This window comes from Geomonas sp. RF6 (genome assembly GCF_021044625.1).
Taxonomy (GTDB): domain Bacteria; phylum Desulfobacterota; class Desulfuromonadia; order Geobacterales; family Geobacteraceae; genus RF6.
The window spans coordinates 5181147-5238417 of the sequence record NZ_CP087999.1 but is presented as its reverse complement, the minus strand read 5'-3'; the positions used below and the strand labels follow the sequence as shown (position 1 = coordinate 5238417).

Here is a 57271-nt window from a genome sequence, read left to right as displayed (position 1 = left end):
TTCTTGCCACCGTGCAAAAGGCGCTGGAGGAGGGGGAGTTTTTCGAGGAAGAGGCCGATGCGGCGGCGGAGCGCCTTGCACAGGCAAACCGCACCGGCATTGATGACTTCCAGGGGCTCTCCCCTGAACAGATGTACCGCATGATCTACTTCCCGTTCGACTCTCCAGAGATTGTCACCTTTCCTACCACCCTCGACGTTGTTCCTGAAGCACCGATCATCGATCTTTTTACACTCCTTGCGGAGGCACTCGGTCCTGACGGCGTGAAGCCGACGGTGACGGGAAAGCTGCCACGCAAGCTCTGCCAGGACACGATCCGCGCCTACCTTGGTGAAGAAGAGTATCGGAAGCTGACATCCGTCGGGGAAATCCTCAGAGAGGTCGAGTTTTCGGACCTCCACGTCCTGAGGATCGTGGCGGAGATGGCCGGATTGATACGCAGATACAAAGGCAAATTCATCCTTGGGCGGGAATGCCGGAAGGTCCTCGCGGAAGAAGGAGGAGCCGGGATCTACCCCCGCCTTCTCATGACGTACCTGCGCCACTTCAACTGGGGGTACGGCGACACGTGGGCCGGCACTCCCTCGATTCAGCAGTTCTTTCTCTTCTCGTTATTCCTTCTGCAAAAGTACGGTGACCAGTGGCAGGGGAATTCCTTCTACGAGGACCTTTTCATGCGTGCCTTTCCACGCGTCGTGGAGGAAGTGCTGCCGCAAGGGCAGTCGTCGCCGGAAGAGGTGCTGCGTCGCTGTTACTCGCGGCGCTTCTTTGGAGACGTTTGCCGTCGTTTCGGCCTCGTGGAAATCGCCCGGGTGGAGTGGGCGTACTCCGAGTTTCGCCTGAGAAAGAGGCCGCTTCTGGAGAGCGCAGTCAAATTTCACCTGCCAGGACTCCTCTAGGTGAGGAGGAACAAGTAGCGGCTTTTTTTTCAGGTTCTCCCGCGAGCTCCGGAAGCGCATGTGGCCTTTGTTCCTTTAGCAGAGCAGGAGCTCAAGCGTCCCCTCCCTTTCAAGGGGAGGGACAGGGTGGGGATGGGGTGGTCACTGAGCGTGCCCCATCCCCCTCCTGTCCTCCCCCTTGAAAGGGGAGGGACGCCCCGCCGACGGCTTACCTTCATTCATCTCCTCATCGAAAGTCCCGGATGATGACCCTTTCCTTCTGCGCACCGCGGCAGCGCCGATAGCTCATCACGCGCTGGCTAGGAGGATGACTCGCCGAGCTCGGTGATCGCGGTCCGCACGACGTCGGCGCTCGCCTGCAGCCCCCTTTCCTCTTCCGGGCTGAGGGTGGGGGAGAGGGTCGCGACGACCCCTGTTCCGCTGATGAGGCGGGGGAGGGAAATCGTGACATTGCCGCTTCTTCCGTCCGGGGCCAGGGGGGAGCAGACGGTCATGATGGCGCGCTGGTCGTTCGCTATGACTCGCACGATACGGGCCAGAGCGCTTCCTATGCCGTAGTAGGTAGACCCCTTCCCTTCGATGATGGAGTAGGCCGCCCGCCGCACGTTGAGGTCGATCTCCTGGCGCGTCTCCGTTCCGATCTGCACCCCTTGCAGGCGGCAGAAGTCGTCGAGGGGAATGCCTCCCACCATCACCTGCGACCAGTTGAGGACCTCCGAATCGCCGTGCTCCCCGAGGACATAGGCGTGGATGTGCACCGGGTCGACTCCGAGATGAGTCGCCAGAAGGACTCTGAAGCGGGCGGTGTCGAGCATGGTGCCGGAGCCGATGATCTTGTTCGGTGCAATCCCCAGCGCCGCCGCGAAGCGCACCGCGAGGTGAGTCATGACGTCGACAGGGTTCGTGGCCACGATGAGCATGGTATCCGGTGCGTAGTTCAGGATCGCGGGAACCGCCTCCTTGAAGACCGAGGCGTTTCGCTGCAGCAGGCGAAGCCGGTCTTCCCCTACCTGCTGGCTGACCCCTGGTGAGATGATGACCGCACGGCAGCCGGCAAGATCCCTGTAGTCGCCGGCGGAGAGGAGCGCCTGGTGGGCGAAGGGCACTGCGTGCTTGATATCGTTTGCCTCAGCCTCTGCCCGCGCCCTGTTTTTATCGACGAGGACGAGTTCTCTGCCGATCCCGGACATGACAAGAGCGTACGCCGCGGTGGCGCCGACGAAGCCGGTTCCGACTATGCCGATTTTCATCTTTGGGTGCTCCTTTGTAAGTGGCTATTTTTGAAGTATAACCCAAAGGGCCTGTGCCTTGTTGGAGCTGTCGGACTGGTCGGACTGGTCGGCCTGCGGCTTCGAGGGGGGAGGGTGGATCGAGGGTGGGGGGCCGCTGGGGCGACGCCTTGTCGACCCAGCGGCTCGGCTGGCTACTGAGCTTCGGGGACCGGCTGCAGGATGTCTGCTGGAGTATCCATCTCGGCCAGCGCGATCACCTTGTAGTGGGCGTAGTTGTACACCGGCGCCATGGCAAGGAGCCGTTCCAGTTCCTCGTTGGAGTCGACGTCATAGATCCAGGCTCCGCCGTGCTTTCCCACCACGTGGTAGCGGGCCACCAGCTTCCCCTGGTCACGCAGCTTCTGGGCATAATCGGGCATGCGCATGACCGACTGAATTATCTCCGCTCGCAGCAAAGCAACGTCCAGTTCCCACAGTACCAAGAACTTCATGGTTCCCTCCTGTAATCTTCATTGGTCGTTAATTCGATAGTAGCGCATGTCAGTATATAGCACACCTTTTCGATGGCAACAGAGCAGCGGCGTCCACCCCCTGTCCCGCCGCTGATGAACCAATTTTTTTCGCGATATCCCTCAAGCTGCCGGTCTTTCTGCCGATTGGTCTAAGAATCCTTGGCATCTCCCGATGCTGACCATCTTCTTCAGGAGAGCTGAATACCATGGCAGACCAGAATGCTTTGCAGAGGCTGTTTCAGCAATATGGCTGCCGCGACTTCCGCTGGATCGACCCGGCCGAGATCGTCGTGGCGCAGTGGGTAAGGCTGAAGTGCACCTTCGGCTGCGAGTCGTACGGCAGAAACGCTGCCTGCCCACCGAATACTCCCCCGGTACACGAATGCCGCCAGCTTCTGGACGAGTACCGGATCGCCGCGATATTCCGCTTTCCCGTCGCCTTCAACGATGCTGACGAGCGCTCCGGCTGGACGCGGAAGATGAATCTGGAGCTTCTGAAGCTCGAGGGTGAGGTCATTGCCGCCGGCCACCCGAAGGCGTTCCTCCTTTTCGTTGACTCCTGCAATATCTGCAAGGACTGCGCAAAGACCAGAACCGGCTGCCGCAACATCAGGATGGCACGACCGTCCGCGCAGGGGATGGCAATCGACGTCATCGCCACCGCTGCGAGGTTCGGCTATCCGGGCGAGCAGGACGGCGGCAGGAACTACTCTTTCCTCCTGCTGGAATAGCAGCGACCCATCCCCATGCTGTCCCGCCCGTTTCAAGGGCGGGGCGCGCCCGGCAACTCGCCCGGCTACTGCCGCATTCCCCTGCAGAAGCTCCTCATTCTCCCTCCCGCACCGGCATCATTCCCCTGTCCCGCACCTCCCGTCCATTGCCCGGACGATATGATATCCTTTACGTAAATGTATGGATTCTCATTGTTCAAGGCAGGTTTATAGCTATGTCTATTCAAAAGCGCAGGCTCCCTGTAGGCGCGGAGCCGATGCCGGAAGGAGGGGTACATTTTCGCGTGTGGGCCCCGCGGCGCAAGAAGGTGGAGGTGGTCCTGCTGGGGAGGGGAGTGCACGCGGCGGCGGAGCAGGTCGTCATGGAACTTGACCCGGAGGACGGCGGATACTACTCAGGGCTGTGCCACGAGGCGCGCATCGGATCGCTGTACCGCTTCAGGCTGGACGACGGAGATTCCTTCCCCGACCCGGCCTCGCGATTCCAGCCCGAGGGGCCGCACGGTCCCTCCTGCGTTGTCGACCCGTACTTTCAGTGGAGCGATCAGGTCTGGGCGGGCCCGAAGCTGGAAGAACAGGTCATGTACGAGATGCACATCGGCACCTACACTCCGGAGGGTAACTGGCACGGCGCCGCACAGCAGCTTCCTGAGCTCGCCCGGCTCGGGATCACCACAGTCGAGGTCATGCCGGTGGCGGAGTTCCCCGGGGAGTTCGGCTGGGGGTATGACGGCGTCGACCTCTTCGCCCCCACAAGGCTGTACGGCTTTCCCGACGACTTCCGCCGCTTTGTCGATACCGCTCACTCCCTTGGCCTCTCCATCATCCTGGACGTCGTCTACAACCACCTGGGGCCGGAAGGGAACTACCTCAGGGAATATTCCCCCCACTATTTCACCGACCGCTACACCAACGAGTGGGGAGACTCGGTCGATTTCGACGGGGAGCATTCGGGGCCGGTGCGCGAGTTCTTCATCGCCAACGCCGTGTACTGGATCAGCGAGTTCCATCTCGACGGCCTGCGCCTCGATGCCACCCAGGTGATCTTCGACAACTCCCCAAAGCACATCCTTGCCTGCATCTCCGAAGCGGCGAGGGAGGTTGCCGGTGAGCGCTCCCTCCTGCTGGTGGCGGAGAACGAGCCGCAGCATGTGCGCTGCCTGCGCCCGATTGCCGACGGTGGCTACGGCCTCGACCTCATGTGGAACGACGATTTCCACCACAGCGCCCGGGTAGCCCTTACCGGCTACAACGAGGCGTACTACAGCGAGTACCTCGGCACCCCGCAGGAACTGGTTTCGGCGGTAAAGTGGAGCTACCTCTACCAGGGGCAGTACTACTACTGGCAGGGGAAAAGACGCGGCTCCCCTACATTTTCCTTCTCTCCCCGGCGTTTCGTCCATTTTCTGGAGAATCACGACCAGGTCGCGAACTCCGCGTGGGGGTGGCGCGTACACAGTCTCACCAGTCCCGGGAGCTTCCGGGCCATGACGACCCTCCTTCTCCTGGGGCCGCAGACACCGCTCCTTTTCCAGGGGCAGGAGTTCGGTGCCTGCACACCCTTTCTGTACTTCGCGGACCTAAGCCCTGAGCTTGCAAAGCTCGTCCGCAAGGGGCGGGTCGATTTTCTCAGGCAGTTCACGAACATAACTTCTCCCGACGTCATCGATGCGCTGGATAATCCCTCCGCACCGGAGACCTTCCTGAGATCCCGGCTCAACCTCTCCGACCGGGAGAAGAACGTGAAGACCTACAACATGCACAAGGACCTGATCCGGCTGCGCAAGGAGGACCAGGTCTTCAGCCGCGCTCATACCGGCAAGGTGGAAGGGGCGATACTCGGCCCGCAGGGGTTCCTGCTGCGCTTCTTCGTGAAGGGGGATCAGCGGCTCCTGCTGGTGAACCTGGGGCGGGACCTGCGCCTTTCCCCGGTACCGGAGCCGCTCCTGGCACCTCCTGAGGATTGCCGCTGGCAGGTACTGTGGTCCAGCGAGTGGTCCGAATACGGGGGCTCCGGTACCCCCGAACTGGACACCGATAAATTCTGGAGAATACAGGGGCACGCTGCCGTAGTGCTCAAACCTGTCGCTGCAGGAGAACAATGAAGATGAAACTCAAACGTGACATCGTCTGGGATTCCAAATATGTGAACAGTCGTGAAGAAGTTCTTTTGAAGCGGGAATGGCTGGTGACGAACGGGCTCGGGGGGTACGCCTGCGGTACGGTCGCGGGGGTGCTGACGCGCCGGTATCACGGCCTCCTGGTGGCGGCCTACCCCACCCCTTTCGGGCGCACCATGGTACTCAACAAGGTCACCGAGGAGGTGAAGTTCCGCGAGGGGCCCTCGCTGCAGCTCGGCGGGTACGAGCGGCGAGACGGGTCGGTGGACATGCCCGGGGCGCCGAACCTCGTCGATTTCTACCTGCAGGACGGCCTGCCGGTCTGGCGCTACCAGATCGACGGGGCGGAGTTCGAGAAGCGGATCTTCATGGTCCACCTGCAAAATACCGTGCACATCACCTACACCTATCTCTCCGGATCGCAGTCCGCCTGGCTCAAGATGCAGCCGCTGGTGCAGTTTCGCCCGCACGGTGATCCGGTGGACCAGGAGCCGGGAGATTCGTACGTTTTCTCGGCGCAGGAGAACCGCTACCAGATATGGTCGGGGGGAAAGAAGACGCCGCAGCTGCGCCTCGTTTTCGAGGGGGGAGGTGGGACCTTCACCCTCGACGAGCGGACGATCGACGACGTCTTTTACCGCATCGAGTACAACCGCGGCTACGAAACGACAGGGAAGCTGTGGACCCCCGGCTACTTCAACATGGAGCTTGCCCCCGGCCAGTCCGCCACCCTCGTCGCCTCCACGGAGCAGTGGGAAAACATCGCCACCCTTCCGCCGGGAGAGGCCTTCAGGATCGAGAAGGAGCGCCGCAGGCTCCTCTTGGCGGCGGCCCACCCGAAGGCACGCACAGGCGTCGCCGCCGAACTTGTCCTCGCCGCCGACCAGTTCATCATATCCCCCGCCGGCAGGCTGGAGGACAGTGTGAGGGCAAACGCCCTCGGCAACGAGATCCGCACCGTCATCGCCGGATACCACTGGTTCACCGACTGGGGGCGCGACACCATGATCTCCCTCGAAGGGCTGACGCTGGCGACCGGCAGGCACAACGAGGCGGGGTGGATACTGCGCACCTTCGCCCACTACGTGAAGGACGGCCTCATACCGAACATGTTCCCGGAGGGGAAGGTGGACGGGCTCTATCACACGGCGGATGCGACTCTCTGGTTCTTCCACGCGCTCGACCGGTACTACCAGGTAACCGGCGACCGCATCCTCATGCGCTGGGTCATGCCGCAACTAAAGGACATCGTGGAGAAACACAGGGCGGGGACCCGCTTCGGCATCGGCATAGACCCGAAGGATGGCCTCCTGCACCAGGGGGCGGAAGGGTACCAGCTCACCTGGATGGACGCGAAAGTCGGGGACTGGGTCGTCACTCCGCGGCGCGGGAAGGCGGTGGAGATAAACGCACTGTGGTACAACGCGCTGCGTCTCCTGGCGGAGTGGAGCCGGGAAGACTGCGACGACGAAAGTTTTGCGCAGACGTGCATCGAGAGCGCGGAGGAGGTGTACCGCTCCTTCAATGAGCGTTTCTGGTACGAAGAGGGGGGGTACCTTTACGATGTGGTCGACGGTGAAAACGGAGACGACAGCGCCTGCCGCCCAAACCAGATCTTCGCCATCTCGCTGCGCTTCCCCGTACTCGACCCGGCCCGCTGGACGCCGGTGATGGACGTGGTGCGGGAGCGCCTGCTGACCCCGGTGGGGTTGAGGACCCTCGCGCCGGGACATCCCGACTACAAGGACAAATACTTCGGCGACCTCCGTTCGAGGGACGCCGCCTACCACCAGGGGACCGTGTGGCCTTGGCTGCTCGGTCACTTCGTGGATGCTTGGCTGAAGCTGCACCCCGAAGACAGGAGGGGGGCACGCAGCTTCCTGGAAGGGCTGGTCGACCAGCTAAACGAGAAGGTCATCGGGTCACTCAACGAGGTTTTTGATGCAGAAGAGCCGTACCGGCCGCGAGGCTGCGTGGCTCAGGCGTGGAGCATCGCGGAAATGCTGAGATGCTGGCTTAAGACGGAAGAGTAGCAGTCGCTCCACGGGAGTGGTCCCCGGAGGTCGAAGGAGGAGCAATGCGGCTTTTCAGATGCTCGCCCCTCTGGGCGGTAAACAAGGTAGCACAGAATATTTGCAGGAGTACCACGTGGAAACCCCTACTGCTGCCGGCGATGGTCTGGTTCGGCATAAGCTCGAGCACCAACACCTGCGTACAGAACCTGCGCCACGCGGTGATCAGGCTCACGCGCGCCAGCTGTGCCGTCTCCTCCCCGAGGCTCGCGCTGGCCAGAAAAGGGGAGGCGCTGGCGCTGTGGTGCGAAGGCGGGTACGGCTCGCAGACGCTCTGGGGGAGCAGGTACCATCCCGGCCCGGGGTGGGATGCCCCGCAGCACCTCGGGGCAGGGGAAGGGGATGAGGGGGAGGCGCGGGCGGCGCTGAATTCCGACGGTGTCGCGACGCTGGTGTGGGTCCAGACGGTGGGGCATACGCGGCACCTGCTGGCCTCCACCTATCTCCCCGGGCACGGCTGGAGTGCTCCGGCTGTACTCGACTCCACCGGGCTTGCGCTTTCGCCCCAGGTGCTCCTGGACGAGGAGGGGAACTCGGTGGCGACCTGGCACCGCTATGAGGCGGCCGAGCACAGCTACCACTTTGTCTCGGCGCGCCGCACCGAAAGGGGGTGGGGTCCCCCGAGCGTCATCGGGAAGGACCAGCTGGTACCGACCGGGACAATTTCCGGAAACGGATCGGGGATGGTGGTGGCGCTCTGGAACGCAGCAGGTGCCGGTTCGCGCTTTGGTGAGCTCAGGCACAACACCTGGGGGCGGATCTTCGACCCGGTTACCGGGTGGGGGCCAGCATTTCCCCTCGGGAGGGAGATCGTGCAGGATGATCCGCTAAAGGATCTGAGCGCGGCCCAGACAGTGCCGGGGCACCACGCGCCGGTGGTGACGATGGACGAGGTCGGAAACGCACTTGCCCTTTGGCAGGAAGTGAGTGCTCCGGGGAGGGATTATCAACTGAAGGCCTCCCGCTTCTTCCCGGAGAAGGGGTGGGGCGCCCCTGAAGTGATCGGGGAAAATCCGCTCGGTGTATCCGCCTCCCTCGCCGACGGCGGGATCGCCTTTGTCTGCCTGACACAGGCGGCAAACTGGCCCGACGTCGATGCCTATCTCTCCAGCCTCACCGTTGCCACCGACATAGGGCTTGGGTGGTTCTCCGAGAAGGTGCTCGACAACTACCCGCACTTCTGCCTGAGCCCGACCCTTCTTTTGGGGAAGGACGGACAACCGGTGGTAACGTGGGTGAAGGGGTCGGGGGACGAGAGGGAACTGTGGAGCGCCTCGCGCTCGCTCTCCGGGTGGAGCACGAGTGAGCGGCTCGATCTGGAGGGGAGTGTGGAGCAGTACGAGGCCGGCTGGGACGAAGCCGGGAACGTGATCGTGTTGTGGACCCAAAAGAGCGGCACCGGGTTTTCGGTGTGGGGGAGGACGGTGCAGAGCTAGCTACGGCCGCAGCCGAAAACCAACACCCACCGCAAAGACGCAAAGGGCGCAAAGAAAACCACGCAAAGGAAAAGCTGAAAGAGGAGGTAGGCTCTACCACGACGTTTGATGCTCGTTCCCAAGGTCATCTTGGGAACGCACTTGGGGGCAACGCTCCAGCTTTGCATCCGCGTCAGCGGCTAATCAATGATCGCGCCGGTGGTGAGGCTGAGCCTCGCGGGCAATTGCGTTCCCAAGCCGGAGCTTGGGAACGAGTCGGACCCTTAAAACAACACCCACCGCAAAGACGCAAAGGGCGCAAAGAAAAAGGACGCAATGGAAACATCAATCTGTAGCGTCTCTATCTCTGCGCCCTTTTTTGGTGCGTATTCTCCTCCGTCTCCATGAGCGTTGTCGAGTCGTAGGCCGGGATAAGCCGCAGGTGTTCCCGGCGTCGCCGCCAAGCGTCACAGATGCTGCACCAGCGTTGCCGGAAACGCTGCGCTTATTCCGGCCTACAAGATGCAGAAACCCCACGCTTTTCTTTGCGGATTTTCCCTTTGCGTTCTTTGCGTCTTTGCGGTGGAAGTTTAGTTTTGTCTGGGGGAGGGCGGGGGAGTCCCCGCCCTTAACTCGGTCTGTAACTACGGTTGCTGTGAGGGTGTCAGTGACCTTTCCTAATCAGGTGGACAGAGGTCGCTTTGAAGGAGGCGAAGACATCCATCCCTTCCTTCAGTCCCAAGTCGGCGAAAGCCTGGCAAGTGACATAGGAGGTGAGCGGGAAGCCGCATTTAAGTCTCAGCTTCAAAAAAGGTCCCATTGATGCTATGTCCGCAATCCTGCCGGCAAAAACATTTCTCGCACTGCTCGTGGTCGCATTGTTCGAGGTATTCAGCAGCACGTTTTCGGGCCTGATGCAACAGTACACCTTGTCACCTTGATTCAGTTCCCCTATCACGTCTATCTCAACACCATCGACCGAGACAGTAAGCTGTCTCTCTCTGTTACGCAGCACAACCCCCTCAAGCACTGTCTCCATCCCGACGAAGTTCGCCACGAACTCGTTCACGGGGTGGTTCATAACATGGGCAGGAGTGTCGACCTGGACGACCCGGCCGCCGTTCATGACGACGATGCGGTCCGACATACGTAGCGCCTCCCCCTGGTCGTGCGTCACTAGGACGGCCGCAGTGCCGGTCTCGGCGATGATCCTTTCCATGTCGTCGATGAGCGCGGTCCTCGTCGGGGTATCGAGGTGAGCGAATGGCTCGTCGAAGAAGATCACGTCCGGCTGCACCGCAAAGGCGCGGGCAAGGCTCACGCGGCGCGCCTCTCCGCCTGAAAGCTTCCGTGCCGAGCGCTGCGCCATCGCCTGCAGGTTGAAGCGCTCGAGGTACTCGCCGACGCGGCGCCGTATTTCCTGCCGCTCCACTCCGCGTATCTTTAGCCCTGAGGCGACATTGTCATGAACGGTGCTGTCGAAAAGAAGGGGCTCCTGCAGGACCATGGCGATCTTGCGCCGGAAGGCCAGCTCCGCCGCCGGGGAGGCTATCTCCTCCCCGTTGTACCTGAGGGTGCCGCCATCTCTCTTGAGAAGGCACATTATCGATAGAAGGAGGGTCGATTTGCCGCAGCCGTTCGGACCGATGAGAGAGACGAACTCATTCTGCCCCAAGAAAAAAGAGGGTATGTCGAGGGTTTGGACCCCTCCCCGACTTACCCTCAGATCTGTTACTTCCAGCACATGCTTTTCGAACTTCATCTCGGCCTTTCGCGTTGCTGTATCAGAGTCAGGAAATAGTTTATGAGAAAGCAAAATAGCAAAAGAATAATCGAGAGTGCAATGGCTATCTCGAAGTTTCCTCTGCCGGTTTCCATGACGGTGGCGGTGGTGAGGACCCTCGTGTACCCCTTCACGTTGCCGCCGACCATGATCGATGCGCCGACCTCGGAGATAACCCCGCCGAAGCCCGCCATGACCCCTGCCATGAGCGGCAGGCGCGCTTCTTTTATCAGCATGAATACCATCTGCATGCGCGTCGCGCCGAGCGCCCGTATCTGCAGCTTGAGGTTCGACGGCAGGTTCTGCATGGCGCCGATAGTGATCCCCATGACGATGGGGGTGGCGATGATCGACTGCGCGATGACGATGGCGGTCGGAGTGTAGAGAAGCTCAAGGAATCCAAGCGGCCCGTTTCTCCAGAGGAGGATCGACACGAAAAGACCGACGACCACCGGCGGGAGACCCATCCCGGTGTTGACGACGCTGACGATGACCTTTTTGCCGGGGAAGGTGGTGAGCGCTACCACTGTCCCGACGGTGATCCCTATGAGGAGGCTTATGAGCGTTGCGAAGCCGGAGACCTTCAGCGATAAAAGGGCGATGCCCAGCACCTCCGGGTCGAGCGACCAGAGGAGCTGGGCAGCCTGTTTGAAGCCTTCAACAATGATATCCATCTACAAACCGAGAGACTTCGGATCTTTGCCAGCATCCGGGAAGAAGAGGGGGTTGCCGAATTCCTTGACGCCGAAGGTGCGGATGATGTCCTGCGTCTTCTTGTTGAGCATGAAGTCGCCAAATGCCTTGGCCCCTGCGGTGTTCACCTTCGGCCACTTCGCGGGATTCACTTCGATGACGTGATAGATGTTGAGGAGCTTCGGCTCACCCTGCACCAGGATGGTGAGGGCGAGGTGCTTCTTTTTGTTCAGTGCCAGCCAGGTGCCGCGGTCGGAAATGGTGTAGCCCCCCTTCTCGGAAGCGACGTTCAGCGTCTCCCCCATGCCGAGACCGGTCTGCTGGTACCACTTCTGCCCTTCCGGGTTGATCCCTGCCCCTTTCCACAGACCCTTCTCTTTCGCGTGGGTGCCGGAGTTGTCACCCCTGGAGAGGAAGAGGGCGTTGGCAGAGGCGATCTTCTTGAAGGCGTCCGCGGAGGTCTTCGACCCCTTTACCCTGGCGGGATCCGCAGCGGGTCCGAGGAGGACGAAGTCGTTGTGCATGACGAGCTGCCGGTCTACGCCGAAGCCGTCTGCCATGAACTTCTTTTCCGCGTCCGGGGAGTGTACCAGGAGGACGTCCGCCTCACCTTTTTCACCCATCTTCATTGCCTGGCCGGAGCCGACCGAGATGGTCTTTACCAGGTATCCGGTCTGCTTCTCGAACATCGGGACGAGCACGTCGAGGAGCCCGGAATCCTGGGTGCTGGTAGTGGTGGCGAGGATCACGGTTTTCTGTGCGGCGCCGCCGGGGACGACGCTTCCTGCCACGAGGGCGCACAGTGCTGTGAGAACGACAAAAAGTTTCTTGAAGCTCATTGTGACTCCTTTCGGTGGGTTTGGCTGCCTTTGTTGGTGAGTGCGCTGGTTCGGCACCGTTATATCGTCAGGGATACACCGTTGTGTCGCGCTTTATATAACATTGGCGTTTTGAAGTCAAACCTAATCAAGCGGAGGTCGTGTTTACTTCTCGCCCCGAGTCCCTTCCCCTCCCACACTCAGCTCCATATTGTCCTTCAACAGTGACATTAGTTTATGTTTAAGTTTCTGCTATCCTTTCGGGAGAATCCCTGCCGGAAAGGAGCCTACCATGGCCGATGCGACTCTCATCGACAGTCTCTTCGCCGCCGTCACCCAATCCCAGACCAGCATGGCTCAGATCGCGAAGTACTCTCTCATCAAGGCGGCGAGTCTTCTGCAAGAGGGAAACGAAACTGAGGCGGTAGCGCAGTTGAAAAGATGCCTCGCACTTGATCCCACCTCGCTTGACGCCTACAACACCCTCGGAAGTACCTACCTGAAGCAGGGGAAGACGAAGGAAGCCATTGAAGTGTACAAGCGGCTGATAAGCCAGTATCCGACTTCTGCCGATGCCTACAACAGCCTCGGCAACGCATATGTGCAGGCGGGGAATCAGGCGGATGCGGAGAAGGCGTACAAGACAGCGGCGCGAATGGATGGGGCTTCGACCTATGCGCCATATACATTGGGGAACATGTACGTACAGCAAGGTCGCCTTTCCGAGGCGGATGCACAGTTCAGGAAGGTGATTGCAATTGCACCGAGAGATGCGCATGGCTACTACGGTCTGTCGATGGTCTACAACAAAGAGGAGCGTTATTCCGAGGCCGCGGAGCAGGCGGAGAAATCGATCTTGCTGGACAGGAAGTTCGCCGAACCGCACTTCGAGCTCGGAGCGGCATATCTAGGTCTCGGGGACAAGGATAGTGCTTATAGCGAAGCGGATGTGCTGAAGGAGATGGATGGCACCTTGTACTCTGACCTGACCGAGATGCTGAGATCGCCGAAGATCCTCGCGAGTTTGCCAGGGACTGGCACGCTACCAACTTTCCGCGGTCCCGGGACGCTCGTCTCTTCTCTCGATCCATCGCTGATGTTTCCAAACACCTCGAAAGACTTCTCGGTGATCTTCCAGTTTGACGCAGAGATGGACGCATCATCGGTGATGGACATAACGAAGTGGTCCATCAGCAAGGCGTCTGGGGGGACGGGTGGTTTCTACAACAGCAATGTGACCCTGCATCCGGAGACCCAGGTAACGCTTCCGAACTACCCGAGACGCGTGGTGTACGACCCCGACAAGATGCAGGCCACCGTCTTTTTTACCGTATACCAGAATTCGGCGGTCGACGCCGAAATAGATCCGTCCCACCTGCTCTTCAAGTTTTCCGGAGTGGACTCTACTGGCAAGACTATGGACACAGCTCACGATGAGTTCGACGGCTTTGCGTCGAAAACGTTCTAGATCGGTTGACTGGGCTGCGCAGAATGTATCGCAGCCCGCCCTTCCTCCTACCCCGCAGTAATGCCCCCTTGGTCTCCCTCGCCTGCTATAAAATTAAAAAAAAATAAAAAAATTTCTTAATATTCGGCACGCCGTGCCGACAAGATCTCTTGTAGGTGAAGCACTTTTCTGCGAAAGGAGGAGCGACGGAAGGAGCGACCTTCTGTTTGAGCTGTCATCACAGATTTGGCTAGAAGGCCAAGAATCCCTGAAAAGGAGAATTGACCATGGCAATTTCAGACATTTCTTTGACGACCGGCATGAGAAGCAACCTCTTGGCGCTGCAGAGTACGACGGCAGCCATGAACCAGACCCAGAACAGGCTGAGCACCGGCAAGAAAGTCAACAGCGCCCTCGACAACCCCACCAACTTCTTCTCCGCACAAAGCCATCTGCAACGCGCCAGTGACCTGTCCGACAGAAAGGACGGTATGTCGGAAGGTATCCAGACGGTGAAGGCAGCGGACGCCGGCATCAAGGCGATCACTGCTCTTATTCAGGCTGCCAAAGGTCTTGTCAGTTCAGCCTACGGCAATACCGATGTTACAGCACGAAAAGACTACTCGGAACAGTTCGACGCCCTGCTCGATCAAATAGACACCATTGCAGAGGACTCTGGATATAAAGGAACAAATTTGCTTGGTGGCGACATCTTGACAGTCGAGTTCAGCCAGTACAGCGGCGATGCTACTTTGGTTATCAATGGGTTTGTCGCGACCACTGATTCCACTGCTACTCCAGCAGGGGAACTCGACATAGCTAAGGCGTCGAAAGCTGCCGACGCCACCAATGGCACAGACTGGGCAACAAACGCAAACATCAAAACCTCGGCGGATGCTCTCGACGCCGCTCAAGACATCCTGAGGAGCCAGTCGTCGTCTCTAGCCTCGAGCCTCACGGTAATCACCACGCGCCAGGAGTTCACGAATACCATGATCAACACCCTCCAGACCGGTGCCGATAACCTGACGCTGGCGGACATGAACGAGGAAGGCGCCAACATGCTGATGCTGCAGACTCGTCAGTCGCTGAGCACAACTGCTCTTAGCCTGTCGTCTCAGGCGGCGCAGTCGGTTCTGAGACTGTTCGGCTAATAGTTGAAGAGTCGATAACCAACGCGGGGTGGAGCTAGCTCCACCCCGCTTTTCTTCAACGGCTACAGTGAAGAGAAGAGACTTCCTATGGACAAGACAAAGGCGCATACAGCTGGGACCCCAGGCAAGGAAGAAAGCACTCTTCCTCATACGAAAATCACTCTTGAGTTACCAGGCGGGCTCGAGTTCTACCACGATTTGCAGCCGATTGCTCCTTCTGAGGAATGTGACAATCTCCTCGACTTGAAGGCTCGGCAGAATGCGGTTCCTCTATTTTCTACTAAGGCAAGGTCGATGATGGGAATATTTAATGACGGGAGAAGTGGCTCTGACAGCTAGGTGGTAGACTTGAGGTGAAAAAGGAGGGTGTATGAGATATCTTGCTCTTCTTGCAGCACTTCTTGTCGCCGCCTCCGCCGCGAGCTCTCTGGCGGCAGATGCCAGCATCTGCAACGCCGGAACCGAGATCTCCTACTTTCCTGACGGCACTTTGAGATCGTGCGCCATCAGGGACTTTTACTACGTCGGCGGCTTGAAATGCAACCAGTTCTCAAATATCGAATTCAATCCCGATGGTAAATTGAGAAGCTGCGTGGCGGGAGATCCGTTTGTGATCGGACCGATAACCTGCGCCCAGCTAGGTGTCGTTATGTACTATCCGTCAGGTGCTTTTATGGGGTGCACGCTCGCTTCAACGGCCATCATCGAAGGTACAACGTGCGACCAGTTGCAGCCAATATCCTTCTATGAAAACGGTAAGCTGAAGTCCTGCGGTGCGCCGCGGTAAACCTCCTCAGTCACTTCCACCGGACCCCATCCCCACCCTGTCCCTCCCCTTGAAGGGGAGGGGACGCTACGCCAAGGTTTAATGTACTTTCTTGTGCTTCCAGGCCGGAATAAGCGCAGCGTTTCCGGCAGCCTTTTACTTCCCAACATAACTAAGGATGCTGCTAATCCCGGTACCGGCGCAAAATCTCCTGGTAGGCGTCGATGCGCCTGTCGCGCAGGAAGGGCCAGATGCGCCGCACGTCTTCGCTTCTGCGCATGTCCAGATCTACCAGCAGGAGTTCCTCCTCCGCGCCCCCGCGCGCCAGCACCTCACCCTGCGGCCCAGCCACGAAGCTCGATCCCCAGAACTGCAGCCCCGGGCCGACGCCGCTCGGATCTGGCTCGAATCCTACCCTGTTCACCGAAATGACCGGTACGCCGTTGGCGACTGCGTGCCCGCGCTGCACCGTGAACCACGCGTCCAACTGGCGGTCCTTCTCGGCATCGTCGTCCCTCGGATCCCACCCTATGGCGGTGGGGTAGATCAGAATCTCGGCACCGGCAAGGGCCATGAGGCGGGCTGCCTCCGGATACCACTGGTCCCAGCAGACCAGGACGCCAAGCGTTCCGACGGATGTGCGGATCGGCTCGAATCCGAGGTCGCCGGGGGTGAAGTAAAACTTCTCGTAGAAGGCGGGGTCGTCCGGTATGTGCATCTTGCGGTATTTCCCGGCAATGCTTCCGTCGGCCTCCAGCACGACCGCCGTGTTGTGGTACAGCCCCGCCGCGCGCCGCTCGAAGAGAGAGCAGACGATGACAATGCCGAGCTCGCGTGCCAGGGCGGAGAAGACTTCGGTCGAGGGGCCGGGAATGGACTCGGCCTGGTCGAAGAAGTCGGTGTTCTCCATCTGGCAGAAGTATCTCCCTGCATGGAGTTCCTGAAGCACTACCAGCTTTGCTCCCTGCTCGGCTGCGCGCCGCACGCCCGCGACGCTCGCCGCGATGTTCTCATCACGCTCGTCGCCACATTTTTGCTGTACCAGTGCTACTTTGAGCTTTGCCATCTATATTCCTCTGTATCCTTGTCGAGCGCGTTTCCGGTTCTGGGGGCGCTGCGGGAATTTGCATCGTTGCATAGTGGACCGCCGGAAACGCTGCGCTTATTCCGGCCTACATGGAGGCCTGCTTACTCCGTTCGGAGGGTGCCTTCGGGCATCTGCATCGTTACGCAGTGCAGCGAGCCGTGTTGCAGGATCAGGGGGAGGCAGTTGACCCCTACAATCTCGCGGCCGGGGAAGGCTTCGCCGACGGCGGCGAGGGCGCGGTCGTCGTTCGGATCGTCGTAGGTCGGAACGAGCACTGCGCCGTTGATAACGAGGAAGTTCGCGTAGGTGGCGGGGAGGCGCTCTCCATCCTCGTCAAATCTCGCCGCGGGCCAGGGGAGGGGAATCATGCGGTACGGCCGGCCGTCCCTGGTGCGAAACGCGGCTATCTCCTCTTCCATCGCTTTCAGCGCCTGGTAATGCTCATCTTCCGGGTCGTCGCACCGTACATACGCTATTGTGTCATTGGGGCAGAGCCTGGCGAGGGTATCGACGTGGGAGTCGGTGTCGTCGCCGGCGAGGTAGCCGTTCCCCAGCCACAGGAAGCGGTCGCTCCCCAGAAGCCCGTGCAGTTCCTGCTCCAGCTCCTCACGGGTGAGGTGCGGGTTCCTGTTGTCGTTGAGGAGGCACTCCTCCGTCGACAGAATAGTTCCCTTGCCGTCACTCTCGATGCTGCCCCCTTCGAGGATGAGCCCTGGTCTCTGCAGCGGAGCGTTCCAGGCGCCGAGCACCTGCAGGCGCTTGTTGATCCTGTTGTCGAGGTCGGCGGCAAACTTGAGCCCCCAGCCGTTGAAGCCGAAGTTGAGGAGAACCGGTTCCCCTTCCTCCTGCACCGTAATGGGGCCGAAATCGCGCGCCCAGGTGTCGTTTGTTTCCACCCCGAAGACGCGTACCCGCTCCATCAGCGCGCCGCCGTCTTGAAGCTGCTTCCTCACCCTTTCAGGATCCGGAGCGGCGATTACGACTCGCTCAAATCGGCTGATCTCGCGCACTATCTCCACAAAGACCGGCTCCACGACTTCAAGGTAGGGGTGCCAGTCACTCTCCTCGTGAGGCCAGGCGAGGAGCACCCCATCCTGCGGCTCCCATTCTGCTGGTAATCTTCTATTTGGCTGCAACTTTTTCCTCTTCCTTTTGGCATTGCCTCGGGAGGGCCTCGACCTGCCGATGGCCGGAGCTGAGGGGCCCTCCAAAACCTTAGAAGAGTTAGCATACGGCGCCATTTTTTTGCAAGGGGAAAAGATTCTGGCGGTGATTCCATAACCTGGGTTTGCTGTGCCCTCATACCAGTAAAGATGAAATCCCCCCTGTCCCCCCTTCGCAAAGGTTCATCCGGGAATACCGGGGAAGCGTGGGTACATTGCCACGAAGCACTGCAGAAGGCCTAACGTTCCCCCCTTTGCGAAGGGTGTATAGACTGTAGACATAGGTAACGACTGTGCGGGGACATAGGTAACACTTTATGATCTAGACATGCATCTCTCTTTGAAAGGAGGGCGGTCATGTCTTGGCAAGAGGTGAGTATCTTGGCCCTTAAGTCTGAGTTCGTGTTGTTCGCGCAACAGGAGTCCTGCAACTTCTCCGAGTTGTGCGCGCGTTTCAACATCAGTAGGAAGACGGGCTACAAGTGGCTCGACCGCTTTAAAGAGTCAGGCGCAGCAGGCCTGGTAGATCAATCGCGTCGCCCCCATAACAGCCCATCGAAGACAGAGGCATCTGTTGAAGACGCTGTCGTTGCCCTGCGGGGCCAACATGAGACATGGGGGGGACGTAAGCTCCGCAGGAGAATGACCGACCTTGGGCACGAAGAGGTGCCGGCTGCATCGACTATAACCGACATCCTGCGGCGCCGAGGGCTTATCGATCCGCTTGAGTCGCTGAAGCACCAACCGCTTGGTAGTTTCGAGCACCCTCACCCTAACGATCTGTGGCAGATGGACTTCAAGGGACACTTCATGACGCGCCGCAGGCGCTGCCATCCTCTGACGATCCTTGACGACCATTCGCGCTTTGATGTGCTGCTGAAAGCATGTGCTGATGAGACAACTGCGACGGTTCAGCAAGCGTTGATCGAGACGTTTCGACGCTACGGCCTTCCTAATCGCATCACGATGGATAATGGAAGCCCTTGGGGCAACGACGCGTTCACCGGTCTCACACAGCTGACTGTCTGGATTGTCCGTGTCGGTGTGGCAGTGAGCCATTCTCGGCCATATCATCCCCAGACCCAGGAAAGGACGAGCGGTTTCATCGCACTCTGGGTGAGGATTGCATCTCTAAGGCTGTATTTGCCGACCTGGACGAGTGCCAGCGCGCGTTCGATAGGTTTCGTGACATCTATAATCTCGAACGACCTCACGAAGCGCTAGGTTTAGACACTCCTATCACCCGGTACGAGCCGAGCCAGCGTCCGTTCCCGAGGTCCTCCCTCAGATAGAATACTGGCCGGGGGACGCAGTCAGAAAGGTTCAAGAAAATGGCGACGTCCACTTTAAATCGCAAAGGGGGGACGCGAGGCCTCATGCGGCCCTTCATTGGAACATACTACGGCTTCCCCGGAATTCTCGGAAGAGCCTTCGCAAAGGGGGGAACGTTAGGTCTCCTCCAGCGCTTCGTCCGAAGTACGCCTCCTTCTCCGGAATTCCCCGGACGAACCGCGAGTTCCCGTGCAGCAGCGCTAAATGCCGTTGCTTCTGTATACGATTCCTGTATTATGGGCGGCTGCCCAGGTTGAGACGGCTTGTTTTTCAGTATCAAGTATGGAGGCTATGAATGACGTATCCAGCGGCGGTGAATCTTCCCTTCAATGGCGAAATCATAAGCAGGCGCTTTACCCAGAAAAAGCCGGGGGAATTGAGCGATCCCGGGGCGGGGTACTGGGTTATCCTGCAGGGGGAGACCCTCCTTCTCCATGGTGATGCACTCTATTGCGGGGATCTGCCGGAGTCATTGGTACCGCTTGAGGCGCCACTTCTTTTTGGGGTGTGGGACGATCGCCCGGTGCGGGTGGTCACGGTGGATCAATCGGCAGCCGCGCCGGAGCCGCTGCACGCGGTTCCCCTGATAGATCTTCCGGACGATGTAATGTCTCTCGTCGGGCTTGGCAGGCAGATCCTGCACTGGGAGCGGATGAGCCGGCGCTGCAGCCGCTGCGGAAGCGACATGGAGCGGATCGACCAGACCTGGGGGAAGCAGTGCCTCGGCTGCGGCCATCACCACTTCCCTCATATCCACCCGTGTATCATCGTTCTCGTCAGGAGAGGGGACGAGTTTCTCCTGGGGAGGAAGCCGGAGTGGCCGGAAGGGCGCTACAGCCTCGTGGCAGGCTTCGTCGATTTCGGCGAGTCGCTGGAGGAGTGCGTCGAGCGGGAGGTGCTGGAGGAGATGGGGGTGCGGGTGACCAATGTCCGCTATGTCGGTAGCCAGAGCTGGCCTTTCCCGACCCAGCTGATGACCGGGTTTGTCGCGGAATACGCATCGGGGGAGGTCGTCGTGGACGGCCTCGAACTGGAGGATGCCCGTTGGTTTACCCGGGAGTCGATGCCGCTTCTCCCTCCGTCACGAAGCATCGCACGGTGGATCATTGATCATTTCGCGTAGCCCCTGATCAGTACGCCGCGCCCTTCAACACTCTCAGGGGAAAGAGGGCGGGGCGTCACGACACAATCTCATCCTCATACTTCAAATTTGCGGAGCGGGTCGAGAAAGCTCTCGTAACTCCCCTCCAGAGCGCGGTTGTAATGGTTTCGCCTTTCTGTTAGCATAAGCGGTCCGATTGCCGGTGGCGCTGGGGGAGAGCCTGAACGAGATAGAGAAAAAGAGATCGTCGCTGGTGCGGCACCTTGTCGAAATGCCTCCTGCCGCCATATATGCACTGGCGGACAAGAGACATCTCTTTTCCGGATTCGAGCTCTGCAGACGCCAACCCCTTTCCAATCTTTCCTGGAGCGATGACGGTACCCTCACCGTCGAGCTGCGGGAAGGAGCAAAATCCCTTCACATCTCCCTTTCCTTCGCCGTCGACACCCTCTCCACCTCCTGCGAGTGCGGGCTCTGGAGTCCGAGCGGCTGCTGCTCCCACATCGTGGCGACCCTCGCCACACTGAAAAAGGCCGTCACCTCTGCGGCTCTCCCGATGCTGAAACTCCCCGAGGGGTACCTGGAACAGATCATCTCTGGGCTGTACGGCGACCAGGGGGGGAAACGTGCCCTCGATGGCGGGGCGGAAGAGAGCTCCCTGACCCTCGTGCTGCAGCGCGACCGATCCGGCGCCCTCGATTTCGTCCTCTCCAGGGAGGGCGAACCGGTCAGCCTCTCAGACCCCGCTGTCCCTTCGCAGATCCGCCACTTTTTCCGCGAACTCTTCAACTCCAACTACAGGGCGCGCTGGATCGAGGACTTCAATGCCCGCTTCGGGGGAAGGTATCCCTTCGCCTTCCGCACCGACAACGGCGCACTCGTTCCTCTGTCGATGGCTCCCGGTTCCGGCCGGCGCATCGTGATCCGTCTCGACCTGGCCGATGACAGGGTCACCGTCTGCCGCTGCTTCGAGGATGGGAGCTCGGTGGAGAAAGGATCCTTCGCCAACGATTCCTACCACTTCGATCTTCGCAATGGTCTCATCGAGCGGATAGCTGATGCGGAGGGGGTGAGCTATTTCAACCGGTTCACCCCTCTGCTGCACAGCGTGAACGCGTCGTGGCTGAAGGTCATGGAGGACGGCTTCGCTCTATCGCGTACCGCCTTCAACGAGCTGAGGCTCTCCCTCTCGGCGGAGGAGAAGATCCATTTCCTGGAGCACGCGGTCTTCATGGTGCGCGGTCGCGAGAGGCGGGTGCGTGAAGTGTCGCCGCAGTACCGGATAAATATCGTGGAAGAGGGCCCTTCCCTGCGCATCGTCGCCGAGGGTGTGGTGGAGGGGATCCCTTTTTCTCTCTCCCCGGAGACCTTCTGGTTTTTCACCCCCGAGGGGCGCAGCACTTTTCCGCAACCGCTGAAGGCCAAAAAAAGGATCGCGTCGATCATCGCTACCTGCTTCGCCGTGGTCGCCTGCCATAGCAAATCTGAACGGGACAGGGAACTGCGCGCCGCGTTCGACTCGCCGGATTTTTTCAAGAGGGGGATCAAGAGCGAAGCTCGCCGCATCGTGAGCCATTTCTGGCAGACACTGAACGAGCGGCACTCCCTCCTGCAGGCGGCGGACGGGGAGTGGCTCGAGGTCCCGGTCGATCCGGTACTCCAGGCGCGCCTGCTGGAGATACCGTGCGCCATCTTCGGCGCCGATGCCCTGTCGCAGGGGGATCGTGTCGGGCACCTCGTCCTCCCTCGCGAGGAGGGGATGCGGCAGCTCTCCCGGTTGCGCCGCGACTGTGCCGCCGCCGGCTTCGATCTCTACTTCCAGGGGGAGCCGCTGGAGACGGTCAGCTGGTCCTTCACCGTCGATGCTACCCATTCTTCCATCGACTGGTTCGAACTGCGCCCCGAAATCCGCTACGAGGGAGAGGTGATCGCCGAGCAGGAGCTCCTCGAGGCGGTGCAGGCGGGGGGGCTTTTCCGGCGAAACGGCGCGCTCTTTCTTCTGGACGACGATACTACCCGCGCGCTGGCCCTCTTCGCCGCGGGGGGAAAGCGGCAGGTGGTGCGCATCCCGCGCCTGCAGATTCTCGACTGGATCGTCCTGCGCAAAAACGGCGTGCGGGTGATCCTCTCGGAAGCGGATGAAAAAATCATCGAAAGCCTCACCAACTTTGAGCGGATCGAGCAGCGCACCCCGCCGGCGGGGCTGACGAGCAAGCTGCGGCGCTACCAGCACGAGGGGCTCAACTGGCTCGCGTTCCTCTACGAGCACCGCTTCGGCGCCTGCCTTGCCGACGACATGGGTCTGGGGAAGACGATACAAGCGATCGCCTTTCTCGCCGCCATAAAGGAGGGTGAGATCGCCAGCGACCTGTCCTCCCCGCTGCCGCACCTCATCGTCGTCCCCCCGAGCCTCATCTTCAACTGGGAGAGCGAGATCGAGCGGTTCTACCCGGGGCTCAAGGTCCTCGTCTACCGCGGGCAGGGGCGCCGGGCTCACTTCGAGGGTGTGGATCTCGTCCTCACCAGCTATGGCGTGGTGCAGCGGGATATCGAGGAGCTCTCAGAGCTTCGCTTCCATGTCATCGTCTTTGACGAGGCGCAGGCGGTGAAGAACATCCATGCGGAGACGACCGGGGCCGTGAGGCGGCTGAAGGGGAGATTCAAGGTAGCCCTCACCGGAACGCCGGTGGAAAATCACCTCGGTGAGTTCTACTCGGTCATAGACCTTGCTGTGCCGGGGCTTCTCGGTCCGTTCGAGCCGTTTCGCCGGGGAATGGCGAAGGAGGGGGATGAATTTCTCGAAACCCTTATCCGGCGCACCCGCCCCTTCGTGTTGCGCAGGAGCAAGGACATGATCGCCGACGAGCTCCCGCCGAAGGTGGAGACCGATATCTACCTGGAGATGACGCCGCGCCAGAAGGCGCTGTACGTGCGGACGGTGGCCCATGTGAAGGCGACGGTGGAGGAGGCGTACCGCCTGAACTCGGCGGCGCAGGCCCGCATCATCTCCCTGACGGCGATCCTGAAGCTCCGCCAGATCTGCCTCTCCACAAAGCTGCTCCTGCCGGAGGGGCGCGACAGTGCGCCGAAGGTGGAGTTTCTGATCGAGCAGCTGGACGAGCTCTTCGACGAAGGGCACAGCGTTCTCGTCTTCTCCCAGTTCACCTCTTTTCTCGACATAGTGCAGGATGCCCTTACCGCGCACGGGACGCGCTTCTCGCGCCTGGACGGCTCCACGCCGGTGTCGCGGCGCAAGGCACTCGTGGAGGGATTCCAGGAGTCGAGCGAGCCGTCTGTATTCCTGCTCAGCCTGAAGGCGGGGGGGAGGGGGCTCAATCTGACGAAGGCGTCGTACGTCTTTCACCTCGACCCGTGGTGGAACCCGGCGGTGGAGAACCAGGCTTCCGACCGGGCGCACCGTATCGGGCAGAAGAACCAGGTGAGCATCACCCGGCTCCTGATGCGCCACACGATCGAGGAGAAGATGATGGAGTTGAAGAAAAGGAAGCTGAAGCTGTACCGGGCGCTGCTGGAGGACTCGGACGGCGACAGCGGCGTCCCCATCGGGAAGGAGGACTTCGAGTTTCTGTTGAGCTCGTAGAGATGGACCTGCCGGAAACGCTGCGCTTATTCCGGCCTACAGACCGCTGCGATCGATTCCGCTCCATGGCTTATGCTGTGCCGGATTGGACCTCCGTTGTCAGGAAGACCTGCAACGGATCGGTCTCCCACGTCACTTCCGGGAAAAGGGCCCGATCGAGGCGCAGGTATGTGCCATCCACCCCCGTCTCCGCCCACCAGCATTCATTCCCGCGTACCGGCAGCTTGTCAAAGAGATACAGCTCACTGTTCTTGTCCCTTGCTACGTACATTCCCCCCTCCTCGTCACCTTTCTTTCCAGCACAGTAGCTAAGGATAGCATAGTCCCTCCCGGTCGACACCGACGCGGCACACTCCCACCAAATATTCCGCGGTTCCGGCGCCTTTTTTCGCATCTCTGCATGTGTATAAGTGTAACCAGTTGAAACTACTGCTTCCGTGATTGACACTCCCGCCTAATGCCCTACAATCGTAGGGGCCCCGAAGCCCATTTTCTAATCCAGGGGGAATCATGCGTAGGGTTTGTTGCGTTGTCATTGCTGCCGTTGTCCTCTGCTCCGCCTCACTTACTCCGGCTTCCGCTGCGAGCCATCATGAAGTGCTGGCTGGCGATGTCCTCCTTGCCGTCGTTCCGGCCGCTGCCATCGGGATCGCCTTCTACAAGGATGACGTCGAAGGGGAAAAGCAGTGGCTGCGAAACATGGTGGCAAATCAGGCTCTCACTTCCGTTCTCAGGCTCGGGTTCAACCAGACCGGGCTCGGTGAGCGCCCGAACGGCCACCCGTATGGCTTTCCCTCCGGCCACATTGCCTTTGCAGGGGCGGGTGCCTCGTTCCTGCAAGAGCGCTACGGATGGAGCTACGGGGTCCCGGCCTGGCTCGCCACGGGGTACATCGCCTACGTGCGTGTGGACAACAACAAGCATCACTGGTATGACGTCGTCGCTGCCGCAGGGCTTGCCTACGGTGTGGGGAAGCTGTTCGTGACGCCGGAAAACGCGACCCACGTTGCACCTGTGATAGGGCCGGAGTTCATCGGGCTGCGCCTGCAGCGATCGTGGTGAGAGACAGGGGGAATCAGCAGCTTTCGGGGGAGAAATACTTGCAGAATGACAGGGTGTTTCTCCCGTTGCTGGAGCGGTAGTTCACCTTGTCCATGATGGAGCTGATGATGAAGAGTCCCATTCCCTTTTCGGGGAGGCAGGCGGTCTCCGAGGGGTCGTATTCGAGGGTGGGGGGACGGAAGGCATCCATCGCGGTGCCGTATTCGGAGATCTCGAAGCAGATCCTGTCGTCGTACAGGATGATCGTGGCCTCGACGGTGAATCCCGGCTTGCAGTGGTAGGCGTGACAGATGGCATTTGTGACCGCTTCCACGACGCATATCTCCATCTCGTCGTGCGCTTCACGCGGCAAGGGGGTGTGGGCACAGATGCCGCGTACGGCGAGACCGACGAGGGAGACGTCACTGAGGCTGCTGTCTATGGTGAGGTGAAGGGTTTTCTTTCTTCGATCGCTGTCGGCGGGGGCAAGGTAGGGAAAAGCGTCGGCAGGGAAGTTTCCGGTTCCAAGCCTTGATGTGTCGATGACGCCGCTCACCTGGAGATCTCCAGGGTCGGTGTGGGTTCTCGCTTCCCTATTTCGGTCGGTATTAGCATCGTCTCTCCCTTCAAGGAGCGCTATTACCCGGCAGGCACTGCTACTACCTTATAACCCCTCACCAAAGCCTTGTCAAATGCGTGGTTTACAGCGAAACCGGAAGACTTCGCACCAGCCGGATTTCCCCCGGGGTCACCAGCGCCTGGTACGCCAAGAGCTCCACACCGGAGTCCGCCGCGACGCGCAGGAGGAGGGCGTATTCAGGGTCTATCGCTGCTGCCGGGGAGAAGCTGTCGGCATCCTCACGCTGCACCACGAAGACGTTGGCGGCGCGGTGCCCGAGTCGCACCGTCTCCATCAGTTCCTGCAGGTGGCGCTGCCCCCGAGTCGTTACCGCGTCGGGAAAAAGCGCCACCCGCTCCCGCACCAGGGTCACGTTCTTCACCTCCACGTAGCACACCCCCCGGCTCCCGCAGAGGAGGAGGTCCACCCTGCTCGCCGCGCCGTAAGGGACCTCGCAGCGAATCGTTTCATACCCGCAGAGCTCTGCGATGACACCCTCTTCGATGGCTTCCCGCACGAGCCTGTTGGGGAGTGACGTGTTGATCCCCACCCAGCACCCGTCCGCCTCGACCAGTTCCCAGCTGTGGGGGTAGCGGCGTTTGGCGCTGGTGCTTACCGAAAGGAGGACGCGGCTGCCGGGGAGGGCGCACCCCATCATCGAGCCGGTATTGGCGCAGTGGGCGGTGACGACTTCGCCGGAGTCCAGCTGGACGTCGGCGAGAAAACGCTGGTAGCGGCGTATCAGGGTTCCTTGAAGGAGGGGGTGAGGCAGAATCATTCGGTTACTCTCTCGGGGGGAGTGCATGGGCCTTCTTGCTGCGGCGACGATAGCACCTGCAAAAGGTCGCTGTCCACCCATTTCCGCCTTGGCCGAGCGGGGGGCGCAGGGGGAAGGGGGGATGAAAAAGGTACGGGACGGAACACTCTTCAAATTATTCCGTGATCCTGATATATTGTGGTGCTGGAGTTGTTGTACTCCGGCAAGAAAAGTTCCCCTTCCGCCAGTCTTAATTACTGTTTGACGCGCTACCCCCCTTGTGATAGAAAAAACCTTTTCGTGAAAACTTATCGAGAGGGCCTAATGTCCGGAATCAAGAAAGGGATTCTGCTCGCCGGTGGCGCCGGGAGCAGACTCTACCCCCTGACCCTGGTAGCAAGCAAGCAGCTTCAGCCGGTCTACGACAAGCCGATGATCTACTACCCGCTGGCGACTTTAATGATGGCGGGCATAGCCGAGATCCTCATCATCTCCACCCCGCAAGATACCCCGCGCTTTCAGGCCCTTCTGGGAGATGGCTCCCGCTGGGGAATCAAGCTGACCTACGCGGTGCAGCCTGAGCCGAAAGGGATCGCGCAGGCCTTCCTCATCGGTGAGGAGTTCATCAACGGCGACCCGGTCTGCCTTATCCTCGGGGACAATATCTTCTACGGGAAGATGGAGCTGGACCGTCTGGTCGGCAACTTCACCTCCGGTGCGGAGATCTTCGGCTACTATGTGCAGGATCCGGAGCGCTACGGCGTGGTGGAGTTTGACGGCGACGGCGTCGTCCTGAGCATCGAGGAGAAGCCGGCACATCCGAAGTCCAACTACGCGATCCCCGGTCTCTACCTCTTCGACAGCAAGGTAGTGCCGATCGCGAAGGCGCTGAAGCCGTCGGCCCGCGGCGAGCTGGAGATCACGGACATAAACAGGGAATACCAGCAGCGCGGCGAGCTCCTGGTGCACAAGCTCGGCCGCGGCATCGCCTGGCTCGACACCGGCACCCACCAGAGCCTCCTTGAGGCCTCGCACTTCATCGGGACGCTGGAGGCACGGCAGGGGCTGAAGATCGGGTGCCTGGAAGAGCTTGCACTGAGGATGGGGTACCTGGACTGCAAGGGGATGGAGGCCGCGATTGCCGCCACACCCCCCTCGAGTTACCGCGAGTACCTGGTCCGGGTGTACAATGAAGCCGGCCTCTGCGGCAGCGGACCGAAGGTATAGCGCACCGGAGCGACCCCTGCAGCCGCCAGCTTCACCGGTCGCTCTGCACCTCCGGGGGCGCTCGGTTCAGCTCCTTCCACATTTACCTATGCCATGAGACAGGGGGCCACGAGCCCCCTTCACTCTTTTAAAAGATATGCGAGAGCTGTTCACCCGATTCAGACGACATCTGGTCGCCGCCCTGTTCCTCCTGGTGGCTTTCCTCACTTACGCCCTCAATCTGAAGAACCGGGATCACGCCAATCCCCTCGAGCGCGGGGTGCTCGGCCTCGTGTCGCCGCTGGCGGCGGGGAGCGCCGCGCTGAGCCGCGTGACGGGCGGGGTGTGGGACGACTACGTGAACCTCGTGGACGTCAGGCGCGAGAACCAGCTCCTCAAGGCGAACCTGAAGCGGCTGAACGAGCAGGTGGTGGCGGCGCGGGAGGCGACGGCGGCGAACGCCCGCCTGAAGGAACTCCTGGGGCTGAAGACCTCCCTCAACATCCCTTCCGTCGCCGTCTCCGTCATCGGCGAGGACAGCTCCGCCTGGTTCAAAACGCTCGTAGTCGACCGCGGCTCCCTGGACGGGCTCGTCGAGGGGATGCCGGTCGTTGCCTCCGGCGGCGTCGTCGGGAGACTGGTGAAGGTCGGGCCGGCGAGCTCGCGCGTCCTTCTTCTTACCGATCACGCGAGCGCCATCGCCGCCGTCATCCAGCGCTCCCGCGCCCGCGGCGTCGTGCGCGGCACCGGGGGGGGACGCTGCTCCATGGAATTTACGGTGCGCGACGAGGACGTGAAACTCGGCGACAGCGTCGTCACCTCCGGCATCGGCGGGGTATTCCCCCCGGGGCTCCCCCTCGGGGAGGTCACCATGGTGAAGAAGGGGGAGTACGGGGTATTCCAGACCATCGAGGTGCAACCGAAGGTCAACATCGCACGGATCGAGGAGATGCTGGTGCTGCTCAGGCCCCCTAATGCTGAATAAGAAGAGCATCCTGAAAACACCGATGGCGCGCTACTGCATGGTCACCGTGGCCTTCACGGCGGCGCTCATCCTGCAACTCACCGTGCTGCCGGCGTACCTCATGGACCCCTTCCAGCCGAACTTCATCATCATCCTGGTGGTGTACCTGGGGCTCAAGAGGCCGCAGCGTTTCTCCCCTCCGGCGGCCTTCACCCTCGGCCTCCTGCAGGACAGCTTCAGCGGGATCTACCTCGGCCTGCACGCCTTCTCCTATCTGTGCATCTACTTCCTGCTGGCGAAGCTCTCGGACCGTCTCTACACCGACAACCGCTTCCTCCTCGTCCTGACGGTCTTTCTGGCGACGGTCCTGAGCGGCCTCCTGTGCCTGCTCCTTTTGGCCGCCTTCTCGGTGTCGAACGGGATCTACAGCTCGATCCTTCCCGCCATCATCCCGCAGGCTCTCGTCAACGCACTGGTGGCGTCCCTTATCTTCTACCTGCCGCACGGTGCGGCAGAGGAGGAAACACAGTGAAGTTCAGAGGCATCCCGGAGGAAGACGGCTCGAGAAGGCTCATGTGGCTTTCCATGGGCGCGTTTTTCATGTTCTTCCTCCTTCTGGCCCGGCTCTGGTACCTGCAGGTCATCGCTACCGCGGACCTGCAGAACCAGTCGGAAAATAACAGGCTGAGGTTCGTGCCGGTGGCGGCGCCGCGCGGTGCGATACTGGACCGAAACGGCAAGGTCCTTGTCTCCAACACCCCTTCCTTCAGCGTCGCGGTCATCCCGAAGGACGTGAAGGACAAGGTGCAGCTGGTAGGTAACCTCTCTCGCTATCTCGGGGTCGACGAGCAGGAGATCCTCGACAAATGGCGCAAGAGCGAGGGGAGGGCGAAGTACTACCCTCTCGTTGTCGCCTCCAACATCACGCGCGACCAGCTGGAGTTCCTGGAGGAGAACCGGCTCGCCCTCTCCGGGGTGAACATCGAGATGAAGCCGGTGCGCGCCTACGCCAACGGTCTGCTCGCTTCGCACCTCCTGGGGTACATTGGGGAGATCTCCGAGGACGAGCTCACCAACGAGAACTTCAAGGAGTACAATCCCGGCGACTACATCGGTAAAAGCGGCATCGAAAGGGCCTGGGAGCGCTCCCTGCACGGCGTCGACGGAGGGCGCCAGATCGAGGTCGACGCGCGCGGGCGCTTCCTGCGCACGGTGGAGGAGACGAACTCCGCCGTCGGCAACAGCATCGTTCTCACCCTCGATCTCGACGTGCAGAAAGCCGCCGAGGAGGCTCTCGGGGAGAGTGCCGGCGCGGCAGTCGCCATGGACGTGAGGACCGGCGAGATCCTCGCTTTTGCCAGCACCCCGGGATACGACCCGACCCTCTTCGCCGGCCGCATGCCGAAGGACAAGTGGAAGGAATACCTGGAAGACAAGAGGCGCCCCCTGGAGAACAAGGCGCTGAAGGGGCTTTATCCCCCCGGGTCGACCTTCAAGATCGTCACCGCCATCGCGGGGCTGGAGGAGGGGCTGATCGACGAACATTCGGCGGTGAGCTGCCCCGGCTACTACAAGTTCGGCAACGCGACCTTCCGCTGCTGGGACAAGAGGGGGCACGGGCATGTGGAGCTCAGGAAGGCGCTGCGGGAGTCGTGCGACGTCTACTTTTACAAGCTGGCGGAACGCCTCGGGGTGGACCGCATAGCGAAATATGCGAAGCTTCTGGGACTCGGGGCGCCGGTCGGGGTGGGGCTGGAGAAGGAAAAGAGCGGCGTCATCCCCACCCAGGAGTGGAAGCTGAAGCGCTACGGCAAGAAGTGGTTTCAGGGTGAGACCCTCTCGGTCGGGATCGGGCAGGGATACGTGCTGACCACCCCGTTGCAGCTCATGTCCATGATGAGCGCAGTAGCCGCCGACGGCGTGCGCTACCAGCCGCACCTCGTGAAGCGTATCGTCGACTCCGAGGGGAAGGCCCTGCAGGAATTCGCTCCGAAGGTGGTGGGACAGTCCGGGATCAAGCCGCAGAACCTGCGCCTGGTGAAGGAAGGGCTGTGGGCCGTTGTGAACGAGGCGCACGGCACTGGCGCCATGGCGCGCCTTGCCGAGGTGCAGGTGGCAGGGAAGACCGGATCGGCCCAGGTGGTGAAGCAGAAGACGAGGGGGGGCTCGCTCGCCTACGAGTTCCGTGACCATGCACTTTTCGTGGCCTTTGCACCGTACCAGAACCCGGAGATCGCCGTTTCCGTGGTAGTCGAGCACGGCGAGCACGGCGGGAGCGCCGCGGCTCCGGTTGCCGGAAAAATCCTCAGGGCCTACTTCGAGAGCAAAGGGGTCATCAAGAAGCCGGTTCCTAAGCGCTCCACCGTGCCGGAAGGGGAACAGCCGGGAGAGGGGGACCAGCCGGCGCTGGAAAAGCCGGGGTCGGTCGATGCGAAGGCTCCGGCGATCAACGTACCGAAAGAGGCGCTGCCGGGGCGGTCGGTGCCTGTCGTCAAGGCGGACCAGTAGCGGTCAGGGGTATTCATGTTTGATAGAAGGCTATTTACCAACTTTGACTGGACCCTCCTGGTCCTGGTGCTCGTGATCTGCGGTGCCGGCGTGGTGAACATCTACAGCGCCTCCCACTCCTACCGGGAGATCGGGACGCCGTTCTTCGTGAAGCAGATCTACTGGATCTCCGCCGGCTTCGGCCTGTGCCTTACCATGTGCAGTCTCGACTACCACATGCTCGAGGACTTTGCGTACTGGCTGTACGGAGGGGTCCTCGGCCTGCTGTTGCTGGTCCTTGTCGCGGGGAAGACTTCCATGGGGGCGACCCGCTGGATCCACCTCGGATTTTTCAGCATCCAGCCTTCCGAGCCGATGAAGATCGTCATCATCATGACCTTCGCCCGGTTCTTCAGCCGGCAGCAGGTCTTCAAGGGGCTGGGGCTCAAGGATCTGGCGCTCCCGCTGGCCATACTGGGAGTCCCCGCGCTCCTCATCATGAAGCAGCCCGACCTCGGGACCGCCATGCTCGTCTCCCTCATCGGGGGGACGATGCTTCTCTATGTGGGGGTGCGCTGGTCCGCGCTCGGCTCCCTCGTCGCCGCCGCCGTCCCCCTTTTCTGGGTCGGCTGGCACTACTACCTGCACGACTACCAGAAAGACCGGGTGTACAACTTCCTCAATCCGGACCTCGACCCGCAGGGGAGCGGCTACCACATCATCCAGAGCAAGATCGCCGTCGGCTCCGGCGCGACCTTCGGCAAGGGGTACCTGCACGGCACCCAGTCGCAGCTGCGCTTTCTGCCGGAGCAGCACACCGACTTCGCCTTCTCCGTCTTTGCCGAGGAGTGGGGGTTCGTCGGCTGCCTGGTCATGCTTCTCCTCTACCTCTTCCTCGTGCTGTGGGGGCTGGGGATAGCAAAGAGGTGCAATGACCGCTTCGGTTCCCTCATGGCAGTCGGCGTCTCCGCCATGCTCTTCTGGCACATCGTCATCAACATGGGGATGGTGATCGGTCTCTTCCCGGTCGTCGGCGTTCCGCTCCCCTTCTTCTCCTACGGCGGCACCTCCATGGTCACCTCCATGGTCGGCGTCGGGATACTCTTGAACATAAGCATGCGCCGCTTCATGTTCTGATAGCGGAAGTACCACCGACACGCCCTCGGCCGGCGAAGGAGCGGTAGGTTCCCCTGGCTTACACCGTGGCCCGGGGCAGACGCAGCAAAGGAGTCTGGACTCAGTGCACATAACCCTGCTCGAGCCGTATTGCACCGGTTCTCACGCCGCCTGGGCCCGGGAGTACGCGCAGCACAGCCGCTTCGAGGTGGAGCTTCTCACCCTTCCCGGAAGGAACTGGAAGTGGCGCATGCACGGCGGCGCGCTGGAACTCGCCTCCCGCTTTCTCGCCAGCGGCAGGCGCCCCGACCTCCTGCTCGCCACCGACATGCTCGACCTCACCACCTTCCTGGCCCTCACCAGGAGTGCGACCGCCGGCTGCCGCTGTGCCCTCTACTTCCACGAAAACCAGCTCACCTATCCATGGTCCCCCGGCGACAGCGACCCCGCGGAAAAGAGGGACCTGCACTACGCATTCATCAACTACGCGAGCGCCCTTGCCGCCGATGCGGTCCTTTTCAACTCGGACTACCACAGGGACTCATTCCTGCAGGCACTTCCCCCCTTTCTGAAGGCCTTTCCGGACTGCAGGGACCTTTCATCGGTCGATGCCATCGCGCGGAAGAGTTCCGTACTCCATCTGGGACTCGACCTGGCGGGGCTGGACGCGCTGCGACCGATGCAGCGGGAGGATGGAGTGGCTCCGCTCATCCTCTGGAACCACCGCTGGGAGTACGACAAGGACCCTGACGCCTTCTTCGCAGCCCTCTTCACGCTCGCGGAGGAGGGGGTCCCCTTCCGGGTGGCGGTAGTCGGGGAGTCTTTCGGGAGATCCCCCGGGATCTTCCAGGAGGCCCGGCGCCGCCTTGGAGAGCGGGTGGTGCACTGGGGGTATGCGGAGAGTTTTGCCGACTATGCCGGGTGGTTGTGGAAGGCGGACATCCTCCCGGTGACCTCGCGGCAGGAATTCTTCGGTGCGAGCGTCGTGCAGGCCCTTTACTGCGACTGCACCCCTCTCCTGCCGCGCCGGCTCTCTTACCCCGAGCACGTTCCGGCGGAGGCGGTCCCGCTATGTCTCTACGACGAGGGGGAATCGCTGGTGGACCGCCTGAGGGGGCTCTTGCTCGGGGCGGAGGAAAAGACGGTCCTCAGAGAGCATGTGATGCGGTACGACTGGAGCATTCTCGCTCCCGCATATGACCTGTTCTTTGAAAAGCTCGCGCGCGGCGGGGAGTAAGCCATTTTGAGCCCGTGCAGGCTCGATTGGTCAGCCGGCCGCAGCTGGTCGCTACAAAGAATCCGGGTGCCCCCGCGCTGGAGCGTAGGCATCTTGCCTGCGATGGCGGCGCAGCCGCCACAGACCGCGCGGCTGGCGCCGCGGCTACAGGCTGGGAAGCCTGTGCTCCAGCGCGGCGCCACCAGCGTCCCCTCCTGTCAGAGAGCGGATACAGTTCCTTTAGCAGAGCAGGAGCTCAGGCGTCCCCTCCCTTTCAAGGGGAGGGACAGGGTGGGGATGGGTTGAAAGGGGAGGGTCGCACTGCCGACAGCTTAGCTTAAATCTGGTGACCGGAAGTGGCACAAAACCCCGTACCCGCAACTGAGGGATACACGTTTTTTTCAATGTTTTCGCGGCTTATCGCTGGAAAATCCCGCCGAAGATGCTAAGGTTGAACCCGGTGCGTAGCTGGCGCCACTGTCACCTGGAGGGAGGACCTGTCCGGATGAAAGAGGCCATGTTCTACGAGAAGCTGGAGGAGTCGAAGGTCCGCTGCGGTCTGTGCCGCTTCCGCTGCCTCATCACCTCAGGACAGCGCGGCCATTGCCGGGTGCGGGAAAACCGCGACGGCACGCTCTACTCCCTGGTCTACCGCCGCGCAGTGGCGGAGCAGGTGGACCCCATCCAAAAGAAGCCCCTCTTTCACCTCCTTCCCGGCACCACCAGTTATTCAGTCTCGACCGTCGGGTGCAACTTCCGCTGCCTGCACTGCCAGAATTACGGCATCGCCCAGCCATACCCCCCCGATGTGGAAGGCTCCGGACACGACCTCTCCCCTGAGGAGATAGTGAAGCGGGCGGTCGACGCCGGGTGCCGCTCCATCGCCTATACCTACACGGAGCCGACCATCTTCTATGAGTATGCCTACGACACCGCAGTCCTTGCCAAGGAGGCGGGGCTGAAGAACGTTTTCGTCACCAACGGCTACATCGAGGAAGAACCGCTGAAACGGATCGCTCCCTATCTCGATGCCGCCAACATCGACCTCAAGGGGTTCACCGAGCGCTTCTACCGCGAGACGGTGCAGGCCTCGCTCGACGAGGTGCTGGAGTGCATCAGGCACTACAAGAAGCTGGGGATCTGGATTGAGCTCACCACCCTGGTGATCCCGGGGCGCAACGACGACGATGAGCAGCTGCAGGGGATCGCCCGCTTCATCGCCGACGAGCTCGGCCCCTCCACGCCGTGGCACGTGACCCGCTTCTCGCCGCGCTACAAGATGAGCGACCTCCCTCCGACCCCTACCGAAAGTCTCCGCGCCGCCGTCAGTACCGGCGTCTATGCCGGGCTTCACTACGTGTACCAGGGAAACGTCCCGGGGGAGGGGGGGGGAAATACCTACTGTCCCGGCTGCGGCGCCCTCCTCATCAGGAGATACGGCTACCTCGTGGAGAAGAACCTCCTGTCCACCGGGTGCTGCCCGTCGTGCGACTCCCGCATCGAAGGTGTCTGGGACGGCGCCTCGGAGAGCTGAGCTCCCGTCCCCGGTAGAGCCGCGGGAAACGGGTTGCCCGCCGCGCGTCATTCATGCTATAAACCGATAACCGTAGCCATTTCCCTCCCGAAGAGGTCTTCTTGAAGGTTTCACTGCTGCGCCGTTTCTGGGTCACCTTCTCCGCCCGCGTAATCGGCGTCTATGCCGCAAGAGTAAACCGTTTCCGCGTCTCCGGGGCCGACAACATCCCGAAATCCGGCGGCGTCCTCATTGCCAGCAACCACATCTCCGCCTACGATACCGTTTTTCTCCCCTGGGCCGTGCTGCGCAACCACCCCATGCAGATGATCTGGGCTCCGGCGAAGGAAGAGCTCTTCCGAAACCGGCTCATGGGGGCCGTGTACTCCTCCTGGGGCGCCTTCCCTGTCCGCCGCGGCAGGGACATCCGCGCCGGGAACAGGATCAAGGAGCTCCTCGTCGACCACAAGGTCATGCTCTTTCCGGAGGGGACGAGGCACAAGGACGGGCAGCTCGGGAAGGGTAACCGCGGCGTCGGGAAGATCATCTATGACTCGAAGCCGGTTGTCGTTCCCGCCGCCATCAGCGGAGTGAACCACTGGCCCTTCCCCGCCTTCGGGGCACAGGGGAGCGTCGCCTTCGGAAAGCCGTTGAACTTCGACGACCTTTACCTCCTCCCCGACTGCAAGGAGACGCACCAGATGATCGTGGACCGCGTCATGGGAGAGATAGCAACACTGCTTGGCAGGGAGATTTCGGATGCACGTTGAAATATTCTGTGACGGTGCCTGCAGCGGTAACCCCGGAGTAGGGGGGTACGGCTCCATCCTGCGCTGTGGAGAGAAGGAAAAGGAGATCTCCGGCGGCGAGGAGTTGACCACCAACAACAGGATGGAACTGACCGCGGCCATAAAGGGGCTGGAGGCGCTGAACCGGCCGTGCGAAGTGACGATTACCACCGATTCGCAGTACCTTGTGAAGGGGATGACGGAATGGCTTCCCGGATGGGTGCGGCGGGGGTGGGTGAACAGCAAGAAGGAGCCGGTGCTGAACCGCGACCTCTGGGAGCGCCTGATGGAGCTTTGCAACCAGCACAAGGTGCGCTGGGTCTGGGTGCGCGGCCACAACGGGCACGACGAGAACGAACGCTGCGACGAGCTCGCCCGCTGCGCCATCGACACCGTGCGCAGAAGTGCCGCCACGAAGCTTCGCGCCCGGTGACAGCCGGATCGGTATAGAAGGTAGAGAGTGGATTACTTCATAATCGAGGTTTCAGAGCAGGAGATAAAGCGGGAGCGTGAGAAGGCCCGGGAGCTCAGGAAAACCCAGTGGTGGAAGAACCGGATTGCCAGGGGATCGTGTCACTGGTGCGGCGGGACCTTTCCCGCAGGGGAGCTCTCCATGGACCACATCGTCCCGGTCATCCGCGGCGGGAAGAGCACCCGTGGCAACGTGGTCCCCTGCTGCAAGGAATGCAACAACAAGAAGAAGCACATGCTTCCCATCGAGTGGGAAGAGTACCTGAAAAACAACGCTTCCGGCTGAGCCGGTGCAGTTAAAAAGGGGACAGGCCACTTTCTTTTCAGAGATAAAAGTAGCCTGTCCCCTTTTCTTGAGATCCCGGAGGATCTGTGCGGGACCAGATAAAGGCTGTGATTTACGATTGCGACGGGGTGATGTTCGACTCCTTCGAGGCCAACTTCGCCTTCTACAGTGAGATTCTGCAGCAGTTCGGAAAGCCGCCCCTCGACCGGAACGATCTGGAAACGATGACGGTGCTGCATACCTACTGCAGTCGCGACGTTCTCGACCACCTCTTCCGCGGCGATGACGCGCGCGTTCCCCAGGCGCTGCAGTACGCCGCGAGCATCAACTACATGAAGCTCCTCCCCCTCATGCGCATGGAGGAGGGGCTGCGCGAGACGCTGGAGGCGCTGAAGGGGAGTGTGGAGCTCGCCATCTGCACCAACCGGGCAAGCTCGATGGAGGCGCTTCTCGGGATCTTCGGGCTGGACGGGTACTTCAGCTGCGTCATGACCGCCGCGCGCGTCACCAACCCGAAGCCCCATCCGGAGCCCCTCTTCAAGGTGCTGGAGCATTACGCGCTGGAACCTGCCGAGGCGCTCTTTGTCGGCGACTCCGATCTTGATCGTCGCGCCGCCGACTCGGCCGGTGTCCCCTTTGTGGCGTACCGGGGGGCGATACCCGCGCTGGCGAGAATAGACCGGCATCTGGACCTCCTTCCACTGCTGGGAAGGTAGCAACGCAGTGCTCGTGCCGGCTGCTGCTTCGCCAGCAGATTTCATCCGGCGCACTGCACATTGTGCGATATAGTGATGAAACGGCTGTGCAGGAGGGGGAGCGGAATGGATAGTGCTATTGCTGCCGAGGGGGAGAGGTTGTTTGACGGGGCGGTCGCTGCTCTGGCGATCGGGGAGACCCCCGCGGCTTTGGCGAAGCTGGAGCGTGCGCTCAAACTGAAGGATGACCGGTCCTGGTATTCGTACCTCGGTTACTGTATAGCGAAGGAACGCGGGCAGGTGAAGCGGGGGATGGATCTTTGCAATGCCTCGCTGGAAGCTGATGCAGGAAACCCGGCGCACTTCCTGAACATGGCCAAAATCCACCTTCTCGCCGGAAGCAAGGTGGAGGCGCTGACGGCGCTGCGTAACGGCATGTCCGTCGGCGGCAACGACGAGATCAAGGCCCTCCTGAACAAGATCGGAACCCGGAAGCCCCCCGTGATCGCCAAGCTTCCCCGCAGCCACCCGCTGAACAGGTACCTCGGGCTTCTGCGGGACAGGCTGGGGATGCGCTAGCCGCTACACCCCGAGTATCGCGGCAAGGCCGAAGAGCTCGTCCTGCTGCCTCTTCTCGCTCACCACCACGCTCTCCAGCGGGGTAGCTACTATCTCGCTGCAATTGAGTCCCACCATCTTGCCGCGCTCCCCCGCAAGGAGGAGCTTCGCGGCCACGTTTCCAAGGCGGCTGCCGATCATCCTGTCGAAATACGACGGTGCCCCCCCCCGCTGATAGTGGCCGAGGACGGTGACCCTCGTCTCGAAGCCGATGGCGTCCTTTATCGTCTCCGCTATGTTCTCCGCCTTGCCCGCCCCCTCCGCCATGAGGATGATGGCGTTGCTGCGCCCCTCCTCGTAGCGGTGGCGCAGCTGGTTGCAAAGCTCTGCCAGATCGACCTCCACCTCCGGGATGATGGCGTACTCCGCACCGGTGGCGATCGCCGCCATCGTGGCGAGGTAGCCGGAATTTCTCCCCATGACCTCTATGACGAAGGCGCGGTCGTGCGAGCTTGCCGTGTCCTTTATGCAGTCGACCGCGTAGATTATGTTGTTGAGCGCCGTGTCCACCCCGAGCGCCATGTCTGTGAAGGGGATGTCGTTGTCAATGCTCGCCGGGATACCGATCACAGGCACCCCCAGCCGGTGCAGGGCGAGGGCGCCCTTGAGCGACCCGTCCCCGCCGATGATGACGAGCCCTTCCACTCCGATCTCACGGATGCGCCGGACCGCCTTTTCCCGTCCGGCCTCCGTGCGGAATTCATCGCTCCTGGCCGACTGCAGGAAGGTGCCGCCGCGGTGCAGGATCCCCGCCACCTCCTTCGATCCCATTTCCAGGTGATCCCCCTTCAGAACCCCGAGGTACCCCTTGCGGAAGCCGACCACCTGGACCCCCATGCCGAGGGCGGTGCGGGTGGCGCTCCTGATGGCGGCGTTCATACCGGAACAGTCACCGCCGCTGGTCACAATGCCTATTCTTTTCATTTCTACTCCCGAGGTTGGTGAAGGTGTTAGAAATGCTGGCAAAACAAGGCCTTGGTTGAATATAGCATCACCGGTGGAATTTTCAAACGCGCCTACTGCGGGGCATGTTCCCGTAACGCTACCTTCTGGTGAGGGCCTCCAGGTCGCGGGTCAGACCGTGGTACACGGAATCGGAAGGGATGGAGCCGGCGACACCCCTGAGCAGGAGCCGGTCGGAGACGGTGGTGCCGAGCGTTTCTATCGTCATCCTTACAGGGAAGAGGCACTTGAAGCTCAAGTAGTCGAAGAGATCGCCGAGAAAGCCGATCCGGTCTTCGGCCTTTATCTCCAGGTAGATACTGCCGCCATGCCGCGCCGGCGGCTCCAGCCGGAAGTCCTTCAGCTCGATTCCCTTCCCCTTGTGATGCGCGCGGAGCTCCTTTTGCGCCAGCGCCACGTAGTCGATGCCGAACGGTTGCTCCCCCGGGGAGGTGCAGGTTATCTCCAGCGAGGAGTGCCACACGTGGGAGCTGTCGCGTTCCGCCTCGCCCCTCACGATGCTGATGCCGTGTTGCGCCAGCCCGGAGGCGAGCCTCCCGGCCCAACCGGTGGTGAGGTACCCTCTGAGGGTGAGGGAGTAGCTGTTGGGGCGTAGCCGGACGCGTTCGAGGCGTGAATGGGCTTCGCCGTGCATGAGGGGGGTGGTGCTCTCGAGGGGGCATGATGATTGTGCTGACGGCATTTTCTCTCCTTTTGTGACGGCTATGTCACATGTCGGTGCCCTTGCGGTGATCTTTGGCGCCCCCTCGCGGAGACGGTGTCGGGAAAGATCGGGCTTTTCGGACGCAAACCTTTAACCCGTTGTTAGCGCCGCTGCGACACTAGCACTTCGCATGCCAGCTACGCGGGGCGTATAAAATGCGCGTGAGGTGTGCACTCTCGAGCCAGGGGGGTGGTGGGGGCTTCTGCATCCGTGCCGAATAAAATAGCGGATGCCCGTTTGTCAGGCAGGTGATGACGCGGAGGGATTCTCGAGGGGGGGGCAGCGCAGTGCGCGGCGGGGGGGGGGGTGAATCGGGGAGGCGCGGCGTTGGGGATCGGAGAGAGCGTGAAGGAAGATCGCCAGCTCCTTCGTGGAGCCGGAGGAGCTGGCGTTCCCGCCTTCTTCCTATTCCTTCTCGGGCTTTTCCCCTTTAAGCCATGCCATCCGCTCCCTGATGCTCTTCTCGTAGCCGTGACCGGCGGGGTCGTAGAACTTCCTGCCGGAGAGCTGCTCCGGAAGATAGCTCTGGGGGACGTACCCGCCGTAGTCGTGGGGGTAGCGATACCCCTTGCCGTAGTCGAGCTCCTTCATGAGGCGGGTCGGGGCGTTCCGGATATGCATCGGGACCGGGAGCCCGCCGCTCTTGCGCACCTCGGCGAGCGCCTCGTCTATCCCCAGGTACGACGCGTTCGACTTGGGCGCCGTGGCAAGATAAGTCACCGCCTGGGCGAGGATGATCCTTCCCTCCGGAAGCCCCACCAGCTGGAACCCCTGCAGCGCGGTGACCGCCATCTGCAGCCCACGCGGGTCGGCGTTCCCCACGTCCTCGGAGGCAAAGATCACCATGCGTCGCAGGATGAAGATGGGATCCTCCCCCGCCTCCAGCATCCGGGCGAGCCAGTACAGCGCCGCGTCCGGGTCGCTGCCGCGCAAGGACTTTATGAAGGCGGAGATGACGTTATAGTGCTCCTCCCCCCCCTTGTCATACAGAAGGGGTTTTTTCTGCACCGCCTCCCGGGCCAGATCCAGTGTTATCGTCCCTTCCCGTGCCAGCCGCGAGGCGGTCTCCAGCGTGTTCAGCGCTACCCGCGCGTCCCCCCCTGCCTGCTCCGCGATGAAGGCGAGCGCGTCGGGGTCCGCAGCGAGACCGAGTTCCCCCAGGCCGCGCTCCGTGTCTTCCAGCGCACGCGACAGGATCGACACCACTTCCTCCGCCGTGAGCGGTTGCAGCACGAGGACCTTGCAGCGTGAGAGGAGGGGGGCGATGACCTCGAAGGAGGGGTTTTCCGTCGTGGCGCCGATGATGGTGAAGGTCCCCTGCTCGACGTAGGGGAGAAAGGCGTCCTGCTGGCTCTTGTTGAAGCGGTGGATCTCGTCCACGAAGAGGATGGTGCGCCGCCCGTGGTAGCGCAGCGTATCCTGCGCCTCCTTCACGACTTCACGGATCTCCTTTATGCCGGACATGATGGCGGAGAAGAAGATGAAGTGCGACTCGGTGGCGTTGGCGATGATGCGGGCGAGGGTCGTCTTCCCGCTGCCGGGGGGGCCCCAGAAGATGAGGGAGGTGAGCCGGTCCGTCTCGATGAGGCGGCGCAGCAGGCGCCCCTCCCCCAAAAGGTGGGTCTGGCCAAGGTATTCGGAGATGGTACGGGGGCGCATCCTCTCTGCCAGAGGAGCGGCCTGGGCGCTCTGCGCGCTGAAAAGATCCGTCATCAGCGCCTCTGTTGCCGGTCGACCACTGGTCGCACATCCACCGGCTTGATCCCCCATATCTCTCTGGCGTACTCGTCGATGGTGCGGTCGCTGGAAAAGAGCCCCATCCCTGCCGTGTTGAGGATGGCGCGCCGTGCCCACTCCGCCTGGTCGCGGAAGACCTGCGCCACCTCCTGATGGCAGGCGACGTAGGAGGCGTAGTCTGCGAGGAGCATGTAGTTGTCACCCTGGTTCAGCAGCGATTCGATGATGGGACGAAAGAGATCGGGGGCGCCGGGGGAGAAGAATCCCGAGGAGATGAGATCGAGCGTCTTCTTGAGCTCCGGGTTGGCGTTGTAGTAGTCGCGCGGGTTGTAGCCGCGCCGTTTCAGGTCGCTGACCTCGTCGGCGGTGAGGCCGAAGATGAAGATGTTGTCGCGGCCGACCTCCTCCATGATCTCGATGTTCGCGCCGTCGAGCGTCCCGATGGTGAGGGCGCCGTTCAGGGCGAACTTCATGTTTCCGGTGCCGGAGGCTTCGGTCCCGGCGGTGGAGATCTGCTCGGAGAGGTCGGAGGCGGGGAAGATCTTCTCCGCCAGCGAGACGCTGTAGTTGGAGAGGAAGACTACCTTCAGGCGGTCCGCCACGTCCGGGTCCTTGTTCACCACGGCGGCGACGCCGTTTATGAGGCGGATCACCAGCTTCGCTATGAAATAGGCGGGCGCCGCCTTCCCGCCGAAGATGAAGGTGCGCGGCACGATGTCGAGCGACGGGTTCTCCTTCAGGCGGTTGTACAGCGTGATGATGTGCAGCACGTTCAAAAGCTGCCTCTTGTACTCGTGGATCCTCTTTACCTGGCAGTCGAAGAGGGAGTCGGGGTCGACGGTGACGCCGTTGTGCTTCAGGATGTAGGCGGCAAGACCCTCCTTGTTGCTCCTTTTCACCTGCTGCCAGCGCTCCACAAACGCGGCATCGGTGGAGAAGTCCCTCAGTCTGTCGAGCTTGTACAGGTCCTTTGTCCAGCCGTCGCCGATGTAGTCGGTAATAAGCTGCGACAGGAGGGGGTTCGCCATCTTCAGCCAGCGCCGCTGGGTGATGCCGTTTGTCTTGTTGTTGAAGCGCTCCGGGTACATCTCGTAGAAGTCCCTGAAGAGGTCGTTTTTCAGGATCTCCGTGTGCAGCTTCGCGACGCCGTTCACCGAGTGGCTCCCCACGATGGCGAGGTGCGCCATCCTGATCTTCCGCTCCCAGTGCTCCTCCACGATCGACATGCGCGCTAGGCGCGCCGGGTCGTCCGGGAAGCGGGAACGGACTTCCTTGATGAAGCGCTCGTTGATCTCGTAGATGATCTGCAGGTGGCGCGGCAGGATCTGCTCGAAGAACCATACCGGCCACTGCTCCAGCGCTTCCGGCAGGATGGTGTGGTTGGTGTAGGCGAAGGTCTTCCTGGTGATCTCCCAGGCATCCTCCCACTCCAGATCCTCGATGTCGAGAAGGACGCGCATGAGCTCCGGGATCGCCAGGGTAGGGTGGGTGTCGTTCAGCTGGATCGCCGCCTTCTCCGGCAGAAGGCTCATATCCTTGTGCTTCTTCTTGAAGCGGTAGATCACGTCGTGGATCGTGGCGGAGGCGAGGAAGTACTCCTGCTTGAAGCGCAGCTCCTTCCCCTCGATGACGTTGTCCGCGGGGTAGAGGACCTTGGAGATCGTCTCCGTCTGCATCTTCTTTTCCACGGCACGGATGTAGTTCCCCTCGTTGAAGAACTTGAGGTCGAACTCGCGGCTCGACTTCGCGCTCCAGAGCCGGAGCGTGTTCACGTTGTGGGTGTCGTATCCGGGAATCGGCGTGTCGTACGCCATGGCCATGACGTCTTCGGTGTCGATCCACTCGCGCACGAGCTTCCCGTTCTTGTTTATGGTGGTGATGACGCGCCCGTAGAACTTTACGGTGTGCAGGTGCTCCTGGCGGTCGAGCTCCCAGGGGTTGCGGTAGCGCAGCCAGTTGTCCGGTATCTCCACCTGGGCGCCGTCGACTATGTTCTGTCGGAAGATCCCGTACTCGTAGCGGATGCCGTAGCCGTAGGCGGGAAAGCCCATGGTGGCGAGGGAGTCGATGAAGCAGGCGGCAAGTCGCCCCAGGCCACCGTTGCCGAGCCCTGCGTCCTGCTCCTGTCCCAGAATCTCGTCGAAATCGTGGCCAAGGGAGGAGAGGGCTTCGCGAAAGTCATCCATGATCCCGAGGTTGATGAGGGCGTTACCCAGGGTGCGCCCCATGAGGAACTCCATGGAGAGATAGTACACCCTCTTGTTGTCGAGGTTATAGTAAGCCTGCTGCGTGTCGAGCCAGCGCTCCACCAGGTGGTCGCGGACCGCGTAGGCGAGGGCGTTAAAGCTGTCGTACTTCGTCGCGGAGTACTTGTCCTTCCCGAGGGTATACTCCAAGTGTTCCAGGAAGGACTTGATGATGACCATCACCTTGTCCAGCTGGTCATTAACGCCGAATTCCTCATCTGTCATGAGTGCACCTTGTGTTGTGAGGGATAGGCCGCGGGGTGAATCTGCGGGCCTTCAGCGGGGAAATGTTTCGAAGACTTTACCATGGACATGATACAGTATCTATGCTAGTAAATCCAAGTTTACATTGCAAGTAAAGGGTCATGATGAAAAAAACAGCCATTTTCGCGAAGGTGCATGACCCCCGCTGTCTCGTTGTCGCCGAGGACCTGATTCGCTGGTTCCGGGCCCGGGAAATCACCCCTCTGGTACAGGAGCATCTCGCGTGCCGGCTCTCCCAGCCGGAGCTCGCGGTGTGCCTCTCCGGTGAGCAGATAGCAGAGGCCGCGGACCTCGTCCTCGTCCTCGGAGGGGACGGCACCCTGATCTCCGCCGCCCGCCACGTCGGGGGGCGCGAGGTGCCGATACTGGGGGTGAACCTCGGCAGCCTGGGGTTTCTGACGGAGATCCCCCTTTCGGAAATGTACCCGGCGCTGGAACGCTGCCTGAGCGGCGACTTCGAGGTCTCCGAGCGGATGATGCTCCAGGTCTCCCTGGAGCGGCAGGGGCGCGAGATAGAGCTGCATCGGGTCCTCAATGACGTGGTCATCAACAAAGGGGCGCTGGCGCGCATCATTGACATGGAGACGGTGGTCGACGGGCAGTACCTCACCACCTTCAAGGCGGACGGGCTGATCGTATCGACCCCCACCGGCTCCACCGGCTACTCACTTTCGGCGAACGGCCCGATCATCCACCCGGACCTCGAGTGCGTCTCCCTGACCCCGATCTGTCCCCATACCCTCACGAACCGCCCCCTGGTAATGTCCGGGGACGTGACGATCGGCATCACCCTCAAGTCGACCCACGAGGACGTCTTTCTCACCCTCGACGGCCAGACCGGGGTGCGCCTCGTCTGCGGCGACCTCCTGCAGATCCGCAAGGCGCAGCAGCGCACGAGGCTGGTGCGCTCCACCAGCAAGGATTACTACGAGGTGCTGCGCACGAAACTCAAATGGGGGGAACGCTAGAGGCGTCCTGCCTTCGCCCCGTTCCTTTCCTTCACCTATCCCAATAAACATCTCGAGAGACTCATGCTACGAGAGCTAAACATCAGAAACCTCGCCATTATCGAGCAGCTCCATGTGGAGTTCCACGGTGGTCTGAACATCCTCACCGGCGAAACCGGTGCCGGCAAGTCGATCATCATCGATGCGGTGAACCTTATCCTCGGCGGCCGCGCGAGCTCCGATCTGATCCGCTCCGGCTCCGACGAGGCGAGCGTGGAGGCGCTCTTTGACCTCTCCGAGCGCCCGGACTTGCTGTCGCGGGTCGCCGAGCTGGGGATCGACTGCGACAGCGAGCTCCTGGTGCGCCGCGTCGTCTCCCGCGGCGGCAAGAACCGCGTCTTCATCGGCGGCGGGCTCGGCACCACCTCCATGCTGTCGGAGCTTTCCCGCGCCCTGATCAACATATCGGGGCAGCACGAGTCGCAGACCCTCATGAAGAGCGACCGGCATCTGCACCTGCTGGACGGTTTCGCCGGGCTCCTGCCGCAGCGGACGGCGTACGCCGCACTTTTCGAGGAATACTGCGCGGTGAAGGGAAAGATCGCGGAGCTTGACGAGGGTGAGCGCGAAGCCGCCCGCCGGCTCGATCTCCTCTCCTTCCAATCGGAGGAGATAGGGGGCGCGAAGCTTTCAGTCGGTGAAGAGGAGGAACTGGAGGCGGAGCGCAGGCTCCTCGTGCACGGCGAGAAGCTCCTCACCTTGACCACCCAGGCCTTCGACGCGCTCTACGGCGGGGACGGAGCGCTCATCGGCGCCCTCTCCCGGATCAGGCAGGGGGTGGCGGAGGCAAACGCTATCGACGCGAAGCTCGCTCCGGCGGCGGAAGCGCTGGAAGGGGCACTCGCCCAGCTGGAGGATGCTTCCCTTACCTTGCGCGATTACGCGGCGGGGGTGGAATCGGACCCGGAGCGCCTCGCGAGTCTGGAGGACCGGCTCGACCTTCTGCACCGCCTCAAGAAGAAATACGGCGACACGGTCGCGGAGATCCTCGCCTACAAGGAAGGGATCGACATTGAGCTGGAGGAGCTCTCGTCGCGGGAGGAGTCGCGCGGGAAGCTCGATGCCCGGCTGGAGGAGCTTGCGACGCTCATCTCCAAAAAAGGGGTGGAGCTCGGGAAGGGGCGCCGCGCCGCCGCACAGAAGCTTAAGAGCGGGATGGAGCGGGAGCTTTCGGATCTCGCCATGCCGCACGCGGTCTTCGAGACAGCCTTCGAGGAGTGCCCGGAGCCGCGCGGCTACGGTCTGGAGCGGGCGGAGTTTCTCTTTTCCCCGAACCCGGGGGAGCCGCCGAAGCCCCTTGCGAAGACCGCGTCGGGGGGGGAGCTCTCCCGCATCCTCCTGGCGCTGAAGCAGCTTCACCCGGAGAGCGAGGTGCCGACTCTCATCTTTGACGAGGTCGATACCGGGATGGGAGGGGCGACCTCGGCGCTCGTCGGTGCGAAGCTGAAGAAGGTTGCAGCAATGCAGCAGGTCCTCGCCATCACCCATCTCCCCCAGGTGGCGGCGCGCGCCGATCAGCACCTGCGGGTGGAGAAAGTGGTGCAGGACGGGCGAACCACAACCGCGGTGACTCCTCTTCTCGGGGAGGAGCGGGTGACTGAAGTGGCCCGGATGCTGGGGGCTGCGCGGGTGACGGAGAAGACACGGGAGCATGCAAGGGAAATGATTGAGGAGGCAGTTCATGGTGCGTAAGGCTAAAATCGAGGACGTGAAGGAAATACAGAAGCTTCTGACACGGTACGCCAGCCGCGGCGAGATGCTGTCGCGCTCCCTCTCCGAGCTTTACGAGGCGCTGCGCGACTTCTACGTCTTCGAGGAAAACGGGCAGATTCTGGGGGTCTCCGCGCTGCACATCGTCTGGGACGACCTCGCCGAAGTGCGCTCCGTCGCCGTGGTGGAGGACGCAGGGAGGCGCGGCATAGGGCGGACCGTCGTCAGCGCCTGCATAGACGAGGCGCGGGAGCTCGGACTGAAGAGGGTTTTTTGCCTCACCTACAAGCCCGACTTCTTCGGGAGGCTCGACTTCCACATCGTGGATAAAAGCCAGCTGCCGCACAAGGTTTGGGGTGACTGCATCAAGTGCGTGAAGTTCCCCGACTGCGATGAAATTGCCATGATTCTGGATCTGCAGTAACAGCACGATTCTTCTGGAGAGCGCCCCGGCGTAATATGGGTGCCGGGACGTAGCAATGAGGTCAATCATGGAAAAGGATCTGGCGCAGCACGCGGACGCGGTGGAAGCCATCTTGAAGGAGCGGCTGCTGGACAACTACGAGATCGTGGTGAGCTCCAGCAGGGATCTTTCGGTGGAGGCGCGCGGCGGGAAGGTGGACGCCTTCAAGTGCGCGGAACCGTGCGGGGTGGCCGTGCGCATCCAGAAGGGGGAGGGGCTCGGCTTCTCCTTCTCCACGAGCCTCGAACCGGAGGCGCTGGCCGGGATGGTGGAAGGTGCGCTCGTGGCGGCCGCCATGCAGACCCCTGACCCCAACTACGGCCTGCCGCTCCCCTCCCCGTGCCAGGAGATTCCGGGACTGTACGATGAGACGCTCGGTGCGGTGCCCGAGGAGGAAAAGGTCGGGCGGGCCCTTGAGCTTGAGCGCCTTGCGCTCGCCTGCGACCCGCGGGTGAAGCGGGTGCGCAAGTGCAGCTACTCTGAGTCGACCTACCGGATGCTGATCCGCAACTCCCTCGGAGTCTCCTGCGGCTACCTGGGGAGCTACGTCGCCTGCAGCGTCTCGGCGGTGGCTGAAGAGGGGGGGGACGCGCAGATAGGGTGGGATTTCGACTTCTCCAACCGCTACGCCGACCTGCAGCTCGAGCTTGTCGCCGGGCGCGCCTGCCGGAAGGCTACGTCGCTTCTCGGCGCGCGCGGCCTCTCCTCCATGCGCTGCCCCGTCGTCTTCGACAACCGGATCGCCACCGATATGCTGGAGCTCCTTTCCGGATCCTTTCTGGGGGAGAACGTGGCGAAGGGGAAATCGCTTCTAGCGGGGAAGAGGGGGGAGCGGGTCCTTTCCCCTCTCATCACCGTGCGGGACAACGGGATCCTTCCCGGCGGAATGGGGACTGCGCCGTGCGACGGCGAGGGTGTGCCGCAGCAGGACACCGTGCTCGTCCACGACGGCGTGCTGGAGGGGTATCTCTTTGACACTTACTGGGGGCGGAAGATGGGGGAGCGCTCCACCGGGAATGCGGTGCGCGGCGGGATCAAGGGCGCGCCGCGCCTTGCTCCGCACAACCTGTACATCGAAAAAGGGACGGCCTCCCTGGAAGACCTCATCGCAGGGGTCGAGCGCGGCGTTCTGGTTACCGAGGTGATGGGGATGCACACGGCCAATCCGATCTCGGGAGATTTCTCTGTCGGAGCGGCAGGTTTTTATCTCGAAGGGGGGAAGGTGGTGCATCCGGTGAAGGGGATCGCCATCGCCGGGAACATCCTGGAGCTCTTTTCCGCTGTGGATCTTGTGGCTGACGACCTGCGCTTTTTCGGCTCCGGCGGCTCGCCGTCACTGCGGGTGGCGGTGCTCGATGTCAGCGGGTCGGAGAAGTAGAGAAACGGAAACCGGATCGTCCGCAGATTACGCAGATTTTCGCAGATTACCATTTCGTAAATTGAACAAATTCCCCGCCCCCGCGGGGTTTTTTTTCTTCTTCACGGAATTCCACAGAAGTTTGCGTGATGTTTTTCACGAAGGTTCATCAGGGGATTCCGGGAGAGCTTGTGTTCTTTTAATCCGCCGCCCCTGTGTGCCTTTAGCAGGGCAGGAGCTCAGGCGTCCCCTCCCTTTCAAGGGGAGGGACAGGGTGGGGATGGGGTAGAGGTTCGCCGCCCCGGACCCCATCCCCCTCCTGTCCTCCCCCTTGAAAGGGGAGGGACGCGCTGCCGACGGCTTGCTCTCATCATCTCCTCACCGGGAGGGGACGCTAGTGGCGCCGCGCCGGAGCAGAGCGCCCCGGAGGGGAGCTGGATGGAAGTGCTCACGGTCTGCGACAGCGTCAAATGGTGGGGCGGGGGATCACTTCTCCTCTTTCCTGTATATCTCCATGCTGAAATGACACGCCGCGCGATGGCCAGGCTCCTTTTCCAGGAGTTCCGGGCGCTCCTTCGTGCATGCCTCCTGCGCGTACGGGCAGCGGGTGTGGAAGGGGCAGCCTGCGGGGGGATCGAGGGGGGAGGGGAGGTCGCCGCGGGTGACGATCTTCCGCTTTCTCTTCTCCGGGTCTACTTCCGGCACCGCGGAGACGAGCGCCTCGGTGTACGGCATGAGGTAGCGCCCGAGCACCTGGTCGCGGCTGCCGCTCTCCACGATCCGCCCGAGATACATGACGGCGACCCGGTCGCTCAGGTGCCGCAGCACGGAGAGATCGTGGGTGATGAAAAGAAGCGACAGCCCGAGCTCCTGCTTCACTTCCTGCAGGAGGTTTATGATCTGCGCCTGGATGGAGATGTCCAGCGCAGAGACCGGCTCGTCGGCGACTATGATCTTCGGTGAGACGGCGAGTGCCCGCGCGATCCCTATCCTCTGGCGCTGCCCTCCGGAAAACTCGTGCGGGAAGCGTCCGAGCTGCTCCTCGGCGAGGCCGACCCGCCTCATGAGATAGGCCACCCGCTCCTGTCTCTCGCGGGCATCCCCCAGCCCATGGATGATCAGCGGCTCCTCCAGGATCTGCGCGACGCGCATGCGCGGGTTCAAGGAGGAAAAGGGGTCCTGGAAGATCATCTGCACGTCCTTCCGGAAGAGTCCCATCCCCTTCTTGTCGAGTTCCGCGAGGGAGCGCCCCTGGTACATCACCTTTCCCGCGGTGGGGGGGGTGAGGCCGGTGAGAAGCCGCGCTACCGTCGACTTGCCGCACCCCGATTCCCCGGCAAGACCCAAGGTTTCCCCCGGATATATCTCCAGGTCGACCCCCGCCACCGCACGCAGCAGGCGCTTCTCGGCAAACGCCCCTGCGCGGACCGGAAATTCCTTTACCAGCTCCTGTGCCTGGATAAGTGGTGTCATGGCGCCTTGAGGCAGCGCACCATATGCCCCCCTCCTGCGTCGTGGGTTTCCGGATCTTCTATGAGGCAGCTGTCGCCGCACAAGGGACACCTCTCCTTGAAGGGGCAGCCGGTGCTTTCCCCCACGAGGTTCGGGAGCCCCCCCTTGATGACCTGAAGGGGCGCCCCCGGCTCCGCCGTCTGCGGCAGGCAGGCAAGGAGCCCGCGGGTGTAGGGATGCAGCGGACGCCGGAAGAGCTCCGCGGTCTCCGCGCTCTCTACGATCCTCCCGGCATACATGATGGCGGTGCGGTGCGCACGCTCCGCCACGATGCCGAGGTCGTGGGTGATGAGGATCAACCCCATCTCCCGCTCTTCCTTCAGCCGGTCCATGAGCTCCAGAATCTGCGCCTGGATCGTCACGTCGAGAGCGGTGGTCGGCTCGTCGGCGATGATGAGCTCCGGCTCGCACGCCAGCGCCATGGCGATCATGACGCGCTGGCGCATGCCGCCGCTCATCTGGTGGGGGTAGTCGCGGTAGCGCTCCGCCGCGGCGGGAATCCCCACCTGGGTAAGTACCCGGACCGCCTGGGCTGCAGCCTCCTTCTTCCCCACCCCCTTGTGCAGACGCACCCCCTCGGCCACCTGCTCGCCGATAGTGAGGACGGGATTTAAAGAGGTCATGGGGTCCTGGAAGATCATGGCGATGCGGTTCCCCCTGATTGCACGCATCTCGTCTTCTTTCAGTGACAGGAGATCAGTTCCCTTGAAGCGGATCGATCCGGAGACGATGCGCCCGGGAGGGGAAACGAGGCGCATGATGGAGGCTGCGGTGACGCTCTTGCCGCACCCCGACTCGCCGACAAGCGCAAGGGTCTCGCCGCTGGAAAGGGTCAGGCTGACGCGGTCTACGGCCTTCAGGGTGCCGCCGGGTAGGGCGAAATGGGTGGAGAGGTCGGATATTTCCAGGAGAGGTTGCACGGATGCCTCGGAGTGCTTCTGTGACTCGGGCGTAGCCCTCTGGGACCGGTTCGGTGCTATAAACGCGCCGCTGGCGCGACGGTAGCGGACAAGCCTTTATAGCACGAATTGCCGGGGTGGGCAATCCCCGCCCCCGGAGAGTGCGTTGTCCGCGTACTGCTGCTTGTGGAAGAAGAGGGGGGTGCGCAGGAGCGTGATGAAGATGCGCACGAGCTCCGGGTCGAACTGGCTGCCGGAGTTGTCGAGGAGCTCCTCTATGGCGTCGTCGAGTTGCAGCGCCTTCCGGTACGGGCGATCCGAGGTCATGGCGTCGAAAGAATCGGCGATGGCGAGGATGCGTGACTCGAGGAGAAGCTCCGTCCCGGGGACGTTGCCCGGGTACCCCATTCCGTCGTAGCGCTCGTGGTGCTGCCCTATGCAGAGGCGGACGTCGTTCAAAAACTCGATCGGCTCGAGGATCTTCATGCCGATCGTCGGGTGTTGCTGCAGCTCCTCTATGTCGGCCGGGGTGAGGCGCGCCTCCTTGTGCAGGAGGGAGAGGTCGATCCCGATCTTTCCGATGTCGTGCAGGATGGCGGCGCGCTCGATAACCTTCAGCCGGGGCTGCGGGAGCTCCAGCTTTTTCGCCAGCGCGAGACTGTAGCGGGTGACGCGCTCGGAGTGGCCGGAGGTGTAGGAGTCGCTCGCCTCGATCGCAGATACAAGCGCCTGGATGGTGTTCAGGTAGGTCTTTTGCTGCTCGTCGTAGAGCTTCGCGTTCTTGATGGCGATGCTCGCCTGGGCGGCGATCGTGGTCAGGAGCTCCAGCTCCTCATAGCTGTAGGTGGAGCTGTTCATCTTGTTCACCACCGTGAGGGTGCCGATGAGCTCTTCCTTCACGATGAGGGGTGCACAGATGAGGGTCCGGCGCTCGAAGCCGAGGGCGCTCATGCGGTCGAACTCGGGGAACTCGTTCATGTCGGTGATGAGGAGCGGTTTCCGGTTCTCGATGACCCAGCCGGAGATGCTGGACGGGCGTAGCGGCCACCAGCTCCCCTCGGAGGTGAATTCCTTGTGCCCGATCATGGTGCACACCTTCAGGAGCCCGTGCTGCGGGTCCCACAGGTTTATGTAGCCGATCTGGGCGTGGAGCGTGTCCATCGTGGTCTGCACGACGAGCTGGAAGAGCTTCTCCACTTCCATGGTGGCGTTGATGGCAAGGCCGAGCCGGTAGAGGGTGGAGAGCTTCGCCACCGCCTTCTCGAGATTGGTGTTCTTGTCCTCCAGTTCCCCGGCGAGGTCGGCGATCTTGTAGTTCGCTTCCTCGATCTCCTCGATCCGCTCCTCGAGGGTGATGTTAAGATTCTCGATTTCCTTTATCTGCTCTTCCAGCCGGGCGTTCATGAGCTGGGTCTCGCGGTGGTAGGAGAGCTTCTCCTGCGCCTTGGTGAGTTCCCGCTCGTGGCTGATGCTCGACTCCATGAGCGCCTTCAGCTTTTCCACCATCCCGTTGAAACTCTCGGAAAGGGTGTGCATCTCGTTGGAGCTCGTGATCGCCGGCTTCTGGCTGAAGTCGCCGTTCTCCACCCGCCTCATGTGGCTGATCAGTTTCCTGATCGGGACGTCGACGTAAAAGACAAGGAAGATGCCGATAGTCGCCAGGATGAGGAAGACGAGGAGGAAGGTCGATACGATCGCCGTGTGACGCTCCCGCTCGATAAAGCCGTTCAGGTAGTCGAGGGAGAGCCCTATTTCGAGGACACCGAGGATCTCTTTCGAGGCGGGGTGACATTTGTGGCAGGCGGGCGCGTTGCTGATCCTGGCGTAGGAGTGGAACGCCTCTTTTCCAGCGATCATGCAGTAGCCGGTTCTCGGCGGGTCGTTCCGGTCCTCCGGTATCTGGCGGCCGACTTCCGAGGGGGTGGCGGAGGCGAGAACCTTCCCCGACTCGTCGAGGATACGCAGCGACTTCACGAACTCGCGCGTCTTGATCCTGCCGAAGATGCTCCGCACCTCATCCGTATGCCCGGAGAGCATGGAGCTCCCTATGCTGCTCTTTATCGTTTCGGTGAGGAGGACGGTGTTTCTGTTTGCTATCTCGTGGAGGAGCTCCTTTTGCTCTCTGAAGTTCACATAAGCAACGGAGGAAATGATGAAGACCAGCAGGCAGGCTACCAGAGTGAGGATCTTTATCTTCAGCGAGTTGAGCATAGTGTCTCGTAATTCATGCGCCATATGGCCAAGGGTCCCTGTGATATACCGTAATTTCACTGTTACTGCAAGCTCATAGAGGAGTGAGGCGTCAGGGCGCACCTCACTCAAATGGCCGAAAGCACGCGCTATCGGTGCCGACGGCGTGGGCTCCGCCACGGACGCCGCAGATCGGGGCGGTGGTCTAATGAGATTTGAAGCAATTGCCCTGCCAAAGGGGCATCGGAAGGCACATGCTTAGAGAGATAAAATTATTGACTTTGCAACGCCTTGTATGATTAATATCGTGGGATTTTTGGCGTCCTGTATCGGCGAGTAACCCCGCAATGAAAGCTCTTCGCAGCATTCTTATAATCCTTCTCATTCTCGTGGCGGGCCACAGTTCCGCGGCGTTGCGTCCGGAGACGATCCGGGTCGCGGTGGTGAAGGGGGTGGAGACGGTAACGCTCGACGGAAACGGCGTCCTCGTCACCGGTCCGAACGGCGAACCGCTCCGTCTCGATCCTCCCATCGAGCTGCGCCGCTCCCGCGACGGCGTCACGGTGAACGGCAGGCCCTTCTCCCGTATCGTCGCGACGGCGGCGGCTCTCGTGCGGGTCAACGGGAAGGGGTACCGCGGCATTGTGGAGATCGGCCCCGGCGAGCGCGGGCTTTTGGTGGTAAACGAGCTTCCTCTCGAGGAGTACCTCATCGGTCTCATCAACTGCGAGATTTCCTCGGCCTGGCCGATGGAGGCGATAAAGGCGCAGGCGGTGATCGCCCGCTCCTACGCGGTGTTCCAGAAGGCCGCCCGCAAGAACGCGCCGTACCAGCTCGAGTCGAGCGTCATGGACCAGGTGTACGACGGCGCGGACCAGGAAGACAGCCGGGCGGCGCGCGGGGTGCAGGAGACCGCCGGCGAGGTCCTGACCTTCAACGGGCGCACCATCCAGGCCTTCTACCACGCCAACTGCTCCGGCCACACGGAGGACTCCCGGGAGGTGTGGGGGCTCTCCCTTCCATATCTGCGCGGCGTCCCCTGCAAGTACTGCCAGGAAGCGAACCCGAGCCGGTGGGAGCAGACCATCCCCCTGAAAAAGGTGGAAGGGGCGCTGAAGTCGGCAGGGTACCCGGTGAGCGGGATCCGCGAGGTCCGGGTGGGGGGGCGCAACGAAAGCGGCCGCGTCCAGGATGTGCAGATCACCTGCAGCCGCGGCAAGGTGAGCGTCCCCGGCGTGGCCTTCAGGAAGGCGATCGGATACGGCGTGGTGAAGAGCACCAACTTTGACTTGCTTATCCTCGGCGACGACGTTATGGTGGCGGGCGCCGGGAGCGGGCACGGGGTGGGACTGTGCCAGTGGGGCTCCAAGCAGCGCGCGCTGGACGGATTCTCCTACCGGGAGATCCTCTCCTACTACTATCCCGGCGTGCAGTTCTCCGCCGCCTACAGCCGCCCGGAGTAAACCCGCAGCACTACTATCTACAGAGAGATCCGGCCCGGCGCCTTGCCGGAGCCGTTCGCAAGGCATAGATGTTTCTTTCCGATTTCGATTACGAGCTCCCCCCCGAGCTGATCGCCCAGCATCCCCCCGAGGTCCGCGGCGCCTCCCGCGTCATGACCCTGGGACGCCGGTGCGGGACGATCGGCGAGTCCGTCATTGGCGACCTTCCGGGGTGCTTCCGTCCCGGCGACCTCCTCGTGCTAAACGATACCCGCGTCATACCCGCGCGGCTCTTCGGGCAGAAGGAGAGCGGCGGCAAGGTGGAGATCTTTCTCGTGCGCCGGCTCCGCGCGCCGGGGGAGGTGTGGGAGTGCCTGATAAAGGCGTCCAAGGCGCCGCAGGGGGGGTGCCGCATCCTCCTTCCAGAGGGGATGGCCGCGGTCGTTCTCGCGAGGGAAGAGGGGCACTGGCAGGTCGAGTTTGACCCCTGCGAAGATTTCACCTCCTGGCTGGAGCGGGTCGGGAAGATGCCCCTCCCACCCTACATAAAGAGGGAGCCGGAAGGGGAGGACCGGGAGAGGTACCAGACGGTCTTTGCCAAAGAGAAGGGGGCGGTCGCGGCGCCGACTGCCGGGCTGCACTTTACCGAGGCGGTTCTCGCAGAGATCGCCGCCCGCGGCGTTCGGCTCGCTCCGCTCACGCTTCACGTGGGGCTCGGGACCTTCATGCCGGTCCGGGTGGAGGCGCTCTCCGAGCACAAGATGCACCGCGAGTCGTACCGCATACCGGAGGAAACGGCTGCCGCGGTGCGGGAGACGAAGGAAAGGGGGGGGCGGGTGATCGCGCTCGGAACGACCGCGCTGAGGGCTCTGGAGCACGCGGCGGTTTCCGGCGAGCTGCACGGTGAGGCGGACATCTTCATCCTCCCCGGATACCGCTTCCGCTCCGTCGACGCGCTTATCACCAATTTCCACCTCCCGAAGTCGACGCTCCTGATGCTCGTGTGCGCCTTCGCGGGGAAGGAGTCGCTACTGAACGCCTACCGCGAGGCGGTGGCGAGGAAGTTCCGCTTTTTCAGCTACGGGGATGCGATGTTCATCTCCTAGTGGGGGCGCCACGGGGGGCGGAAGTGGTGTAGACTCGGCCTCTTGTTCCGGTGCAATATAAATAGATGGCGGGTGCGATCCCCGCCACAGCTTCAAGACCGATAACGTTCAGCCGGGACCGCGAGGGACCGGGCAAGAGATAAGGAAGACCGCCATTACGTTCGAACTGATACAGAATGACCCCGGGTGCGACGCCCGGCTCGGCTCTTTGACAACCTCCCACGGCACCATCGAGACCCCGATCTTCATGCCGGTGGGAACCCAGGCAACCGTGAAGGCGATGACCCCGGAAGAGCTGAAGGAAGTCGGCTCCCAGATCATCCTCGCCAACACCTACCACCTCTACCTGCGCCCCGGCCACGAGCTCGTCGGGCGCCTCGGCGGGCTGCACGGATTCATGAACTGGGACCGCCCGATCCTCACCGACAGCGGCGGCTTCCAGGTCTTCAGCCTCGGTGAACTGCGCAAGATCTCCGAGGAGGGGGTGCGCTTCCGCTCCCACATCGACGGCTCCAGCCACTTCATCTCCCCCGAATCCTCCATCGCCATCCAGAGGTCGCTCGGTTCCGACATCATCATGTGCTTCGACGAGTGCCCGCCGTACCCCGCCGACTACTCCTACGTGAAGCGCTCCATGGAACTCACCACCCGCTGGGCGAGGCGCTGCAAGGACGCCCCCCGCGACGAGCACCAGGCGCTCTTCGGGATCGTGCAGGGTGGGATGCACCCGGAACTGCGCCGCGAGAGCGCCCTTTCCCTCATGGAGATCGGATTCGACGGCTACGCCCTCGGCGGCCTCTCGGTGGGGGAGGAAAAGGGGACGATGCACAGCATGCTGCAGGCGTGCAAGGATTTCCTCCCCACCGACTCCCCGCGCTACGTCATGGGGATAGGCGCGCCGGAGGACCTCATCGAGGCGGTCTATGCCGGGTACGACATGTTCGACTGCGTCATGCCGACGAGAAACGCCAGAAACGGCGCCCTCTTCACCTCGGCCGGCCGGATAAACATAAAGGCGGGCGCCTATGCGGAGGACAACACGCCGCTCGATCCGGAGTGCGACTGCTACGTCTGCCGCAACTACAGCAGGGCCTATCTCAGGCACCTGTACCGCAGCAAGGAGATCCTCGCCTCGCGGCTCAACACCTGGCACAACCTGCACTACTACCTGAACCTCATGAATGGGGCCCGCAAGGCGATCGGTGAGGGGCGCTTCTCCAGCTTCAGGAAGGAATTCTACGCAAAGATGGGGGCGACCCCGCCGCAGTACTAGGAAGAAGTTCCACTTTCCGCAGTGTTAGACGATAAACCATCAGGAGGTACGTAAATCAATGTCAGGACTCCCGCAACAGATGCAACAGATTCTCCCCCTCATCTTCATGTTTGCCATCTTCTACTTCCTCCTCATCCGTCCCCAGCAGAAGAAGGCGAAGGAGCACAGGGCCCTCCTCGACTCCCTGAAGAGGGGTGACCAGGTGGTGACCGCGGGGGGGATGCACGGCAAGGTCAGCGCCCTCGACGATCAGGTCGTGACCCTCGAGGTGGCTCCCGGCGTCAACGTGAAGATCAACAAGCCGTTCATAGCCTCGATCGTCAAGAAGGACTAGTACACTCTGCAATTTCCGTGAAAGGAGTTTTCAATGAACAAGGGTTACACCTGGCGCATCACCCTGATAGTCCTTTTTATCATCGCCTCGCTTGTGTACATGGTGCCCACGCTGGTCTCGCCGCTTCCTTCCTGGTGGAGCGGGCTTTTGCCGAAGGACAAGATCCACCTCGGCCTCGACCTGCAGGGTGGTACCCACCTGGTGATGGAGGTGGAAACGGACAAGGCGGTGGAGGGGAGTCTCGACCTCATCGCAACCGATCTGGAAGACTCGCTGAACTCCCAGAATCTGCGCTTTAAAAGGATCGCCAGGGTAGGGGGGGACAAGGTGCAGGTCACGCTGTACGACCGCGCCACCGCCG

General features: G+C 61.8%; 50 protein-coding genes and 1 pseudogene (2 of these 51 only partly in view). 34 read left to right on the top strand and 17 right to left on the bottom strand.

Annotation, left to right across the window (positions count from 1 at the left end):
* Positions 1 to 899 carry the 3' portion of a hypothetical protein gene (locus tag LPW11_RS22270; RefSeq protein WP_230996061.1) on the top strand. Its footprint begins 73 nt before the window's first position, so the window shows 899 of its 972 coding nt (coding positions 74-972); its start codon lies off the left edge, out of view; the stop codon is at positions 897 to 899.
* Between the two features lie 299 nt (positions 900 to 1198).
* Here the strand turns inward: LPW11_RS22270 and LPW11_RS22265 are convergent, their stop codons facing one another.
* On the bottom strand, positions 1199 to 2149 hold the full coding sequence (locus LPW11_RS22265) for an L-lactate dehydrogenase (RefSeq protein WP_230996060.1): 951 nt from the start codon (positions 2147 to 2149) through the stop codon (positions 1199 to 1201).
* Between the two features lie 173 nt (positions 2150 to 2322).
* Positions 2323 to 2622, bottom strand: coding sequence for a muconolactone Delta-isomerase family protein (locus LPW11_RS22260; RefSeq protein WP_230996059.1), 300 nt, complete (start codon positions 2620 to 2622; stop codon positions 2323 to 2325).
* Positions 2623 to 2849: 227 nt separating this feature from the next.
* Here LPW11_RS22260 and LPW11_RS22255 point away from each other — a divergent pair, with 227 nt between their 5' ends.
* The 4 genes from LPW11_RS22255 to LPW11_RS22240 all read left to right on the top strand — a co-directional run bounded on the left by LPW11_RS22255 (position 2850) and on the right by LPW11_RS22240 (position 9002).
* Positions 2850 to 3374 carry a DUF2284 domain-containing protein gene (locus tag LPW11_RS22255; RefSeq protein WP_230996058.1) on the top strand — a complete coding sequence of 175 codons (525 nt, stop codon included), beginning with the start codon at positions 2850 to 2852 and terminating at the stop codon, positions 3372 to 3374.
* A gap of 215 nt (positions 3375 to 3589) precedes the next feature.
* A complete protein-coding gene (treZ, locus tag LPW11_RS22250; protein ID WP_230996057.1) occupies positions 3590 to 5479 on the top strand; it encodes a malto-oligosyltrehalose trehalohydrolase in 1890 nt (629 codons plus the stop codon).
* 2 nt (positions 5480 to 5481) lie between these two features.
* Positions 5482 to 7527, top strand: a complete 2046-nt coding sequence (locus LPW11_RS22245; protein WP_230996056.1) for an amylo-alpha-1,6-glucosidase — start codon at positions 5482 to 5484, stop codon at positions 7525 to 7527.
* A gap of 44 nt (positions 7528 to 7571) precedes the next feature.
* Positions 7572 to 9002, top strand: coding sequence for a hypothetical protein (locus LPW11_RS22240; RefSeq protein WP_230996055.1), 1431 nt, complete (start codon positions 7572 to 7574; stop codon positions 9000 to 9002).
* Positions 9003 to 9645: 643 nt separating this feature from the next.
* Here the strand turns inward: LPW11_RS22240 and LPW11_RS22235 are convergent.
* From LPW11_RS22235 to LPW11_RS22225, 3 genes are read right to left on the bottom strand one after another with little or no spacing between them, the layout of a single operon-like run.
* A complete protein-coding gene (locus tag LPW11_RS22235; protein ID WP_230996054.1) occupies positions 9646 to 10743 on the bottom strand; it encodes an ABC transporter ATP-binding protein in 1098 nt (365 codons plus the stop codon).
* On the bottom strand, positions 10740 to 11438 hold the full coding sequence (locus tag LPW11_RS22230) for an ABC transporter permease (protein ID WP_230996053.1): 699 nt from the start codon (positions 11436 to 11438) through the stop codon (positions 10740 to 10742). Before LPW11_RS22230 ends, LPW11_RS22235 begins: the two co-directional genes overlap by 4 nt.
* Positions 11439 to 12296, bottom strand: a complete 858-nt coding sequence (locus LPW11_RS22225; RefSeq protein WP_230996052.1) for a substrate-binding domain-containing protein — start codon at positions 12294 to 12296, stop codon at positions 11439 to 11441. It lies immediately after the preceding gene.
* Positions 12297 to 12567: 271 nt separating this feature from the next.
* Here LPW11_RS22225 and LPW11_RS22220 point away from each other — a divergent pair, with 271 nt between their 5' ends.
* The 4 genes from LPW11_RS22220 to LPW11_RS22205 all read left to right on the top strand — a co-directional run bounded on the left by LPW11_RS22220 (position 12568) and on the right by LPW11_RS22205 (position 15663).
* Entirely contained in the window at positions 12568 to 13743 is a 1176-nt protein-coding gene (locus tag LPW11_RS22220; protein WP_230996051.1) for a tetratricopeptide repeat protein, read from the top strand.
* 266 nt (positions 13744 to 14009) lie between these two features.
* Complete coding sequence (locus tag LPW11_RS22215) at positions 14010 to 14876, top strand: flagellin N-terminal helical domain-containing protein (RefSeq protein ID WP_230996050.1); 867 nt, start codon at positions 14010 to 14012, stop codon at positions 14874 to 14876.
* 87 nt (positions 14877 to 14963) lie between these two features.
* A complete protein-coding gene (locus LPW11_RS22210; protein WP_230996049.1) occupies positions 14964 to 15215 on the top strand; it encodes a hypothetical protein in 252 nt (83 codons plus the stop codon).
* A 31-nt stretch (positions 15216 to 15246) separates the two neighbouring features.
* On the top strand, positions 15247 to 15663 hold the full coding sequence (locus LPW11_RS22205; protein WP_230996048.1) for a hypothetical protein: 417 nt from the start codon (positions 15247 to 15249) through the stop codon (positions 15661 to 15663).
* 163 nt (positions 15664 to 15826) lie between these two features.
* Here LPW11_RS22205 and LPW11_RS22200 read toward each other — a convergent pair whose 3' ends face one another.
* Entirely contained in the window at positions 15827 to 16708 is an 882-nt protein-coding gene (locus LPW11_RS22200; RefSeq protein ID WP_230996047.1) for a carbon-nitrogen hydrolase, read from the bottom strand.
* A gap of 122 nt (positions 16709 to 16830) precedes the next feature.
* Positions 16831 to 17865, bottom strand: a complete 1035-nt coding sequence (locus LPW11_RS22195; protein ID WP_230996046.1) for an agmatine deiminase family protein — start codon at positions 17863 to 17865, stop codon at positions 16831 to 16833.
* A gap of 384 nt (positions 17866 to 18249) precedes the next feature.
* Between LPW11_RS22195 and LPW11_RS22190 the strand changes: the two are divergent.
* The 3 genes and pseudogenes from LPW11_RS22190 to LPW11_RS22180 all read left to right on the top strand — a co-directional run.
* A pseudogene (locus LPW11_RS22190) lies at positions 18250 to 19249 on the top strand (IS481 family transposase); the annotation flags it as partial.
* A gap of 270 nt (positions 19250 to 19519) precedes the next feature.
* On the top strand, positions 19520 to 20347 hold the full coding sequence (gene nudC / locus LPW11_RS22185; protein WP_230996045.1) for an NAD(+) diphosphatase: 828 nt from the start codon (positions 19520 to 19522) through the stop codon (positions 20345 to 20347).
* 181 nt (positions 20348 to 20528) lie between these two features.
* A complete protein-coding gene (locus LPW11_RS22180) occupies positions 20529 to 23927 on the top strand; it encodes a DEAD/DEAH box helicase (protein WP_230998344.1) in 3399 nt (1132 codons plus the stop codon).
* 70 nt (positions 23928 to 23997) lie between these two features.
* Here the strand turns inward: LPW11_RS22180 and LPW11_RS22175 are convergent, their stop codons facing one another.
* On the bottom strand, positions 23998 to 24198 hold the full coding sequence (locus tag LPW11_RS22175) for a hypothetical protein (RefSeq protein ID WP_230996044.1): 201 nt from the start codon (positions 24196 to 24198) through the stop codon (positions 23998 to 24000).
* 239 nt (positions 24199 to 24437) lie between these two features.
* On the opposite strand from LPW11_RS22175, the gene LPW11_RS22170 reads away from it, so the two are divergent.
* Positions 24438 to 24989 (top strand): phosphatase PAP2 family protein, encoded by a 552-nt coding sequence (locus LPW11_RS22170; RefSeq protein ID WP_230996043.1) that lies wholly within the window; start codon positions 24438 to 24440, stop codon positions 24987 to 24989.
* Between the two features lie 13 nt (positions 24990 to 25002).
* On the opposite strand, the gene LPW11_RS22165 is transcribed toward LPW11_RS22170, so the two are convergent.
* Positions 25003 to 25524: an ATP-binding protein gene (locus tag LPW11_RS22165; protein ID WP_230996042.1), complete on the bottom strand. Its 522-nt coding sequence runs from the start codon at positions 25522 to 25524 to the stop codon at positions 25003 to 25005.
* 145 nt (positions 25525 to 25669) lie between these two features.
* Positions 25670 to 26365 carry a DNA/RNA nuclease SfsA gene (gene sfsA, locus LPW11_RS22160; protein ID WP_230996041.1) on the bottom strand — a complete coding sequence of 232 codons (696 nt, stop codon included), beginning with the start codon at positions 26363 to 26365 and terminating at the stop codon, positions 25670 to 25672.
* 303 nt (positions 26366 to 26668) lie between these two features.
* On the opposite strand from sfsA, the gene rfbA reads away from it, so the two are divergent.
* The 12 genes from rfbA (at position 26669) to LPW11_RS22100 (ending at position 37665) form a co-directional block, all read left to right on the top strand.
* A complete protein-coding gene (rfbA, locus tag LPW11_RS22155) occupies positions 26669 to 27571 on the top strand; it encodes a glucose-1-phosphate thymidylyltransferase RfbA (protein WP_230996040.1) in 903 nt (300 codons plus the stop codon).
* Positions 27572 to 27707: 136 nt separating this feature from the next.
* On the top strand, positions 27708 to 28535 hold the full coding sequence (gene mreC / locus LPW11_RS22150) for a rod shape-determining protein MreC (protein ID WP_230996039.1): 828 nt from the start codon (positions 27708 to 27710) through the stop codon (positions 28533 to 28535).
* A complete protein-coding gene (gene mreD, locus LPW11_RS22145) occupies positions 28525 to 29046 on the top strand; it encodes a rod shape-determining protein MreD (protein WP_442899800.1) in 522 nt (173 codons plus the stop codon). Before mreC ends, mreD begins: the two co-directional genes overlap by 11 nt.
* A gap of 41 nt (positions 29047 to 29087) precedes the next feature.
* Positions 29088 to 31022: a penicillin-binding protein 2 gene (gene mrdA / locus LPW11_RS22140; protein ID WP_230998342.1), complete on the top strand. Its 1935-nt coding sequence runs from the start codon at positions 29088 to 29090 to the stop codon at positions 31020 to 31022.
* Positions 31023 to 31037: 15 nt separating this feature from the next.
* Complete coding sequence (gene rodA / locus LPW11_RS22135) at positions 31038 to 32138, top strand: rod shape-determining protein RodA (protein WP_230996038.1); 1101 nt, start codon at positions 31038 to 31040, stop codon at positions 32136 to 32138.
* 103 nt (positions 32139 to 32241) lie between these two features.
* On the top strand, positions 32242 to 33354 hold the full coding sequence (locus LPW11_RS22130) for a tRNA-queuosine alpha-mannosyltransferase domain-containing protein (RefSeq protein WP_230996037.1): 1113 nt from the start codon (positions 32242 to 32244) through the stop codon (positions 33352 to 33354).
* 484 nt (positions 33355 to 33838) lie between these two features.
* Positions 33839 to 34867, top strand: a complete 1029-nt coding sequence (gene amrS, locus LPW11_RS22125; protein WP_230996036.1) for an AmmeMemoRadiSam system radical SAM enzyme — start codon at positions 33839 to 33841, stop codon at positions 34865 to 34867.
* A 101-nt stretch (positions 34868 to 34968) separates the two neighbouring features.
* Positions 34969 to 35616, top strand: coding sequence for a lysophospholipid acyltransferase family protein (locus tag LPW11_RS22120; protein WP_230996035.1), 648 nt, complete (start codon positions 34969 to 34971; stop codon positions 35614 to 35616).
* Complete coding sequence (gene rnhA / locus LPW11_RS22115) at positions 35606 to 36067, top strand: ribonuclease HI (protein WP_230996034.1); 462 nt, start codon at positions 35606 to 35608, stop codon at positions 36065 to 36067. Before LPW11_RS22120 ends, rnhA begins: the two co-directional genes overlap by 11 nt.
* A gap of 27 nt (positions 36068 to 36094) precedes the next feature.
* On the top strand, positions 36095 to 36391 hold the full coding sequence (locus LPW11_RS22110) for an HNH endonuclease (protein WP_230996033.1): 297 nt from the start codon (positions 36095 to 36097) through the stop codon (positions 36389 to 36391).
* A gap of 86 nt (positions 36392 to 36477) precedes the next feature.
* Positions 36478 to 37107: an HAD family hydrolase gene (locus LPW11_RS22105; protein WP_230996032.1), complete on the top strand. Its 630-nt coding sequence runs from the start codon at positions 36478 to 36480 to the stop codon at positions 37105 to 37107.
* A gap of 105 nt (positions 37108 to 37212) precedes the next feature.
* Positions 37213 to 37665: a hypothetical protein gene (locus LPW11_RS22100; protein WP_230996031.1), complete on the top strand. Its 453-nt coding sequence runs from the start codon at positions 37213 to 37215 to the stop codon at positions 37663 to 37665.
* Between the two features lie 3 nt (positions 37666 to 37668).
* Here the strand turns inward: LPW11_RS22100 and pfkA are convergent, their stop codons facing one another.
* The 4 genes from pfkA to LPW11_RS22080 form a co-directional block, all read right to left on the bottom strand.
* Positions 37669 to 38628, bottom strand: a complete 960-nt coding sequence (gene pfkA, locus LPW11_RS22095; RefSeq protein ID WP_230996030.1) for a 6-phosphofructokinase — start codon at positions 38626 to 38628, stop codon at positions 37669 to 37671.
* A 118-nt stretch (positions 38629 to 38746) separates the two neighbouring features.
* Entirely contained in the window at positions 38747 to 39349 is a 603-nt protein-coding gene (locus LPW11_RS22090) for a hypothetical protein (RefSeq protein ID WP_230996029.1), read from the bottom strand.
* A gap of 426 nt (positions 39350 to 39775) precedes the next feature.
* A complete protein-coding gene (locus tag LPW11_RS22085; RefSeq protein WP_230996028.1) occupies positions 39776 to 41083 on the bottom strand; it encodes a replication-associated recombination protein A in 1308 nt (435 codons plus the stop codon).
* The gene (locus LPW11_RS22080; protein WP_230996027.1) at positions 41083 to 43578 is read right to left on the bottom strand and encodes a glycogen/starch/alpha-glucan phosphorylase; all 2496 of its coding nucleotides are present in this window, start codon (positions 43576 to 43578) and stop codon (positions 41083 to 41085) included. The genes LPW11_RS22085 and LPW11_RS22080 overlap by 1 nt, the downstream gene beginning before the upstream one ends.
* Positions 43579 to 43721: 143 nt before the next feature.
* Between LPW11_RS22080 and LPW11_RS22075 the strand changes: the two genes are divergently transcribed.
* The 4 genes from LPW11_RS22075 (at position 43722) to LPW11_RS22060 (ending at position 48175) form a co-directional block, all read left to right on the top strand.
* Entirely contained in the window at positions 43722 to 44585 is an 864-nt protein-coding gene (locus LPW11_RS22075; RefSeq protein WP_230998341.1) for an NAD(+)/NADH kinase, read from the top strand.
* A 63-nt stretch (positions 44586 to 44648) separates the two neighbouring features.
* Positions 44649 to 46316: a DNA repair protein RecN gene (gene recN, locus LPW11_RS22070; protein ID WP_230996026.1), complete on the top strand. Its 1668-nt coding sequence runs from the start codon at positions 44649 to 44651 to the stop codon at positions 46314 to 46316.
* Positions 46306 to 46758 (top strand): N-acetyltransferase, encoded by a 453-nt coding sequence (locus tag LPW11_RS22065; RefSeq protein WP_230996025.1) that lies wholly within the window; start codon positions 46306 to 46308, stop codon positions 46756 to 46758. Before recN ends, LPW11_RS22065 begins: the two co-directional genes overlap by 11 nt.
* Before the next feature lie 67 nt (positions 46759 to 46825).
* Positions 46826 to 48175 carry a TldD/PmbA family protein gene (locus LPW11_RS22060; RefSeq protein WP_230996024.1) on the top strand — a complete coding sequence of 450 codons (1350 nt, stop codon included), beginning with the start codon at positions 46826 to 46828 and terminating at the stop codon, positions 48173 to 48175.
* Positions 48176 to 48640: 465 nt separating this feature from the next.
* On the opposite strand, the gene LPW11_RS22055 is transcribed toward LPW11_RS22060, so the two are convergent.
* The 3 genes from LPW11_RS22055 to LPW11_RS22045 all read right to left on the bottom strand — a co-directional run bounded on the left by LPW11_RS22055 (position 48641) and on the right by LPW11_RS22045 (position 52776).
* Positions 48641 to 49627: an ABC transporter ATP-binding protein gene (locus LPW11_RS22055; RefSeq protein ID WP_230996023.1), complete on the bottom strand. Its 987-nt coding sequence runs from the start codon at positions 49625 to 49627 to the stop codon at positions 48641 to 48643.
* Positions 49624 to 50586: an ABC transporter ATP-binding protein gene (locus tag LPW11_RS22050; RefSeq protein ID WP_230996022.1), complete on the bottom strand. Its 963-nt coding sequence runs from the start codon at positions 50584 to 50586 to the stop codon at positions 49624 to 49626. The genes LPW11_RS22055 and LPW11_RS22050 overlap by 4 nt, the downstream gene beginning before the upstream one ends.
* Positions 50587 to 50682: 96 nt before the next feature.
* The gene (locus LPW11_RS22045; RefSeq protein ID WP_230996021.1) at positions 50683 to 52776 is read right to left on the bottom strand and encodes an HD-GYP domain-containing protein; all 2094 of its coding nucleotides are present in this window, start codon (positions 52774 to 52776) and stop codon (positions 50683 to 50685) included.
* 326 nt (positions 52777 to 53102) lie between these two features.
* Between LPW11_RS22045 and LPW11_RS22040 the strand changes: the two genes are divergently transcribed.
* From LPW11_RS22040 to secD, 5 genes are all read left to right on the top strand, one after another.
* Positions 53103 to 54218 (top strand): SpoIID/LytB domain-containing protein, encoded by a 1116-nt coding sequence (locus LPW11_RS22040; RefSeq protein ID WP_230996020.1) that lies wholly within the window; start codon positions 53103 to 53105, stop codon positions 54216 to 54218.
* Positions 54219 to 54286: 68 nt separating this feature from the next.
* A complete protein-coding gene (gene queA, locus LPW11_RS22035; RefSeq protein ID WP_230996019.1) occupies positions 54287 to 55303 on the top strand; it encodes a tRNA preQ1(34) S-adenosylmethionine ribosyltransferase-isomerase QueA in 1017 nt (338 codons plus the stop codon).
* Positions 55304 to 55457: 154 nt separating this feature from the next.
* Complete coding sequence (tgt, locus tag LPW11_RS22030) at positions 55458 to 56576, top strand: tRNA guanosine(34) transglycosylase Tgt (RefSeq protein WP_442899829.1); 1119 nt, start codon at positions 55458 to 55460, stop codon at positions 56574 to 56576.
* 58 nt (positions 56577 to 56634) lie between these two features.
* Positions 56635 to 56910: a preprotein translocase subunit YajC gene (gene yajC / locus LPW11_RS22025; protein ID WP_230996017.1), complete on the top strand. Its 276-nt coding sequence runs from the start codon at positions 56635 to 56637 to the stop codon at positions 56908 to 56910.
* Positions 56911 to 56943: 33 nt separating this feature from the next.
* A protein-coding gene (gene secD, locus LPW11_RS22020; RefSeq protein ID WP_230996016.1) for a protein translocase subunit SecD crosses the window boundary here: on the top strand, positions 56944 to 57271 show its beginning. 1274 nt of this gene lie beyond the right edge of the window; only the first 328 of its 1602 coding nucleotides appear in the window; it begins with the start codon at positions 56944 to 56946; its stop codon lies off the right edge, out of view.

Coding starts and splice junctions, on each gene's coding strand:
- LPW11_RS22265 (WP_230996060.1), bottom strand. CDS start 2,149: ATGAAAATCGGCATAGTCGGAACCGGCTTCGTCGGCGCCACCGCGGCG.
- LPW11_RS22260 (WP_230996059.1), bottom strand. CDS start 2,622: ATGAAGTTCTTGGTACTGTGGGAACTGGACGTTGCTTTGCTGCGAGCG.
- LPW11_RS22255 (WP_230996058.1), top strand. CDS start 2,850: ATGGCAGACCAGAATGCTTTGCAGAGGCTGTTTCAGCAATATGGCTGC.
- treZ (WP_230996057.1), top strand. CDS start 3,590: ATGTCTATTCAAAAGCGCAGGCTCCCTGTAGGCGCGGAGCCGATGCCG.
- LPW11_RS22245 (WP_230996056.1), top strand. CDS start 5,482: ATGAAACTCAAACGTGACATCGTCTGGGATTCCAAATATGTGAACAGT.
- LPW11_RS22240 (WP_230996055.1), top strand. CDS start 7,572: ATGCGGCTTTTCAGATGCTCGCCCCTCTGGGCGGTAAACAAGGTAGCA.
- LPW11_RS22235 (WP_230996054.1), bottom strand. CDS start 10,743: ATGAAGTTCGAAAAGCATGTGCTGGAAGTAACAGATCTGAGGGTAAGT.
- LPW11_RS22230 (WP_230996053.1), bottom strand. CDS start 11,438: ATGGATATCATTGTTGAAGGCTTCAAACAGGCTGCCCAGCTCCTCTGG.
- LPW11_RS22225 (WP_230996052.1), bottom strand. CDS start 12,296: ATGAGCTTCAAGAAACTTTTTGTCGTTCTCACAGCACTGTGCGCCCTC.
- LPW11_RS22220 (WP_230996051.1), top strand. CDS start 12,568: ATGGCCGATGCGACTCTCATCGACAGTCTCTTCGCCGCCGTCACCCAA.
- LPW11_RS22215 (WP_230996050.1), top strand. CDS start 14,010: ATGGCAATTTCAGACATTTCTTTGACGACCGGCATGAGAAGCAACCTC.
- LPW11_RS22210 (WP_230996049.1), top strand. CDS start 14,964: ATGGACAAGACAAAGGCGCATACAGCTGGGACCCCAGGCAAGGAAGAA.
- LPW11_RS22205 (WP_230996048.1), top strand. CDS start 15,247: ATGAGATATCTTGCTCTTCTTGCAGCACTTCTTGTCGCCGCCTCCGCC.
- LPW11_RS22200 (WP_230996047.1), bottom strand. CDS start 16,708: ATGGCAAAGCTCAAAGTAGCACTGGTACAGCAAAAATGTGGCGACGAG.
- nudC (WP_230996045.1), top strand. CDS start 19,520: ATGACGTATCCAGCGGCGGTGAATCTTCCCTTCAATGGCGAAATCATA.
- LPW11_RS22175 (WP_230996044.1), bottom strand. CDS start 24,198: ATGTACGTAGCAAGGGACAAGAACAGTGAGCTGTATCTCTTTGACAAG.
- LPW11_RS22170 (WP_230996043.1), top strand. CDS start 24,438: ATGCGTAGGGTTTGTTGCGTTGTCATTGCTGCCGTTGTCCTCTGCTCC.
- sfsA (WP_230996041.1), bottom strand. CDS start 26,365: ATGATTCTGCCTCACCCCCTCCTTCAAGGAACCCTGATACGCCGCTAC.
- rfbA (WP_230996040.1), top strand. CDS start 26,669: ATGTCCGGAATCAAGAAAGGGATTCTGCTCGCCGGTGGCGCCGGGAGC.
- mreC (WP_230996039.1), top strand. CDS start 27,708: ATGCGAGAGCTGTTCACCCGATTCAGACGACATCTGGTCGCCGCCCTG.
- mreD (WP_442899800.1), top strand. CDS start 28,525: ATGCTGAATAAGAAGAGCATCCTGAAAACACCGATGGCGCGCTACTGC.
- mrdA (WP_230998342.1), top strand. CDS start 29,088: ATGTGGCTTTCCATGGGCGCGTTTTTCATGTTCTTCCTCCTTCTGGCC.
- rodA (WP_230996038.1), top strand. CDS start 31,038: ATGTTTGATAGAAGGCTATTTACCAACTTTGACTGGACCCTCCTGGTC.
- amrS (WP_230996036.1), top strand. CDS start 33,839: ATGAAAGAGGCCATGTTCTACGAGAAGCTGGAGGAGTCGAAGGTCCGC.
- rnhA (WP_230996034.1), top strand. CDS start 35,606: ATGCACGTTGAAATATTCTGTGACGGTGCCTGCAGCGGTAACCCCGGA.
- LPW11_RS22100 (WP_230996031.1), top strand. CDS start 37,213: ATGGATAGTGCTATTGCTGCCGAGGGGGAGAGGTTGTTTGACGGGGCG.
- pfkA (WP_230996030.1), bottom strand. CDS start 38,628: ATGAAAAGAATAGGCATTGTGACCAGCGGCGGTGACTGTTCCGGTATG.
- LPW11_RS22090 (WP_230996029.1), bottom strand. CDS start 39,349: ATGCCGTCAGCACAATCATCATGCCCCCTCGAGAGCACCACCCCCCTC.
- LPW11_RS22085 (WP_230996028.1), bottom strand. CDS start 41,083: ATGACGGATCTTTTCAGCGCGCAGAGCGCCCAGGCCGCTCCTCTGGCA.
- LPW11_RS22080 (WP_230996027.1), bottom strand. CDS start 43,578: ATGACAGATGAGGAATTCGGCGTTAATGACCAGCTGGACAAGGTGATG.
- LPW11_RS22075 (WP_230998341.1), top strand. CDS start 43,722: ATGAAAAAAACAGCCATTTTCGCGAAGGTGCATGACCCCCGCTGTCTC.
- recN (WP_230996026.1), top strand. CDS start 44,649: ATGCTACGAGAGCTAAACATCAGAAACCTCGCCATTATCGAGCAGCTC.
- LPW11_RS22065 (WP_230996025.1), top strand. CDS start 46,306: ATGGTGCGTAAGGCTAAAATCGAGGACGTGAAGGAAATACAGAAGCTT.
- LPW11_RS22060 (WP_230996024.1), top strand. CDS start 46,826: ATGGAAAAGGATCTGGCGCAGCACGCGGACGCGGTGGAAGCCATCTTG.
- LPW11_RS22055 (WP_230996023.1), bottom strand. CDS start 49,627: ATGACACCACTTATCCAGGCACAGGAGCTGGTAAAGGAATTTCCGGTC.
- LPW11_RS22045 (WP_230996021.1), bottom strand. CDS start 52,776: ATGCTCAACTCGCTGAAGATAAAGATCCTCACTCTGGTAGCCTGCCTG.
- LPW11_RS22040 (WP_230996020.1), top strand. CDS start 53,103: ATGAAAGCTCTTCGCAGCATTCTTATAATCCTTCTCATTCTCGTGGCG.
- queA (WP_230996019.1), top strand. CDS start 54,287: ATGTTTCTTTCCGATTTCGATTACGAGCTCCCCCCCGAGCTGATCGCC.
- yajC (WP_230996017.1), top strand. CDS start 56,635: ATGTCAGGACTCCCGCAACAGATGCAACAGATTCTCCCCCTCATCTTC.